Here is a 57,671-nt window from a genome sequence, read left to right as displayed (position 1 = left end):
AGTGCGATAGCGCTGTGCCAGGTCTTCTTCACATAAACCATATGCACCACCGGTACATTCCGTTACGTGCTGGCCTGTCATTTCTAGGTGAATACCACCTGGGTATGAGCCTTCAGCTTTATGAACCGCAAAGAACTGGCTGATTTCACGCATAATATTATCAAAGCTACGCGTTTTATAACCATTGCTGGCTTTTTCAGTATTACCGTGCATTGGATCTGAACTCCAAATCACCTTACGACCTTCTTGCTGTACTTTACGTACCAACGCAGGTAGTTTTTCAGGTAATACGTCCGCACCCATGCGTGTAATAAGCGTTAGGCGACCAGGGATGTTATCTGGGTTTACTGCATCAATTAAACGGATCAATTCGTCAGGATCCATGCCAGGGCCCACTTTTACACCGATTGGGTTTTTAATGCCACGGAAGAACTCAATATGAGCGTGATCTAACTGACGTGTACGCTCACCAATCCATACAAAGTGCGCAGAACAATCGTACCAATCACCCGATAAGTGATCGCGACGTGTTAATGCTTCTTCATATCCAAGCAGTAGTGCTTCGTGCGATGTAAACAATTCAGTTTCGCGAATATTTGCAGAGTTACCTGATGTAATACCGCACACTTCCATAAACTGCAGTGCATCTTGAATGCGATCAGCAAGCTCTTGGTATTTGTTTTTAAGTGGGTTTGCCGCAACAAAGCTCATATTCCAACGGTTTACTTGATGTAAATCTGCTAAACCACCTTGAGCAAATGCGCGTAATAAGTTTAATGTTGCCGCACTGTGATGATACGCCTGCATTAAACGCTGCGGATCAGGAATACGTGCATCTTCTGTAAATTCGAAACTATTAACGATATCACCGCGATAAGACGGTAGGCTAACGCCATCAATCGTTTCAAGATCAGCTGAGCGCGGTTTAGCGTATTGACCAGCCATGCGTGCAATTTTAACAACAGGGCACTTACCGCCATAAGTTAAAACAACCGCCATTTGCATGAGCGTTTTAAACGTATCGCGAATGCTCGCCGCGTTAAACTCAGAAAAGCTTTCTGCGCAGTCACCACCTTGTAGTAAGAAGGCTTTACCTTCGCACACATTCTCAAGATACTTAAATAAACTACGAGTTTCTTCTGCAAACACCAGTGGTGGTGCTGAATTTAACTGTGCTTCTACGTTTGATAATTGTTCAGCGTCTCTGTAATTTGGCTGTTGTTGAATAGGGAGATCTCTCCAGCTATTCGGGCTCCAAGGTTTCACTACATTTTTCCTCATTCCAATATAACCTCAGTTCCGAATTTACAGGGCTAAAATTAAATTTCAAGTGATAATTTGTTTAGTTCCATGATATTTGGTAATAAGCATTATTTTCATAACTTATTTGCGATGAATTAAGGCCAAAACAATCAACAAGATTCGAAATTTTAATATCTCGACCTGCTTTAAATTCGCCTATTAGCGAACCTTTTTTCATTAATAAACAGGGGTTTTGCGATTTTAAGGCGAAATTCACCTCATGATGAGAAGATAAAACACAAATTCGACTGCTAATATGTTCTAAGTAATCGATTAACCATAACGTATGTTTAATATCTAACCCGGTGAAAGGCTCATCCAACAATAATAGGTTGGCCTGAGGCTTTAGTTTTTCATCGCAACCAAGCAAGGTAGCCGTTAAGTAACAGCGCTGACGTTCGCCGCCGGATAAAAACTGCAGCGGTTTTTCAAGTAAATCGGCCACTTCTAAGCCACCCACTACCGCATTGTTTTCAAGTAGCACTTTTAAACTCTCTATCTCGCTATCAAAACAAATTGCCAGCATTTCATAACCAGTAATTGAAAAATGAGCTTGGTTTTGCTGAGTTAAGTACGCCCGCTTTTGCGCTAATTGTTGAAGCGATAACGATGAGTAGCAACTTCCAGAAATAGTAATCGCACCATAAACCTCGCTGTAGAGGCCTGCAATACAATCAAGTAAGGTTGATTTTCCCGCACCATTTGCACCTAATAAATGATAAAAACCTGGGCTTAACGACAACTCAGATACCTTAACCGTAAAGCCATTGAAGGGGTTTAACAATAAATCGTTAATACTTAAACTGATAGGCGCTGTCATTACATATGGTTCCTGTGCGCAAAGTGCTTAAACAACACCCAAATAAATAACGGACCACCAAGTGTTGCACTTACTAGCGCTAAAGGTAAGTTAGTACTCATCAATGAACGAGATAAAAACTCGATAAACACCATAGTCGTAGCGCCAACGAAGCATAGTTTAGTGATTAAATGCTTGTTATCATTTCCGAAAATCATGCGGCATGCATGAGGAACCAACAAGCCTAAAAATGCCACAATACCACCTAGCGATACCGCAATTGCCGTTAATAAAGCAGCAACCGACAAGCACTCTAAGCGCAAGCGCTTTACGTCGATACCATGCAATTGTGCATTTCTATCGCCGAGATAGACAAAATTAAGTGCGCGACTGCGACGCTTTAATAAAGAAACAATTATACCGGTTGTTGCAAGTGTTACCAGTGCGCTAGTCATAGTGACATGTTCAAAACTCCCGAGCATCCATACACTAAAAATGCGTAACTGATCGTTATCTGAATAAAAAATAAACCAACTAGAAATCGCAGATGTAATTGTGGTGATACAAATACCTGCCAAGATAATTGCGAGGCTGGCATAATTTCCAAGCTTTTTCGCGAACAAAAAGATCACACTTATTGCCAATGCTGCACCGCATAAGGCAAATAAAAACATGTAGAACACACTAAAATCAAAGGCACTTGATATCAACCCCGCCGCACCTAAGATAACAGCAAGCGATGCGATACCTGAAATGCCAAGTAAACTGGGTTCAGCAAGCGGATTAGCTAACAGTAACTGAAACAAATGCCCAGCAATCGCCAAACAGATCCCTACCGTTATAGCAGTAATAATTTTTGCTAAACGTAAATCAAATAAAATCACTTTATCGATTTCGCTTAGCTGCCAAGGCAGAATGGTTTTACCGCCATTGAGCCCAATAAAAAGGCTCAATAAAATAGCAATAAACCCAACACCGTACGTAAAAATAGCGTGTTTGCGCATGAAACAATTTAACTGATTGGTAATACTGCGTTTATATCAGAAAATGGCGCATAAAGCTTGTGCTTGTCAGCAACAGTAAATACCATCAAACACTTAGTATCGCTAGAGATCAAAGAATGAATAAACGTTTTTTACTGCGCAGCCACTTTGATAAGTGCACTCAACTGATTGAACAATTACAACACGCGTTAGTTAATTCAGATCTCGCATTTTGTCATTATTATCAACTGCCAAAAGTCAAAGAAGCGGAAAACCACCGTCCTCCCTCTGAAATTCCCGTCACTCCTTTTGAGGGATTAGATGCGCTCAATAAAAGTTGCTCGGCATTTAAAGATGTATTTAAACAGCCCGAGTTAAGCGGAAAATTATTGACTCGTCATCCTGGGGTGATTGGTATTAAAGGGGATGATCCCGAAATACGAGCGCTTATTAGCGCAATTAATCAAGAAAAACAAAATTTTAAGCAAATTGTATTATCAGAAAAAAGCAAAGACGCCCGTTTTGAACTGGTTCACAGTGCAATTCCTAGCTTGATCACCCTAGCGTTTTATCGCCAGATCTTTTGTGAAAGCCGCAGCGCGTATTCAGTACGATTTACTTGGATGCATAAACATTCAATTCAACACTTAAGCGCAAAACAGGCACTTACCTTTTTACAGCAAAACCAAAGCCATAAACCAATGATCACGCAAGATAAAGCAACATGGCAAGCAATGGTTGAACAAGAAAAACAACGGATAGTAGGTTTAAGTGAAAATAAAAAGCTACGTATTCGTCGCCCTATTCGGGTGTCACCCCAAGTAAACGTGCGGTTTAGCGCCAGCGATCGCTATCATGTTAGTGCAGCGCTACCGTTTATTTTATTTAACGCTGAAAAGGTTACAAAAATTGGCAAGCTTAGCGATTATGCTAAAAAGCCAGATACACGCGCAAAAAAAAGTCGCTACCTAATTGAGCGACTTTTCTTAGAAACACCGTAAAAGCGTTTAATCTTCAACGATTTGTACAATATCTTCTTCGTTGTCAATAACAATAGCGTCATCGGCGATGCGTTTACCACTTTGAATTTCCAAGCGTTTCTTCTGCTTGTTTAGGCTCAGCATTTCTTCACAGAAATCATCTGTTGGGAACATTTCATAAACGTAATCAACAATTTTGCCAGACTTATCATCTTTAACATTATCAATGGTGTAGTCTGAAATTACCCCTTTACTGATCAAATCTTTCATCGTTGTCGTCATATCACGACGCAAAGCTTTAAGTTTGTTCTCAGTAATTTCTTCATCACCTGTAATTGATCCGTACTTTTCCATAATCGACAATAAACGGAAGTGATGTGTTTTTCCTGGAGCAGCATAACGCCACAAATGGTAAAGACGTAGCATCATCCAACGTGATAAACCACGTTTAAGCTCTTGTGCTCGGTTAAAGTAATAGCCTTTGTATTCAAGGTTATCGATCATGTTGTGAACGAAGGCATTAAGACAAGCAACACACTTAATGTTACCGCCTTGACCTTTTTTACCGCTAAAATGTAACGACGATAAAAAGTTCATATTCGACTCATAAAACGAGTCATCAACATCAGTATTTTTGGTATCTTTCGCTGAATATTTAAAGCTCAGCTTAGAGCCTTGCAGCGCCTCTAACGCCTCTTTAATTTGAGGGTAAGGCATTGACTGACCAACACTTTTAAGTTCTTGTGCCAGCTCATTCATAGAGAATACAACCGCGTATTGAATACCCGATTTAAAGTTAATTTTTACAATTTTGCCTTTTGAAGCAAGGCGGATAAGGGCACGCTCTACTTTTTCTTCGCGATCAGATGGCCAGACTAAAAATTCTTTTTCTTCACCCTGCTGCTTGGTACTAACAACCGCAGGCGTAATTTTTAATTCGCCTTCGTATTGAATACCATCAATGCGTTCAGAGATACGTCGAGTAACAATCGTTCTGCCCGGCGCTTCTTCTACCGGCAGTTTTTTATGACCCGATCGCACAAAGCGGCCCCAAAGATCATAATGATTAAAAGTGTTTGAGTACGCGCGAAGATCGTGGCGAGCGTTTTCAATAGGAACACGAACATCTTTATTATCGGTAAACAATGCCAAATTTTCATTATCAATAGCGCTTTCAACGCCATGGATCTGCCCACGTAAGGTATCCGGCAAATTCTCAACCGAGATATTTACTTTGTTAGACATTCAAGTTCCCATCTAAATTTTTATTATCTGTTAATATCATCACAGATCATTACTAAAGTTAATTAAATTAGTTAGTAAAATTGTGATCTGGCCTCGTTTTTTTTGCTCAGATCAAATTTTTACCAACTAAAAATAGATAAAACGAAATAAACATGGCTGTTTCGTGTAAAAAACACACAGACAAATCAAATTTTGACGTACTGGGATCACTTTTTTACTAACAAATCGTTTTCAGAACGATATTTTACCAACTCAAAGCACGATTTATTAGTATAAATAGCGTTTTTTTTAGAGAAACAGGCCCCGAGTTGGTAAAAATCCGTTCTGAGCCAGTAAAAATGGGCACTCAAAATTTTAAATGTGGATAACTCAAGATCGAATTAGTAGGGATCTGATCTCAACCAAGTTAGGATCCGATCTTAATTAACACGATCTAAGTAATTCCTTAAAAAATTGCACAATTACAAAGCGTTACCTTAGTAAAAAGCTGATCTAAACGGCCTTTTTTGTGAATTGTGCTGTGCATAAACTGTACATTAACGGTGAATATAAAAATTAGTCAGTAAAAGACTGATCTCGCTGTAGATATAAAACGGATCTTTACCAAGTATAAAGTCGATCCGAAAAAAAATAATAAAATGATGTTTTACAAACAGTTAGATCAACTATTCACAACTCTAACCTTAAATACCTTAGTATTTAACCACCTTTAAACTTATTTCTTATTCTTTAAGTAAAATTATAACGCAATAAAACAGTATTTTTTTCTTTCAATTAAAACGATGTCGTCATAGAATAGTGAAAACAGCAAATTTAATGGACATTTGCATATTACACGTAAGTGTTAAGGTTTAGCTATGACAATCACTCAAAATGCGTTAAGTACCTATAAGCTATTAAAGGCCACTGCAAAAGTAGCTGAGGAATCTCTTGAAGGGCGTATTCAACATTATCGCGCTCATATTAAGACAGATGAAAAAGAATTAAGAACGTATACGCAAAAAGCAGCTGCGGACTTATTAGGATGTAACAACCGCACGCTTAAACGTCGTCATGACCAAGGCGATTTTGACCACCTTGATATTAAGAAAGGGGCAAATGGTCATTATGCTTATACACTAAGTAATATTTATCAAATGGCCGATATCTTAGGAATTCCTGCAGATAATCGCGCTGAAGGTGATAAATTACAGGTTATTGTTGTTAACTCCTTAAAAGGTGGCTGTGGTAAAACCACAAGTCTCGTTAATATTGCTGCTGCATTAGCAACAACAAATATTAAACGCTACCGCATAGGTATTATTGATCTTGACCCACAAGGGTCCTCTACAAGCTTCTTTCCACCAGCAGAACCTGAGCCAATTACCGTTGGCGATCTGATGCGTGATTGTATTGATCTCGAAGACGGTGAGACATGGGCTGATGTAGTATCAAGTGCTTTTGCGCCAACGCATATCCCCAATATTCGCTTTTTACCGTCAGGCATGGACGACTTCTACTTTGAGCACGAAACTGCAACAGAGCTAAAAGAAGGCAAAGGGTATGAAGAATCACAGCATTATCATAAGTTGCTCGATAAAGTGATTAAGCCCGTTGAAGATCAATTCGATATTATTTTGATCGACACAGCACCATCACTTAATTTTATGTTTTACAACGCATTAATGGCATCAACATCAATGTTAATACCGGTTCACCCAGAAGCGGTCGATTTTGACGCTAACAACAAGTACTTAAAGCGTTTAGGTGAAATTTATCATACGGTTGCGGCATTGGGTCACAATGGTTGGGACTTTATGCAGTTCTTGGTAACTAACTATGTTAAAGGCAATCACTCACAGCGCGATATTGTTAAAGATGTGCGCAGTGCGTTTGGCCGTCAGGTGATGAGTTATCCGATTAATCATAGCTCTGCAATTACCGCAAGTTCCTCGTCTTTCAATACAATTTTCGATCAAAAAACATCTGACAGTCTCGCCAGTCGCGAGTCTTTAATAAAATCACAAGAAAACATCAAAGATGTGGTTGATGAACTAGAAATGTTGATCCGTTCAAACTGGTCGTCAACACAATGTCAGTTAGAAACAGCTTAATTTAGGTTTTACAATGGCAAAGAAACGTAAGAATGATACTCGCATCGATCCATTTGCAACAACAGTGGAATCGAGCAGTTTAGACGCTTTATTAGAAAACGCACAAGCCGGTGATCAGATCACTATGCCTGCACCATCGGATCCTAACCGTGAAATTAAACTGTACTGCAAACTGATCAAAAATGCAGATATTGCGAAAAGTACAGACGTTTATGGTAAAAACCGCCGTGTACAAGCGTTACTGAACGAAAAGTCAGTCGCTGATATTATTACAAGTATCAAAAGTGATGGCCGCAACCAACACCCTGCCCTTTGTTGGCAACAAGGTGAACAAGAAGTGGTACTGGCAGGATCGCGTCGTCGTAAAGCGTGTATGATCTCTGGCAGTGATTATCTGGTACTCAGCTCGCCAGATTTTACAGATGAAGATGCGAAAATTTTAGCGGTGTCATCTGATCAGTACATTGCGCCAAGTTTATGGGAACTAGGCCAAGCTTACGCACAAACAAAACACGATTTAATTGCTGAAGGGCGTAAAGGCTCTTACCGTGAACTGGCTGAAATTGAAGGTGTTTCGCACACAGCGATAGCTGATGCATTGAAAGCCTATGAAAAACTGCCACAAGAAGTATTATCGCTTTACCCTACTGCAAACCATGTAGGCCGCGAAGTCGCTAAAAAGTTAATTGATGCCCGCGAAAAAGATCCGCAACAATTTGCAGAAAAAGTGGCTGACGTTAAACAGCGTTTAGCTGAACTCGCGCTTGATACTGATGATAAAACAGCTCTAGCAATTACTCGTGAATTAACGTACGCAGAGCCTGTTAAATCAAGCGCTCGTCAAAATATCGATATGGGCAATAGCTACATTAGCGCGCAAAAACACGAAAAGAGCGGTGATGTCGTGATTAAAATTGATAATCGCGTACTGACCGACAAACGTTTGGAGCAATTAACTAAGCTACTTGCTAACTTTAACTAGGTTAGTTGCTAACGTTAACCAAGTACAACTCGCAATAACGAGTAGTCACTTACACTAAAAGCGTGTTTACAGCCCTGTAAGCGCGCTTTTTGATGTCAATTTTTAACCATTCGCTAATCGATATCATAAATTCGTCATAAATCCCCAGAATTCGCTTTGCCCGCAAGCTAAATAACCATATACTGGCAGAATTATTGATTTTTTATAGCCCCGATATGTCACAGCGCTTGTCAAAAAACGATTTACTCGCCTTATTTGATGAAATAAAAAACGAGGAGCTGGCCAGTTTTCCACTAACTGAGTCATTCTTAAAACGTTTTTTTAAGCCTGCAGTGTTCAATAAAGCGAAAGATTACCTTAGTCATGACCTTGTCTTATGGCGTGAGGCCACCGAAGGCTTTAAATCAATCAATGGTGAAGTAGCTAACCAAGAAGGCGAGACTTTCTACCCACAAGCAACCATCAAACAACTTAATGGCCAACCTAAAGTAACCACATCGTGTTCGTGTCGTTTAGGGCAAAAATGCGAACATATTGCGGCAGTGTTCTTATCATTAAAAACCGAGCACTCGGGTGAATTTGGCAAGAACTACTTACTGCATGACTGGTTTACGCGGTTAGAGTCGCTGAAATCAAAATCTGAAAAGCACGCGCCTAATGTGCTGTTATTTAGTTTAGAGAAAAATGGCGACGACATCGTGTTATTGCCTAAAATCGCCCCGCGTAGCGAAAATCAGTACGGATTAGGTCGTGCACTTACAGCCAAACAACTGAGCTCGCAGGTCACACCAAAAGATCTCGATGAAAAAGACTTTCGACTATTTAGTTGGATCCGATCGCAAAATACGTTAGGTAAACTGACGCTACATGGTGAATGGGGCGCGTTGGCACTGGCAAAACTCGTTGAAACTAAGCGCTGTTATTGGGGCGATGAGCGCACTCCGCTTAGCTTAATTCATAAAGAGCCACTGGCTATAGATTGGCAAGAAAACGATTTGGGGGCTGAACTTAAATTAAGCATTAATACTCACCAAAATTGGGTATTAGTGCCGACCACACCACCCTATTTTGTTGATTTAGAAACAAAACAAGTTGGTGAAATAGATACCAGTCTTGCCAGTGACGAAATGAGCTTATTACTGACCATGCCTGCGGTTGAAAAAAGCAGTTACGCCCAAGCACAGGATAAACTTAACGGTTTGTACGGTTTTGGCTTTGTGCCCTATTTGGTTGACAGCGACAGCCAATCAACCACCCCACAGCCTTGCTTACGTTTTGAATTAGTGGACGAACTGCCAACACTCGCCCTTAGTTTTAATTACAAAACAGCCGTGCACAATGGCGCGTTTGAAAACACGTGTATTAATCAGCTTAACAACTATGGCTTAGAGCTTGTTTCTAGCGAAGCTAATACGCGATACTTTCGTTTTCCACCGGCCAATGAAAACCAAGTGCAATGGCACTGGTTTATCAATGAAGTATGCGATGAACTAAAGAGTCATTTGTGGAAAGTAAGCGAGCCGACTAAAAAGTTACACATGCCGTCAGAGGCAAAGTTAGTTGCCAATTTATCGCGTGTTGCAAATAACAAACTGCAACTTGATGTTAATTTCTCGGTTGATCAGCTAGTACTTGATTTTAATTTGTTGCGAGAAAAAGCGGCGTTAATCAATAACAAAGCGAACAAAGATTATTACATAAACTATCACCAAGACCGTTGGCTTGTGGTAAGCCGCAGCGATGCGCTAAATCTAAAACAGGTGATTGATCAGTATTATGGTGAAAAACGCTGGCCTAAGCGTTTTACCTTGCCATTGTCGGCGCTTACGTTGCTGCGTGTGTGCGATAGCGCAATGTTTATCATCGAAGATAAGCAACTATCTGAATTGTTTTATCTAGAGCACAGTGAGAGCAGTCTTACGGCAAGCTTACCAAACGGCCTAAACGCCACGCTACGCGACTATCAGTTAAAAGGTCTGGCTTGGCTACAGTTTTTAGAGAAACACGGTCTAGGTGGCATTTTGGCTGATGATATGGGCTTAGGTAAGACGATTCAGGTACTTAGCTTCTTACTCAGCCAAAAAGAAGCAAAACGCAGTACTTTGCCTAGTTTAATTATTTGCCCAACCAGTTTGGTAAACAACTGGCTGCTTGAAGCTGAAAAGTTTACACCTGATTTAAAGCTGGTTGCCGTTCAAGGCGCGAATCGTAAAAAGCTGTTAGCTAAAGCGGCAACGGCCGATGTGGTCATCACCAGCTTCCCATTGTTATTGCGCGATCATGAACACTATTTACAGATGCACTTTGGCAATATTATTTTGGATGAAGCGCAAACCATTAAAAACTACCAATCAAAAGTATCGCGCTTTGCTAAGTCATTGAAAGGTGATTTTCACTTGTGCTTAAGCGGCACGCCGGTAGAAAACAATTTATCTGAACTTAAATCGTTGTTTGACTTTGCTATGCCGGGATTACTTGGCAGCACCGCATATTTTAAAAATCATTTCCAACAACCCATCGAGAAAGAAAATAACGCATATCGCGCCGAACAATTAAACGACATTATTGCCGGATATGTACTGCGCCGAACGAAAGCGGAAGTTGCTAAAGAACTTCCAGCTAAGTCGGAAATGGTAAAAGTGATTGAGCTTTGCGATAGCCAAAAATCCTTGTATCAAAAAGTCAGTGAGCAAATTGAATCAAAAGTTAAATCGATCTTTGAAGCCGGTGAGCAACAAGCTAGTAAGTTACTGTTTTTAGAGTCGTTATTAAAACTTAGGCAAATATGCTGCGATCCGCGATTAATCAGTAAGTCTACTGATCCAGACGAAGCAATTAACAGCGCTAAATTAAACTATTTAGCTAATACACTGCCTGAAATGTTAAAAGAGGGGCGAAAAGTCATTATTTTCAGCCAATTCACCAGCATGCTGTCGCTTATTGAGCAAAAGCTTAACGAAATTGGTATTGAATACAGCCTACTAACAGGCCAAACTCGCCACCGTCAAAAAGCCATTGATAAGTTTCAGCAAGGCGATGTCAGCGTGTTTTTAATTAGCTTAAAAGCCGGTGGTACAGGGCTTAATTTAACCGCTGCTGATACCGTTATTCACTACGACCCTTGGTGGAATCCAGCGGTTGAGCGCCAAGCAACCGATCGCGCTTACCGTATTGGCCAAGATAAACCTGTTTTTGTTTATAAACTGATTTGCCAAAACAGTATTGAAGAAAAAGTACAGCGCATGCAGCAAGAGAAAGCCGCATTAGCCGAGCGCTTTTTCGATAGCAATAGCCACGGTTTTTCTGATTTTAGTGAACAAGATCTACTGCAATTAATTGGTTCGTAATTTTTTTAAATAAATTTGAACTTAACGAAAAACGGTAAGTCTATTACTACAGATGACATATTGACTTTGCTGTTGTTGTCTCAATCCATCCCTGGATTAAATGATTTCCCGTTGATTACTAAGTTAGTAATTTTTGGCCAGCCTCATTAAACAATGTGGCTGGCTTTTTTCATTTTATTTGGTCAAAATAGTTTCAAATAATAAAAATTGCGTCATCAAAGGCATACACAATGCGCTGGGAAGATATAAAACGCTATCAAGTAATTGAAGCGCTTTTATTATGGGAAGGTAAGCTAAATGCTCGCCAACTTATGGATTACTTTGAAACGAGCCGCCCCACGGCACAAAAATACATTTCAGAATACAAGCAGCTTAATCCAACTGGATTTGAGTTTGTGAGCCAGCAACGTGCACACATTGCCAATGTCGATTTTACGCCGCAATTTATTGATTTAGAATTCTCAAGCTATCACGCGCTTTTTAACACTCAAGGCGAGCATGCAGTGACATCGCTTGTTGAAACATTACCGCAGGTACACCGCAATATTAGCCCGCAATTAGTCAGGCCTATCCTGCAAGCAATCCGTTATCAATTACGTTTAGATATCGGCTACATTTCACTTTCGAGCCCTGAATTTGAAGACCGAATTATTCAGCCCCACAGCTTAGTATTTGACGGTACACGTTATCATGTACGTGCATTTTGCGAGAAAAACCAAGACTATCGCGATTTTGTGTTGTCCCGTTTTTCGGGGGAATTCGCATTTGAGGGAGAAGCCACGTTTGATGAAGCGCATGATACGCTGTGGCAAACTGAAGTTACGCTCGTGGTGTGTCCGGATCACCGTTTAACTGAGTTGCAAAAAAAGGTGATTGCACACGATTACCAAATGACAGAGCAAAAGTTAGAACTTAAAACTCGCGCCGCTTTGTTAAAGTATTTGCTACAACATTTACGACTGGATATTTACCAAGCGGCCGCTGAGCAACAGCAAATCGTGATCGATCCTGAATGTCGAAAACTGCTTGCACCATACATTAATTAATTCTAAACGCATATTAAAAAGCCATAAGGGTTAAATATGGGATCATTAATATACCAACAAAAGTGACTGCACCCAGAGCGTTACTCTGCAATAAGGCTAAAAGCTGCTGATTTCGGGCTGTTCTCGCTTCGGAACATTGTTTTACTAACTCTGAAATTTGGTACTCTTTTACTGCGCTTTTTATTAATTGCTGCTCTACTTTTAAGAGTTTTTTATAGCCGTTTTGTGCGCTTAAAAAATTATCTAATGTATTCATAATAAAGCCTTTTTATAATTCAATTCGTTTGCTTAAGGTTATTAAAGCCAACTTTTATTTAAAAATAAATAGACCGATTTTTGACCTGTAAAAGATGTTTACAGATCACTTTTTTACTAGCCAATAAACCACTTTTTTACTTACTCAATGGCAATGTGGGTGTAAAAAAGTTTTACAGGTAGTGATGTAAATAATTGATTTGTGTGCGGCATAAATGGCAAAAAAGGTATACTAATCACGTCTTTTCAAATAGGAATCGCTTATGCAAGCCTTGTTAAACCAACCTGAAATAGTGATCACAGCGTTTTTATGTCTTTTTGTGGTGTTTTTAGTGACTATTTTGGTGACTGTGGGTCGTTCTAAAAACAAAACTGCATTGCTACAAGCCCAGTATTTACAAGAAAAAGCAGGATTAGAAGAAAAACTGGCGGACCTTGCAAAAACCTCAGAACAAAATTTTACCAACTGGCAACAAGAGCAAGAACGCACCAATCAACTGCGTATTAAGTACAGTGCATTGCAAACACGCCTTACTGAGCGTGAACACAGCTACCAGCAGCAATTAGCGAGCTTACAAGATGCTAAAACTGAACTTAAAAAAGAATTCTCATTGCTTGCTAATCAAATATTTGAAGAAAAAGGACAAGCGTTTAAATCGTTAAACCAAGAGAGCGTGTCTAATTTACTAAAGCCAATGCAAGAAGAGCTCAGAGGCTTTAAACAAAAAGTTGAAACCATTCATAGTGAAGAATTAAAACAGCGCTCAGAACTAAAAACAGAACTCGTGCATTTGCAAAAATTGAATCAAGCCATTACTTCACAGGCTGAGCAACTTACAACTGCATTACAAGGACAAAAGAAAACCCAAGGAAATTGGGGCGAATTAATGCTAGAGAATGTACTAGAAAGTGCCGGACTTCGCGTTGGTGATGATTACCAACGCGAATTTCATGTTAAAGCGTTGGAAGGAAATTACCGACCTGATGTGGTGGTATTTTTACCACAAAAGCGTCATTTGGTCATTGATGCTAAAACGTCGTTGAATGCCTACACTCAATATGTAAATGCAGACAATGAACTGGTTGCAGAGCAAGCATTAAAACAACATGTAATGGCCGTAAATGCACGCATCGAGGAACTTGCAAGTAAAGGATATGACAAACTACCAGGCTTAAATTCACCTGAAGTGGTGATTTTATTTATGCCAATTGAATCGGCCTATGTTGAAGCATTGAAATACCAACCTGACCTTTATCAACGTGCTATCGAAAAGAATATTTTAGTGGCTACGCCAACAACCCTCTTAACAAGCATGAATATTGTGCGCCAATTGTGGCGTTTTGAAGAGCAAAGTAAGCATAGCGCTGAACTGGCGCAGCGTGCAGAACGTTTTTATACTAAGTTAAATGGCTTTTTAACCAGCATGCAAGGCGTTGGTAAAACTCTTGATAAAGCAAAAGAAGGTTACGATCGTGCATTTGCACAGCTTTACTCTGGCAAAGGCAACTTAATTAAGCAAGCCGCTGAATTTAAAGAGCTCGGCGTAGCTGTACAAAAAGAACTGCCAAAAGAACTCATTGAGAAGGCCGAACTTGAATTAAATTTTGAGCAAAGTGAGTAAGTTATAAAAGTACTAAGGGGAAGTGTAAATCCCCTTTACAGTTTTAAATGGTTTGCCAAAACCACCAATAATGTGTCATTTTCAGTAAATAACCTTGTTGTTGAAAATTAAACTTTAAATGTAATTTCTGGATTTTTGAAACGCTAAGGCCAATAAACAGGCTTTGTCAAAAAGCACATTAATTTTATACTCACTCTTTCTAGTAGTAACTCAAAGGATTGAAAATGAAACACTTCACTGCCCTTTTATTAGTTGGTTTTTTCTTAACCGCTATCAACCTACACGCAAATGATCGTCAGCTCAGTAACGCTTATAAAAATCAGCAAAGTGATATACAAGTTAAAGGTTCAGGCACTGTGTTACGTGTTTTGCCTGATGATAATAATGGCTCAAGACACCAAAAATTTATTTTGCGTTTAGCTAGAGCGTGGTGACATTTACGGTCTAAATTCTGTTCAAATCCAAACCGTTTTGATCGCGGCGTCGCTTAGTAGGCCTAGTGGGCTAAGTCAAAAAGTGGCAACAAAGAGCATAACGGTTTGGGTTGAACCTTACAGGCAGCGCGTGTTTGGCATTTATGCTGCGTTATCGCTCATTTATGTAGAATAACTACACCACAATCGCTCTGCCTTGTCTAAATGTCAAACAAACTGCTGCAGAAACAGACTGTAAACGTTACCACGCTCTAAAAACCCTACTCGTTGCACATAATATTGATTTAGCGCCGCGCATTTCGAACTTAAAAGTGGGTGATAAGGTAGAGTTTTACGGTGAATATGAGTGGACTAAAAAAGGTGGCGTGATGCACTGGACACACAAAGATCCGCGAAATAAACATGCTCACGGATGGCTTAAACATAAAGGCAAAGTTTACGAGTAAAAGACTTGAAAATAGGATTAATCACTACCTAATGTATTGTAAACGCGAGATATTATGAGTATATCTTGCATATTAGCTAGTTATACACTTGCTTTTTTAAAAGTGATTTTCATCGGTTTTGACTACAAACACCTTATCATTTGATAAGTATTTATTTCACTAAAGGAGTTGTGAATTATGGATAGCTTTACAGAATTTGAACTTGTAATGATAGGCTTAACAGCTTTACCAGTACTTATTTATTTTTGTTCACCTCTGCAATCGCTATTTGAAAAGGCCGCTCGTGGTGGAGGTGTGTCTATTGTGGTGTTACCTTTTTCTTTATCATGGATTTTAAGTGGTTATGCCGCTGAAAGTGATATTTTTAGGTATGTTATGTTGAGTTTTGGCTTCTGTTTTTTCACCGTATTCTATGGCGCAGGCGTGGCTTTACTTTTAAAAGAGAAACGAAAAAAACGTACACAATAAAAATGCAAACTATGTAACTGTGTTGGTTTAATATCAAACCTTACTCGTTTTGGGATTGTTCTAGTGCGCGAAACGCTTGCTTTAGTATATTTATAATAACTTGGCTGTTAGGTTTGAACGATAAAATGGAGCAAACCTAACAGCACAACAGGCATGAAATAGTATAAAGGGGGTTTACACTTCACCTGCTAGTTAGTGGAACCCGTTTAATCGATTTTAACTTCACCTTTTACATTATCGATATTTAAATCGCCAGAACCATCGTCTTCAACAATCAATCCACCCGCACCGTTTACGGTAATATCGCCGGAGCCATCATCTACTTTAACTGTGCCCGTAACATTTCTAACAAGTAAATCACCTGAACCATCTTCAATGGTGACTGCACCTTTGGTGTTTTCAACCTGGGTATCACCCGAGCCATCGTCAATTTCAATGTCACCTTGAATATTGCTTATGTAAAGTGAGCCAGAACTGTCGTCGACGTATACTGATTTACCGCCATCAATGGTTAAGTCACCAGAGCTATCGTCTACCTTAATGGTGTTACTTAAGCCGTTGATTGTAACATCGCCAGAGCTATCATCGAGTTCGAGTGCTAGCTTGCTTGGCATGGTGATGACAAGGTCGATGCTATGCCCTTGGTTGATGTGAATACGTAAACCATCTTGAATATCGTGTATTGCAACGAGTTTTGCAGTATCACCAGATTGGGTTAAAGAAAGTTCGTAATTTAGATCTTCGCTGGTATAAATGTCGGCATTCACTGTAATTTTATCGCTGCTGTCTGAGCCTATAATTTTAAGTGACCCAGCACCAGTTTCGGCGATAAGTGTAGACAATTGACTTGCGTTTAGCACTAATTCTCGCTCGATGTGAGTATCTTCAGAATTGGTGTTTCCACCGATATGCACAATACAACCTGAAAGCAGTGTTGCCATGGCAATTGCTGAAAATGTTCTATACATGATGTTCCCTTCTAATGAATTATTTTTATTATTCATTGTCGTGTTGAGTGACTAATAGCAATTTAAAGCAATCACTAGGCCAAAATTTAACTAATTGAATAATAAGGTTTTATTCTTATTTAATAAAATAAAGAAAACAATCAAACGAATTATTAGTAATTTTTGCCATTCGAACTTTGTCATTTTGACCAACTATGCGCGTTCACGCCATATTTACTGTATTGAATGTTTTTTAAAAGTGTCATTTATCTTTCATATTTGTTGGCTAGTTTTATCGCCGAATAACAGCCCCAAATATAAGAGAATATTGTTATGACAAACACGATCCGCGCTGGACGACGAAAGTTTTATGACGATGAGCATTTTGCCGGTGGCATTGAGCGTTCTGGCTTTTTTACTATTTCTGAGGCTAATTTTTTAGTTGAATACGGTGACACATTGAATGGGCTAAGCGCAGGTAATTTAAATCCTGAATCTGCTGCTGAATCGGAATTTGTGGCCTGTATGCAGTCTAATATTGCCTCTAACAGCTATGAAGTAAAGCTCTGGCGAAAATACATAAAAGCTGTTCACAGCGTAACGCACAGAGCCAGTGCGAATAGTTCACGTACAGAACAACATTATTCATTTGAGGGATATGATGAAGCGTAGTTTGCAACAAGATAGCTATTTAGAAAAAACAAAAGTTGGCCGAAAATCAAAGCGCGATAAGCTGAAAGCCAAATTTGACAATAAAAATAAGCGTAAGAAATTTGATGATCATGACTGGGATGACCGCGATTAATAAAAGCGCTTAATCTTTGATGATAATTGCGGCCCGAGTTAGCTTTCAGGCCGCTCTTATTTAACGTGGCGTAAACTCGGGTTTTAGTAAACCAAAGCACGTTAAATTGTGATATTGGTTTTTCCAAAAGCCACTTGCGCGGCGGATTCCCTCTTGTTTAAAGCCAAGCTTTTTAAGCACTGATTCTGACGCGTCATTACCCAGCATGGTATCAGCCTGAATGCGATATAGTTCACCAAATGGTGAGTTGTCTGAATAAACTAGTGCAATAATCGCGTTTAACGCTTCAGTGGCATACCCTTTGCCCCAATGATCACTAGCAAATTCATAACCAATCACTGCATTGTGCATTTTTGAATTAAACGAATTAAAACCACATGTGCCAATTAGCTCGCCAGTTTCTTTGAGGCGAATAGCCCAACGAATACCCTCTTGCTGTTTAAATCGTTGATTAAAGAAATCTATTAAATCAAGAGATTGCTGCTTGGATGTAAACGCTTCAATATTATAAAACTTAACCACAGCTTGATCTGAAAAAATCGAAAATAACCTATCGTTATCATCGATTGTTAGTGTGTCTAGTGTTAATCGTGCAGTGTCTAAATTTGGAAATTGTAGATTAGTTTGCATTAGTACTCCTTGTTTCTTTGCACGGGTTACGCTATTTGAATGAGCAAAATAACCCACATTGACAGCACTGAGATCACAGCACCCCAAAACGTTAACATGCGATGTAGTACATTGTTATAGGTAAGGTGTACAAAGGCCTGTAAAGTTCTAAAAGTAACAAAACTCCAAGCCAAGGTGAGCGCTAAGCCATTCGTAATTTCTAGGCTCACAAACAAGGTAGAGACAACATAAAATAATATCGGTACTTCGAACATGTTGTTAAAGCAACGCGTTGATGTGGTTAATTTTTCGGGCACGTCTTGGCCTTCCATTGTGCGATAGTATTTAATTTTCACGCTGCCATTTTTAACGCTTTTAATACGAGTGGTAACGGCCACAATACCAACGGCAAACGTTAATAAAACCATTCCAAACATTGCATAGATCATACAGAGCCTTTTATTTGTTTAATTATTTAATTCTGATCTGAAAGATCGTTTATCTTACTTATTCTTATTCCTTTTGTAACACAGAGGCGGCTACGAAATACATCGCTTTTTACTGTGAAACACTTTTGATATTAAATGCGATATGTATTTTGGTATATCCATGTGATTTAAATTTTCGCGTTTTAGCGTTAGCTACAGTAATTCCGTTATACACGTTTGTAGCTTAATCATTTCGTCACACTTCTTTCATACACTGCGCTAAAAAGTCAGATTTCTTATTGTTTATGCGTATTTTATTTGTATCCCGAAATAGTAGTCATGCTAAATATTACCGAAAATTAGTAGGTAAGCTGAACCTAGACGCGCAACTTCATGTAACTGGTTGGCCGCGTTTTGGAGCGTTGAAACACACAAAACATTTGGCGAATTTTGATAGTAATGAAATGCTAGCGCATCATTTATTGAGGAAAAAAGCGCGTCACCCCGCGTTATTTTCATCAAAGCTAGTTTGTCAGGTATTTCGTGGGTACTTAAAAGCCGTAGAAACGCTACGCTTTTTAAAATTTATCGATTTATTTCAAGCAGAGCAGCCAGATAAAGTGGTTGTTTGGAACGGTAAAAAGCTACCAAATCAAACTGTGGTATGTGCAGCTGAGTGTTTAAATATTCCGGTGATGTTTTTTGAAAATGGCTTAGTACCTAACACCACATGCTTAGATCCCAAGGGAGTAAACTATTTATCGAGTTTGCCAAAGCTGCCAGAGTTTTATTTAGAACGGGAGCTTTCAGGGGTTGCACTCGCAGCGATAGAACAAGCAAAAAACCATAAAAATCGCACTAGCGATAGCGCGGAAGTAGCACTTCCAGAGCATTATATTTTTGTGCCATTTCAAGTACCAAACGATACCCAAGTAGTGGTTCATTCACCTTGGATAAAGAGTATGGAGCAGCTGTTTTGGCAAGTAATGCAAGCGATTGATGCGTTGCCACAAAGTAACCTTAAAGTGGTATTTAAAGAGCACCCTAACTGGCCAAAAAAATTCACGCATTTACATAAAGCCCATGATAAAGCGATGTTTGCCAATGGCGTAAAAGCGTCTGAATTGATAAAACGGGCTGAGGCGACAATTACCATTAATTCAACCGTTGGATTAGAAACCTTGCAGCTAGGCGGTAAGCTTATTACGCTAGGTAATGCCTGTTACGCTCTACCTGGCATGGTATTACCTGCAAATTCGCAGCAACAACTTGTTGAACAATTGAAAGAAATTAACAGTTGGCAACCCAACACACGGTTAATTGAACGTTTTCTTGATTATGTAAACGGGGTTTACGCTATCCCACAAGCATGGCGTCGCGCCGATAAAAAACACATCAAAGCGATAGAGGCAAGAATTCTAGGAGCAGATGAGTTTTCTCTACAAAATCAAATATAAGAGTAAAAGCAGTTAGTTTCGATTAGGTGGTAGTGTCTGTGTTAATACATACACAGACACTAAGGATAAGGGCTTGCTATCGTTCCATCGCTTCGGTTAATTTGCGTTGATTCGCTCTATCAAGTTCTCGTTGTTGACGCTCTGCATTAAGCTGTTTCTCTTTTCGTTCTTTGCTACCAATTTTATAACCTTTTTCGAATGCAGAACGCATCTCAAAAGGACAAATTTCATTTGTTTGCAGGCCTTCTTGACCGAGTTTATAGCCATTCTCATACATACAGTATTCTTTTAAGCCATTAGTGTAGCCTGCTATAAATAACTCTTTCGCATCACCAGGCATATTGCTACCGCATTGGGTTTGATACTTATCAAATTTGCGAACACTTTTACCACTTTGACTTGTTTCATAACCAAGCGTTTTCCAATCGGTATTGGCATTACAGATCGCTTGTTCATCTGTTGAAACACAGCCCGTTAATAGGCCGAGTAATATAATTGTAGTTATTTTAGTTTTCATTTTCTGTCCCTAACTTTGTGTGTGTTGTGCTTTTGTAATTAGAATATTCTCTAAAATGTCTATTTGCTGCCTGATCCCCTCGGTTGACGGATAGCGTGTAGCAACACTTTTTAACACGGACAAGGCAGCTGCAAAGTTTTGCAGATCTACATACATTTGTGCTCTGTTGAGCATGGCTTGTTTTTGTGTTTTGTCTAACGCCTCAGCCCTTAAGAGTAACGTTTCAGCTTGGGTAAATTGCTTTTGACTCGCTAAAAAATCAGCGTAAGCAATGAGCACTTCACCATGATTAGGATTAAAGTTAAGCGCTTGCTGAAAGTCATTTTTAGCTGATTTTAGTTGTTGATTTTCTTGTGAAATCTTCGCGCGGTGCAGCAGTATTACACTTTTGGTTTTGTTATCGAAAGTAGCGAACTTAGTTTCAAGACTATCGATAATGTGCTGGCTTTGCGAGTTGAGTCCACGCTGTGAGAGCCAAGTTAAATAGGTATTTAGGCTTGCTAGATCAAGTTTGTAGTTTGATAAATGCGTATTGATTAACTCAACAGCCCTGTCAAAGCTATCAAGTTGTAAATGCAGTTGTGCAGCAGTCTTTAGATTAGATTCTCGATTATCTCCTAATAAGATAGCCAATTCGAGCGCGCTAAGTGCACCAAGACTATCATTTTGTTCGAGTTTTAGTACTGCTTGGTTTAACCATATACTACTTTTATTCGGTGATTTTTCAATAAGATCTGACAGTAAAGCTTCTGCAGCTTGATACATTTTTGCTTCTGTAAGTGCAACAAATAAACCTTGTTGCCATTGCTCTCGTTCAGGTTCAATGGCTAATGCCTGTTGATATGCGCTTATAGCAGCATACGCGCCAAATTGGGTTAAATTTAAGTAGGCAAGTTGACCATGAATTACAGCGTCATTAGCGCCTAATGCCACTGCTCTCGCAAAATAACTGCGCGCTTTTTTATATTGCTTTTGAATGAGGTACAGCTGCCCTAAGTCACTATGAGCACGCACTAACTGTGGACTTCGGTTTAGAGCTGCCTGATATGCTTTTTCAGCTTTTGAGTATTCTTCTAGAGCAAAATATAGTTGCGCTTTAAGCATTATCATCGCGACACTGAGCTCTATATCGTAGAAAGCTTCAAGCTCTTTGAGTACTGCCTGTTTTTTGCCTTGATCTAGCATTGAGCGAAGCCTTTCTGCTGTTTCAAGTTCTTCTGGTGCTACGGTTGCTTCTCGTTCCCTAAATGGACCAGAAAATTGTGGCAAAACGAATGTGGGTTGATCTACCTCAATCTGGAATTCATTGGGTAATACGTTAGTCGCCGCATTAATCTGTGCTGTTGTTAGCGAAAAGCTTGCGGCAATTATAATTTTATTGATTGTTTTCATGGGTTATCTGCCGTGGTTGAAATGAATGCCATAAAGATAAATTGCTTGTACTGGACGACCATCTTTTTTAGGGATACTAAATCTCGCTTGATTAACCCAGTTTCGGATAACTTCCTCCATCTCAGGGTAAACAGAATCAGTAATACGTTTGACGAAAGGTTTGCCCGATTGATCAATAATTAGCTCAACTTCAGTCGAAACACGCGTTATGCCTTTTTTACGCACAGATTTGGGGATAGGGAAGAATTTCTGTTTTATCACTTTGGGTACACTGTCTAGTTTTTCTACTGCCATTAACGGCATATCGAGCGCAAGGCGCTGTTTTATAATATTTGCATCAATAGTGAAGGTTGGCACATCTAGCGACTTTACTTTCGCGAGTGTCATTCGGGGCTTATCGGCATAATTGACTTTTGGGCCGGCCCCTAACCCTGCGATATTTAGACTTGTTTGGGCGACTTCACTGCTTGTTGCTGATGTTTTTAGCTGTGGCGGCGGAGGTGGTGGTGGAGTAGGCAAGGCGACATCTATTTTACGCACAGATAAAACTTGCTCGGGTTGCTTTGGGGTTTGTTTTAGATAATGCAGTAATATTACGAGCAGCGTCACCATAGAGATGCTAATTAGCCAAGGCAGCACTGTATTCGCTGTCATTTTAAGTGTTGTATCAGTTGTTGTATCAGTGTGGGTAAGCACAGCCATTTACATTGCCTCTGTCGCTAAGCTTATACTGTCAATACCTGCAAGCTTGGCTTGGTCAATTACTTTCACTAACAATTCAGTTGGAACACGCTTATCAGCTTGAATAACTAAAGGTTTTGTTTGCGTGCGGTCGGCTTGCATCAACGTTGAACGGACGCCTGCAATGCCGATATTTGTTCCGGCATACATCACTTGCCCGGTTTCGGTAATTGCTAACATAAGTACTGACTTTTCAAGCTGCTGGCTTGAAACTGCACTTGGTTTATCCACTTCGACTCCCGTTTCTTTAACAAATACGGTAGTGACGATAAAGAAAATTAATAAAATAAAAACAACGTCAAGTAATGGTGCAAGGTCGATATCTTGGCTTTTTGATTCTTCAATTTTTTGTTCGATTAATGAGCGCATTTTTCCTCCACTTTCCAAGTTACTGTTTTGCTTTTTAACAAGCTGTGAAGTAATACGCCAGGCACCACAAATACCAGCCCAAGTTGTGTGGTAAACATTGCTGTAGCTATGCCGCCACTGACCATTTCTTGCATGTCCAGCCCGTTATTGATCGACATAAAATTAAAGGTACTGAGCAAGCCACTGATGGTGCCTAATAGGCCCAGTAAAGGAAGCGACGCAAGTAGCGTCTTTAATGAACCTAACCAATATTGACACCGTGCATACCAGTGCTGATTTTTTTGCATAAAAAACAACAAAGAAAGTAATTTTCCATAGCTAAAAAATGCAACAGCAAGTAGCGCCCACACTACAGCATTATTGAAAAGTTTTAGGTAAACAGATATTTCACTCATATTGTTAAAACGCGTGTTTACTTAGTTGAACTGCGCTGGTTTCCAATCGTGCGTTATGGCTTTTCGCTTTGCGGCTAAGAAGTGCACTTAAAATTAGCGATGGTATTGCGACAATTAAGCCTAGTTCTGTTGTCACCAGTGCTTCAGAAATACCACCAGAGACTGTTGCTGCATCTCCGGTACCGAATGTATTCATCATCATAAAGGTATTGATCATACCTGACACAGTTCCCAATAACCCTAATAGCGGAGCAATAGCCGCCGATGTGGCAACGATGCCTAAATAGTTTTCAACCTGATAGCGATAACGCATTAAAAATGCGACTAATTGGTCATCACGTTTATCTGAGATGGGATGGGTTTTCGCGATATCTATAAGCTGTAATTCTGTTTTTGAAAATAGCTGTTGGTAACTCGTATCGTTTACGACATGCTGTTTTACACGGTCGATAAAATCGAGTCGTACTTTAGGTAAACTAAACAGCTGAATGCTTTTAATTAAAGCAACAATCAGCGATAGCCCACCAAAGAATAAAATTGGAAAAGCCCACACTCCGCCTTTTTCAATATGGCTAATTAAACCTTGTTTATTTTGTTGCAGTTTTGCTGCGTTACCTAATGTGGGATCAAATGTGATTTGGGCTAAACCCGTTTGCTTTAACTGCTGTAATTGTGCGATGTCTTGGTCATTGTAAACCCCTTTTACAAGGTTCGGCATTGCCTGATTTGCACTGTGCTCAATTAATCCACCTTTATTAATATCTGCGTTAAATGCTAAAGATACAGGGCCCAAATCTAACCTATTAAATTGATTTACTTGTCCCATATCGTCAACAATTTGTGATTGTTGCCAGCTTGGAATGAGTGAATTCGTTAACTGAGATTCTAGCTTCGAAAATATCGTGTCTGAGATAATTAGGTCGCCATTGCTATCTCGATAGTTACTAAGTAGTTCGCCTTTTTGTTCAAAATAGCTTTGTAGTAATAATTTTTGGTAATTATCCTGTGCTTGCCATTTAACAACGCGGTCAGCTAATTTTTCGACACTTAATGTTTGTTCGTCGGCTACTCGCTGAATTGCAGCAGCTTGTTTTCGAAGTGCTTTTACTTCGTTAAGTGCCTTATTTATTTTATTTTGGTAACTTAGCGTACTGTTATTAATCTGGTTTTCTAGTTGGTTTAATTGCTGTTTTGACGTCGCAATTTTATTAATTATTTGCTGATTTATCGCTTCTTCGCTTTGACCGTTGAATGCTAACAGTAAAAATGAACAACCTAAGATCAATCGTAACATTACAATAACTCCTTTTTAATCGGCGCAATTGCTAGCGGAGCTTGAATAAAAAATGCATTAGTTGGCTTTTCAAGCATATTTTGAATTTCTAGTAGTTTGTCTCTAAGTTGCTCTTGTGATTGTTCACCTACTAGTTGTAAGGCATCGTTACCGTGATACCATTGCCAACCTGTTTGTTCTACGCGACCGACACCAACAGATTGATTGTTTTTACTGATATACCATGCGTAAGAAAGACCTAAATACATTTGGTTGACTAAAAGTTCGTCAGAGCCATTATTACTGGGTATTGTCATACTGGTATTGTTGATTGCAATGCGTTGATTAAACTCATCAGCAGATTTGAACATGCTTAGGAGCTTTTCCAATTTTTCACTATTCGAAAGTGATGTTTGTTGGTAGGTGTTCAACTTAGACTGCCAGTCTTGTTGAATTGGCGGCGGAAGCAGAGGCGCAATGCGATTAGCAAATAGATATGTTTTTTCTAACGCTTTTTGTATCGTGGTTTGATTACTCTCGAACTGTACTTGCTGCTCGGTAAGCGCAAGACGCTTTGCATCAACTTCGCTTCTCGCTGCGTTTGCGTTTTTTAATAGTTTTTTTAATGACGCTTTTTCCTGATTAAGCAATACAAGCTGATTTTTCAAGGCTTGCTCGTTACTTTGCCAAGCAAGTTGTAACTTTCCTTTTTGACTTTCTATTTCAAGCCAATGCTCTATAAGTTCTATGTTATTTTCGCTTGCATGTACATAAGACAGCGCTGTCAAAAGTGATGCAAAAAAAAGCAACTTCATTATTTTGCCTAATTATTGTTTTTGAATTTATTACCTAAAATTACATATATTTCACAAAAAACAAACAATTATGTGATAAGCGGCATTAAAAAGTGCATATAAAGTATTTATTTTATCAGTGTAAACCTCAAATATAAGCGGCTTTAAAACATGTTTTAAATAACCTGTCGTTAATAGGCTTGATGGCAGCGTTTAATCTCTTCGACAAGTGCTTTGGCAAGCGGCGAAACTGAGCTCATTTTTTTAGTGATTAACATTACAGGGATTTGATAGTGATATTTTTCGGGGTGAATTGCTTTGAATACCCCTTTATCAACCCAGTAATTTGCATAGTGCTCTGGTAAATAGCCAATAAAGGCACCCGATAATATCAAATGTGCGATACCTTCATCATGATACGCCGTTGCACTATTTTGATAATTAAGACCATCGTTGCGCACTTCTTTATCCCGCATATAGTTTGAGGTAATCACTTCGGCTTGCTTCAATAATTTATTCCGCTCATTCGGTTTACAATCAAAAAGGGCATGCCCTTTGGCGCAATATAGATAGTTGGTTTCGTTATGTAGCGGGAAGTAATCTAAACCACGCAAATGATGGCGACTTACGCCCAGCCCCACCAGCGAGCGACCATTTACCACAGAAGTTTCTACTTCCCGCGCCTCACACACATTGATATCAAATTGAATATTATCGCTTTTTTGTTTTAGCTCGCGGATCACCTCACTAATGCCGCAGCGTGGATCGCTTACCATGGTATCAATCACCGAAATTGTCACGCGGCCTGATAGCTCATTCTTAGAGCCTGCAACTGTGGTGGCAAACGCTTCGCACTGCTGTAATAACTCAAGGCTTGCTTGGTATGTAATACGGCCAGGCTCGGTCAGTTCAAAACCACTGCGTCCGCGCTTACATAGTTTGATGCCAAGGCGCACTTCTAAATCCGATAAATGTGAACTGATTGTAGAGCGGCCAATATTCAGTCGAGATTCTGCGGCAGAGAGCCCGCCACATTCCACAATTGCAACAAATATGCGCAATAGGCGCAGATCAACGTCATGAATTTGCATCTTTTTTAGCCTTGTTTTTTAGTTCGATAATATCGGAATAAGCATCGATAATTATGCATTTATAAAACTTGGGTCGCAAGCTAACATTACTCTATTGATTAATCATCACAGTTGATGAAAAAACGTTAGGAGACAACAATGACGTTTAAATACGGCGTAGATCGCCTTAATATTGATATTGTAAATGGCATTGCCGATGGCAGTGTTAAAGCAGAGCTTAGCGCTGAGGCGATTGATAAAATTAATACCAGCCGTCAACGCGTTGACAAAATGGCCGCATCAGACAAAGCAGTTTACGGTATTAACACCGGCTTTGGTCCTCTGTGTGATACGCAAATTACCCCAGCAGAAACAAACCTATTACAAAAAAACCTGCTGATCACTCACGCTGTGGGTGTTGGTAACCCAATTGCTAAATCGATTTCTAAATTAATGCTGATCACTAAAGTGCACGCGTTAAGCCAAGGTTTCTCGGGTATTCGCCTAGAAACCGTTGAGCGTATGCTTAAGTTTATTGAGCTTGATTTAATTCCAGTCGTACCAGAGCAAGGCTCGGTGGGTGCATCGGGCGATTTAGCGCCATTATCGCACTTATTCTTACCACTTTTAGGTGAAGGTGAGTTTTGGGTAGGTGATGACATTGTTCCTGCGGCGAAAGCCCTTGCTGACAATGGTTTAGAGCCAATGGATCTTCATGCTAAAGAAGGTTTAGCCTTAATTAATGGTACACAGTTTATTTTATCGCATGGTATTACTGGCCTAACTAAGATGCGTTACCTGCTTGATCTTGCTGATGTGGCAGGTGCGATGAGTATTGAAGGTATGCAAGGTAGTCAATCGCCATTTAGAGAAGAGCTACATGCAATTCGTGCCTTTGCTGGCAATGTTGAAGTAGCAACGCGCATGCGTCGTCTATTTAAAGATTCGCAAAATATGGCAGATCACACTGATTGTGACCGCGTTCAAGACCCATATTCTTTACGTTGTATTCCACAGGTGCATGGTGCATCTCGCAACGCTTACAATCACTTAAAAGAGCTTGTTGAAATTGAAATGAACTCGGTCACTGATAACCCAATTGTTATTAGTGAGGAAGAAGCAATTTCGGGCGGTAGTTTCCACGGTCAACCGCTTGCTATGGCACTTGATTATGCGTCAATTGCCGCTGCTGAACTGGGGAATATTTCAGACCGTCGCTGTTATTTATTACTTGAAGGTTTACACGGCCTACCGCGCCTACTCACTACATCTGGCGGCCTAAACTCAGGCATGATGATCCCGCAGTACACCACAGCGGCACTTGTTACCGAAAACAAATCACTGTGTTTCCCACCGTCAGCTGACAGTGTACCAACCTCTATGGGTCAGGAAGATCACGTGTCTATGGGCAGTATTTCGGGCCGTAAGCTTAACCAAATTCTTGGTAATCTTGAGAAAATCTTCGCAATTGAGCTAATGTACGCAGCGCAAGCCGTTGACTTTAGACGCCCTAATACTTGTTCAGATATTATTGAACAAAATCATGCACTCATTCGTACTAAGGTTGCGAAATTAGAAGAAGACAGACTATTAAAGCCTGATATTGATGCCATGGTTGAATTTGTAAAATCTCAGGCATTTACTGTTACGCTTAATTAAGGATAACTGACATGAACTTACAAGAATTTCAAAACAGCATAAAACAGGGTATCCCAAGCGAACTGCCTGCGCCTAAAGCATATCCTGCAGGCGCTAACCGCGCACCAAAGCGTAAAGATATTTTATCGGTAGAAGAAAAACAGCTTGCTGTGCGTAATGCGCTACGTTATTTCCCGAAAGAGTGGCATGCGGAGCTTGCTGAAGAATTTGCACAAGAGCTTAAAGACTTTGGCCGTATTTATATGTACCGCTTTAAGCCTAACTATGAGCTAAAAGCGCGTTCAATTTCTGATTACCCTGCAAAATGCGAGCAAGCTGCGGCGATCATGCTCATGATCGACAATAACCTTGATCCAGCAGTCGCACAGCACCCAGAAGAGCTTATCACTTATGGTGGTAACGGTGCGGTATTCCAAAACTGGGCGCAGTACTTACTTGCGATGAAGTACCTAAGCGAAATGGAAGAAGACCAAACGCTACATATGTACTCAGGTCATCCTATGGGTTTATTCCCATCATCGAAAGATGCACCACGTGTAGTGGTAACAAACGGTATGATGATCCCGAATTACTCAAAGCCGGATGACTGGGAAAAATTTAATGCGCTAGGTGTAACACAATATGGCCAAATGACTGCCGGTTCATTTATGTACATTGGCCCACAAGGCATTGTTCACGGTACAACCATTACGGTGATGAATGCATTCCGTAAAGTACTTAACAAAGGCGAATCACCAAAAGGTAAGATCTTCTTAACTGCCGGTCTTGGCGGCATGAGTGGTGCACAGCCAAAAGCGGGTAACATTGCTAACTGTATTACTGTATGTGCTGAGGTGAACCCGAAAGCGGCAACTAAGCGTCACCAACAAGGTTGGGTGGATGAGCTGATTGATAATATGCCAGATTTAGTTGCACGTGTGCGTAAAGCGCAAGAAAGCGAAGAAGTAGTGTCGATTGCGTTTATTGGTAACGTGGTTGATGTTTGGGAAAGCTTCTTAGCTGAAGACATTTTCATTCACTTAGGTTCTGACCAAACGTCGCTTCATAACCCTTGGTCAGGCGGTTACTACCCGGTTGATATCAGCTATGAAGAATCAAATCGCTTAATTCGTGAAGAGCCAGAAGTATTTAAAGAAAAAGTTCAAGCCACGCTTAAGCGACACGCCGATGCTGTGAACAAACATACAGCAAAAGGCACCTACTTCTTTGACTATGGTAATGCGTTTTTACTTGAAGCATCACGCGCTGGCGGCGATGTCATGGCTGAAAACGGCATCGATTTCAAATACCCGTCATACGTGCAAGATATTCTTGGCCCAATGTGTTTTGACTATGGTTTTGGTCCGTTCCGCTGGGTGTGTACTTCTGGCAAGCCTGAAGATTTAGATAAAACCGATGCAATTGCGGCAAAAGTGCTTGAAGAGATCATGGCAAACTCGCCTGAAGAAATTCAGCAACAAATGCAAGACAACATCACATGGATCAAAGACGCGAAAGAAAACAAGTTAGTGGTTGGTTCACAAGCGCGTATTCTTTATGCCGATTCTGAAGGTCGTATTAAGATTGCAAATGCCTTTAACGATGCCATTGCGCGCGGTGAAATTGGCCCAGTGGTACTTGGTCGTGACCACCACGATGTATCAGGCACAGATTCACCATTCCGTGAAACATCAAATATTTACGACGGTAGCCGTTTTACTGCAGATATGGCTATTCACAACGTGATTGGTGACGGTTTCCGCGGTGCAACCTGGGTGTCTATCCACAATGGTGGTGGCGTTGGCTGGGGCGAAGTGATCAACGGTGGTTTCGGTATGCTACTTGACGGTAGTGACGATGCCGAGCGTCGCTTAAAATCAATGCTACTGTTTGATGTAAACAATGGCATCGCACGTCGCAGCTGGGCACGTAACGAAGAAGCTAACTTTGCAATCAAACGCGAAATGGAACGCACTCCTAAGCTTAAAGTAACGCTTTCACAAAATGTCGAAGACGATATTTTAAATAAACTAGCGTTTTAACGAATGTTTGTATAAATAAAATAGAAATCAAAAGCGAGGCATTTGCCTCGCTTTTTTGTATGTATGACCAATTGCTTTTTACGGGGTTGTTATCTATACAAAACAATAATCGTAGTTTTATAAATAATCCATATGTCTTCATTATCAAAAAAGCTCGCGTCCTATAAAAGTGATTTTAAAACAAGAACGCCAGTCGAAATATTAGAAACTATAAATCGCAGCATATCCTTGTTTCAAGAACACTCAGCTTTAAAATCAGTGCTGCAAGTAGGCCAAACATTTCCATCATTTGAGCTGGCTGACATCAATGGCCAATTGTTTAATAGCAAAGCACTAATTCAAGATAACCCCTTAATTCTGACCTTTGTACGCGGTGGATGGTGCCCTTATTGTGTATTAGAAACACAAATGTGGCAGCAGTATTTTGAAAAAAGCAAAAGTACTTTAAATATAGTTGCGATAACACCTGAAAAACCCGAGTTCGCAAAATCAATGCAATCTGAAAATAACTTAAGCTTTCCACTTTTATTTGATTCTGGGCTTTGTTTTGCTGAGCAGTTAGGGTTAGTTTGGAAAACGGATGATGCGATGAAACAGCAATTGTTAAAGTGGGATATCAACTTAACTGAACGACATTGCACGCCAACTTTCAATCTTCCGGTACCAGCTACCTTTGTTATTGATAAAAAAGGAGTTATTCAGTTTCGTTTTATTGAAGAAGATTATTCTTCACGTGCTGAGCCTGATGACGTGCTTGCTATTTATAATCGACTTATTTAAAGCTAAATATTTAATATGAAAAGCGGTTTTTACCAGCGCGCTTAGCGTGATACATTTTTTCATCGGCAGTACGAATAAGTGCCTCTAATGTATCGCCGCTATCAGGGTAATAAGCAATACCTAAGCTAGCACTAATATTGACTTTGTTACCCTGCCCGACTGCATCTTTAATTTGATAGTCTTTCGCGATTTCGTTGATGGCTTTTTCAGCGAGCCTAACCGCGTCTTGTTTGTTTGCAAGATTCGGTAGGCAAATTAAAAACTCATCGCCACCTAAGCGCCCTACTGTGTCTGATTCTCTGAATGTGCTTTTAAGTCTAATCGCTACTTGCTTAAGTAATTCATCACCACTACTGTGGCCATAGCTATCATTTACCTGCTTAAAACCATCTAAATCGATAAACATTACAGCTAACAGTGTTTCATTGCGCTTGGCTTGTTTTAGCGCGCTTGCTAGGCGCTCTTTAGTGAGCCATACCGAAGGTAATTTAGTTAGAGGATCGAAGTGCGCAATTTTCTTAAGCTCGTTTTTGGTGTGTTTGAGCTCTTCAATAGTGTCATGAAGCTCGGTAATGTCATATTCAGTAACAAGAAACACATAATCGCCAGTTAAGGGATGGCGACTAATGCGAATATCAACGTTATGTCGTCTTTCACCAAGTTTTGTAAGCATTATGTGCTCTTGGCAACCCGCTTTGTGCTGCTGAGAGTCCATTAAGCGTTCTTTACCTTCAACCGGGTTGGCAAAACGCAGCTCAAAGTCACTGATAGTGTCTTGTTTTATTGTTGAATACCACTGCGTAAACGCGGGGTTTTCGAACAGTCGCTTACCTTGCATATCGTAACAACTCACTGCAACAGTGGTGTAACGCATCGCTTCTGCAAAAAGCAGGTTTTCTGGTTGGCTGGTGGCATCCATTTGTTCGCTAATGAAGGCAATAATGCCGCGGTGCTTTTCTGGGCCCAGTAACACAGCTACATGACGCATTAACATCACTTTTGGCTCACCATTAGGGTAAGTTGTCCAAGGGTCGTTAGTTAAGCCCTCTTGCGCGGCTTTTACAAAGGTTTGTTCGGTGCGCTTGCGTGCGCCTTCGGTATCAGCAGATAAGTCTTTGTCGATGAGTTGTTGCACATCACTTAGTCCCCAAAAGTTAAGGGCATGATTATTGCCCCACCAAAATCCATGACGGTCTAAGTCAAATACCCAAACAATATCGGGTGAAAAGTTAAATCCACCCAGTTCCTGTGGTGATGTAATTATTGGTAAGTGATTGACAGCGACATCTTGATACACAAAAAGACTCTAGCATTTAGTTGTTTAGAATATATTACTTAATTTGATAGTGGTTACCAGTAGATTATGGTGGCAACTAATGCGTTTTTTTAATCAATAGGTGCATGTAATTTCCCCACTTTGCTGCGCAATTATTCTGATGAACAGGTATGAATAATGGTGTTTTGGCAAAGACGCAGTGCCTTGTTTCAGTTACACTATCAGTCATAACAATTTACCAAAGTCACAATGATTAATCCCAACTTACCCCTTGTTTACCACCCTAATTATTCATTTAGTTTTGATGAAAAACACCGCTTTGTAATGAGTAAATTTGCACGTCTTTATCAATATTTAGATAGCAAAGGGTATATCAATCAGCGCAACTTATATCAGCCGCCGGTGGGGGATTTTAAACCGATGGAATTAGTGCATTGTGAAAGTTACGTACACGACCTTTTTCATAATCAACTTGATAGCAAGGCGATGCGACGCATAGGTTTGCCATGGTCAGAACAATTAATGGCACGCACCTTTACCGCACCGTTAGGTACGCATTTGGCGGCTGAACTTGCGCTTGAACACGGTATCGCCTGTCATTTAGCTGGGGGCACGCATCATGCGCATTATGATTTTGGTTCAGGCTATTGCATGGTAAATGATTTGGCCTACACAGCAACACGGCTAATTAATGAAGGTAAAGCGCGAAATGTACTCATCTTTGATTGTGATGTGCATCAAGGCGATGGTACTGCGGCGATGCTTGCCCATAACCCTTATGTGTTTACCTGTTCAATCCACTGTGAAAAGAACTTTCCTTTTCGAAAGCAACACAGCGACTTAGATATTGGCTTAGAGATAGGGTTAACTGATCCTGATTATTTAAATATCGTATCAACTACTTTTAATGACTTAATTGAGCAGCTAAATCCCTCGCTTGTTCTTTACGATGCTGGTGTAGATATTTGGCAACAAGATACCTTAGGCAAGCTTGATATTAGTTGGCAAGGTATCGCGGCCCGTGATTATGCTGTGCTTGAGATTTGCCAGCGTAAAGGCGTACCAGTAGCCACTGTGATTGGTGGTGGGTACGATAAAGATCATCAGCGATTAGCAGAGCGTCACGCATTAGTGGTTGAGCAAGCAGCTCGCTTCTAAAAGTGACCTAAATTAAGTCGGAAATTTTAATTTTGGTTTCGAGATTTTATGCAACACGCCCTTTCCCCTAATAAACTCTTACACAGTAAATGGACGGCAGTGTCACCGCAAAATAAAGAAAAGCATTTTATGGTAACCAGTGTTGAATTTGATGAAGAAAATAACGTGGTTGAATGTATTATTGAAGCGATTTTAACCAAGCGCGAACAAAGCATAAACTGGCGTAGCTTAAAAGATCCCAAAGTGTGGAAAATGGGTTGGCAATAGGTTTAGCTGTTGCCAGCTCAGGTTAGTTAGGAACTAAGCGTCGTTGCCAAAATTTGGCGTTGGGGTATTTATTTGCGCCTTGTTGATATTGTTGCTGATGCAATGAAATAAATGCATTAAAGTCATTAAATACCAGCGATTGATAGTCTTCCAAAGAGTCTTTTTGTGGTGCTTCAAGCCACTTTTTTACCGCTTTTGCCGCGACACCTGCGTGCTTTAGCGATTTCGTAATTCCTGCCGATGAAATCGAATCGTAACTTGATGCTGCGTCCCCAACAGCAAGCCAATTATGCCCAATCACGTTCGATAAAATGGCAGATGGTGCCGCTTTAGCGTAAAGCTTTACAGGAGTTTTTGTTTTATCTTGCAAAAACGTTGTGCATTGCTGAAAAAACCAGTTATTGGCTTTTAAACAATTTAACCAATTCTCATAGCAAGTTAGCTTTTGTGTTTTTAACTCCGTTGCGTCAGTACATAAGCTGATAATAGCTCTGTTGTTTGGCAAGATAGCACCGTACCACCATCCATTTGGGTCGCTAGCAACAAGAGTATGTGTGGTACTAGCTGATGTGTGTTCAAGTTCAAAAAAGGCGCAGGCTGAAATCACGCTATCAAACACGTTATTGCTAATATTTAGGCTCTTTGCTGCAACTTGGTGCTGCCCGGTTGCATCAATTAAAAAATCGCATGCTATGCTGATGGTGTGATTATCACAGTGTAATACGTAACCTTTTTTTGACGAATCTATTGTCGATACTTTCGTGTTTTCGAAAACTGTTATCCCCCTAGTTTTACATAGTGCAATAAGATCAGCGTCGAAATGTTTGCGATCAAGATGAAAGCCCTTTCCGACTGGCGAAATAAAAAAGTCATTATAACCGGTTACTTCATCTGCCCACCTAGATTTACTACCGGGGCAAACTAAATGTTTATTGCTAGTTAGAATGTGCTCAGCATCGAGTTCTCTTAGATAGAAACTCGCGGCGGGAGGGATTGTTTCGCCGATACTTGGTGCAGTAGCTTGTGGCGCGCAAATAAGTATTATTTTTACGCGTTTGTTACTTAAGGTGAGTTCTTTTGCAAGGGCAAGTGCGGTGGCAGAACCCGCAGGTCCGCCACCGATTATGCCTATTTGTATTATTGGCTGAGCCATAATATGTCCATTTGGCATGTCACTCATAAAGTTTACTTATCACACTGGGTTGGACCACAGCTATCGGGTGCTTTATAACCTGGTTCTGATGCTTGCGGCCATACTTCAACACCATCGCCTTTGCTTTCGAATTGGCTGGCAACTTCAAGAAAATAATCGGGTCCATAATTTTGCTTGGTGCTGTCATCATTGATCTGCAGACCTTGAATAACAAATCCAACTTTATGCCAGTTTTCAACAAAGTCGAAGTAGCATTGAAAGCGACCTTGCTGCTGTGGGTAGAATGTTTTTGTACCATGACCCTCATCGCCGCGCACACTATAAAGTGATACGCCTTTACCCTGCCCGGTATTTGCATCGTACTTAAATAAGAACTTAGGGTAGACAGTCACCGGACGCTGCGCGGGCCAAGACCAGTACAAAGTGTTATCAGCGATTGCTTCGCCTTCCCCATTGGGGTTTGGCATCGTTGGATTTGGGTCAGGCGTGTGTGTTGCACAACTGTTGTAGTCAGTATGCCAAGGTTGCGACATAAATTTACTTAAATCGCCTGGTTCTACTTTACTGTCTCGCAGTGGAATATATCCGACCTGCAAAAAAGGCTCATTTTGAGTTGCTTTACTGTAATCCAGCGTTGCCATATTAATGCGAAATGGCCCTGTTTTACCGTGCCAATCGGTTTTATATAAATGGGTATCACGCACAATAAAGGTTAAATCAATGCCCGGTGAATAACGCCCGCCTAAACAGTTTTCTAACACTACTTTATCGAGTTGCTCCCCCTCGCCTAGGCTCGGTGCAGTTGCATTAAACTTATTGTTGTACCATTGCATCAATAAAAAATATTGGGTCTCAGTAACTGATAAAAAGCTTTTCATTGCATCGCCAAGCGCCAGTGGCATTTTTTTACGCGTACCGTCTTCATTGTTTGGCTCGTCTTTGGTGCCCGGGGCTGATGGCTTTCTTAGCAAACTGGTAAATGACGGGATTTTTTCACTGGGGGTGTCGCTTGGTTTTATTTCTTTCATGCGCTTATGGCCCTGAATGCCTTTTTCAGGTAATGCGGTATTCCATTGTTGCAAGAAAGCACCGTGAAATACTGGCTGAACATCACCATCGAACGAGGCTAAATGGTCATGATTAAAGCCATTGTCAAATATATTTGGCGCTAGAGCTAAATGTTGTATCCATGTATCGTAAACGTCATCCCAGGTCGATACAACATTGCGGGTTTGTGGTGCGTAACTTGGATCTGTACATACAAACCAACCGTGTACAGCCTCTTCAAACGAGCCATCATCAAAAACAATGGTGGCGGTTACTGGGCCATCAGATGTATCGTCAAACCAATCATCATTATCAATCGCACCGTTTAGTTTTGGAATGCAACACTTTTTGTCTTTATCACTTTTATTACCAAGTATGCCACTGGCTTTACCAAAGCCACCAGTGACAATAAGTCTTGCTGTATTTTCTTCAATACGCATTTCACCAAGCGACGAAATTTCACCAAGTGGATTAAACATATAGAAAAAATCATCGGGAAAGCTTTTTGGATAGCAGGACGCTGCGGTTGCTATTTTGCCTTCTTCAATAAAGCTATCTGGTGTTTTTTTATCGAAGCTTAAGCAGGTGTTTGAATTACTTGTAACCGAAAGAGCGCGCGGGCCCGGATCAACCACTAATTGTTGGCGGCGCATGACTGTATTAAGGTCATCGCCAAACTTCGGGTTTCGCACCGGAGGCGTGTTTTCATTTTGATAGGCAATAACCCCTTCTTCTTGAGGCTCGCCGTCAACAATGGAAGTGATTGTAAAGTTGTTGTTCTTTTTATTTGCGGTATGAACCTGCCAAATAATATCTTTAATCACTTTACCGCCGATATTATCGCCAATATTTATTTCACGGCCACCGTCATTTGATGGGTAAGTTGTTTGTTCGTCGTCATAAGCAAAAATGCGAAAGCGCGCTGCTTGGCGTTTTACATTGCCATGACTATCACGAAAACCGTGTTCGTCTATCGGTGTATTGTTTGTACCCGGTTTTATTGGCAAACCGCCAAATAAGCCGGTGCGCTTATCAACAATGGTACCTGCTGCGGTTTCAGGGGCGATGTAATACTCTTCACTATTGCCAACACGTGCAAAGTTGATACTTGGGTGAACTCTGAAATAACTCATTATTTCTCTCCTTGAGATTGTAAGTAGGCAATTGCGGCACGTTGTTCTTTTTCTTGAGACCAAAAAAAGATATTTTGAAATGCATGGCTAATGTTTAAGTTTGTTGCTGGTAGCGGTTTTAATCCGTCTTTACTTGCAAACGCTTGTTCCGTATTGTGGCAACGGAAGCAATTGTTCATTGCGGTTGCTGATTGCGTGTAAGTTTCAATGGTGCTGTTAGAGAGTTTTAAAGAACCGGTGAGATATTCATCAGTGGCAAAGTCGAGCCCAGGTTTAAGTGGCGATACATCCGGTTTACCTGTAGCTGCTTGGTTGTTGATCCAAATTGCGCCAACTTCAAAGTAGTTTTGCCAAATACTTAAGTTATTTGGTAAGTGCTTTTTAACGCTCGCATTAAGTGATTTTATATTATCGGTATTCGATTGTTTTTGGCCCGCTGCATTGCCGTAAGCATAGCGACGACACACTTGAGTAATCGGCGTAAATTTCTGCGTTGATTGCTCGAGTGCTAAGCCGCTAACCGCCGCGTTTTTATTGCAATTCCCAAGTTGCGTGCCTTTTTTGTAAAACAGGTAATCTTGATCTGCGACAATTTGGTCAAGTGTCATGCCGTCGGGCACATCCGGTGCATTGTTATCAAATTCAAAGGTAGCCCAAATCATTTCTGGGTGATTGGCAACGACGCCACCAATATGAAAGCCAACTAAGGCAAGCGTTTGCTTTTCGACTTTTGCAGGATTGATTTTGATACCAGATGGTGAGTTTTCAAACTGCGCGATGTCTTTTTCAATGGTAAATAACTTACTGGTATCGTCATCTTTACCAACGATTTTCCACGATGCTTTCAGCTCTAGCGTGCCTTTGGTGCCGATAATTGGAAACGCAGTACGCGGGTTCATTGTGAGCACATTTGCTGGGATTGTTAAATCGGGTCCACCACTTTTACCTTGCATAAAGTCGGCAAAGGTTTGATTAATGTACTGCGAGTAATAGATGGCACGGTGGTCGTGATCTATCAAGATGCCATCGGTACCCGCTTGTAAATATTCGTCAAATGATGCGCCTGTATGTGGTTGTTTTCGGGTGCGTGGCGAAAGGCCTCGTTGCTCTAATCCGATTAAAGACTGTGGTGAGTCAAATCCGAGAAAGCGAGGTTGGCCATTGTCGTCATCCATTAACCATAAAAACATTTGCCATGACCATTGGTGGAAATCACAATTGTTTGGGTTTGCTGGAAAAGCACTGTCATCAGGCCTAATGACTTTGCCGTTTTTAAACCAACTCGGCTCTATTTCACATGTGTTTGATGTTTGAGCGGAACTGCTATGCGTATAACAAATGGCGAACAATATAACTGCGGGTGCGATGCGACTGAGCATGCATTTACTTGCGTGTTTCATTTTGCCTCCTAGGCGCGGTAACGATAAATCCTTAACGCTCACAAATTGAGCTACATCGATTACTCTAGTTAAGTCGCAAAATACGCGTTTCGTTATCACACTTTATTACAGGCACTAAGGTGAAGTAGCGGGTAGGGCAATGGAAAATTTAAGAAGTATTTTTTGTGATGGCTTATGTGAAATTAATGAGGCATACATTGATGTAAACCCCATTTACAGTTAGGTTTATTGGTCTGCTCTTACGTGATTTATGCGCAATAAAATTTCGGCTGCAGCTTTAGCGTCATCGAGCGCTCGGTGGTGGTTTTTTAGCTCAATATTAAGATCGCAGCAGAGTTTACCTAATGAGTAAGATTTAAAACCGGGTAAATATTTACGTGCTTGCTGTACAGTACAAATTTTAGCGCGCGTGTATTTTTTATTGAGTCGGGCAAACTCTTGTCGAATAAAGCCATAGTCAAAATTAACATTGTGCGCGACAAATATAGCATTACGGCTAAATGTATCTAACTTTTCGGCAATTTGTTCAAACTTGGGGGCGTCTTTAACCATTTCATTACTGATCCCTGTAAGCTCGGTAATCATTTTTGGGATATGACGTTCTGGATTTACCAGTGTTTGCCAGCTGTCGGTAATTTTTCCTTGTTCAACTCTTACCAAACCAATTTCAGTGATGCGATGAGTATCTTTTTTTCCGCCAGTGGTTTCAATATCCACGACAACGTAATTTTGCTCACTATTAAAACGCCATTCGGTGCGCTGAATTGATACGTTAAAACCTGCGTTTATTAATTGTTTGATACTGACCAGTTGAGTACGCCTTAGGCTATCGCCCGGCGCTTTTATTTCCTCAAAAAACACTTCACCTTGTTCAATATACATTAAATCAGGGTAGCCATCGCAAAGCGCTTTAAAGGTTTTACTCATTGCCAATAAATGATGCTTTATTGACTCAAATGGCGCATATTGAATAAAGGTGGTTAACACATCTTTTAGTTCGTCATGCCAGTAGAACAGGCCATTCGGTTCACCTGAATATTGATCAATGGTGGCACTAATATAATCACAGAATTTCTGATTGTTGGTAAAATCCGACAATTTGTGATCAATTTCTGTGTGCAACAAGTCGTAAAAATTATCTTGCTTAAGTACTTTTGGATAATACGAAAATTCATTGGCACGCTGTGATGCTGGGTGTTGAAATAGCTCATGCCAAAAAGTTAATGCAAATAACGCGCGCCAAAGCTTGTTTTCGGTAAAGTAGCACAGGCGATGCTGTTTGATGTAACGGTCCTTTACACCTGTTTCGACCTGACCTAAGTACGCTTCGTCAATACCAATTGGCTCGCCTGATTTTTTGAGCATATCAGTCAATACACTGGTGCGCTTTTGGTTAAACTTTTGCGCATAAAAATCCTCGGCAAAGAGCAATAAGGTTTCACTGTCGGGGTCGTCTAAAATAGCCAGCAGCAAAGTCTCACACTGTGCTTTTCTGTCGCTTTTGTAGAGTAAGCGAATGTATTTTTCTTGTGCTGCAGGGTGTTGTGATTGGCTAAGCAATGTTTCACCGAGAGTTGGCTCGTGTTCGATTAAAACAACCGCCAGCTTATACAAACTGTGGTGGTACTTTTGCGTAGCTAAAAAGCCGATTGGTTTGTCGGAAGCGATAAGTTGCTCTGCAAGCGTTTGTAATAATGGGATGTCGCTCTTATTGGCTTCCTTTATCGCTTTAAATTGGTTTGCGTAATAAAACGCACTTTTGGCTTCATCTTTATCGCTGAAGTTAGCTTGTTTCTGTTGCACGCTTTGGGTTTGCATTACACCTAAATCGCGCATAGAAAATTGGTTGAGGCGACCTGATAAATGGCCAAAATATAAAAACAATAAATAGTGAAACGTGTCCTGCTTGGCAAAGTAAATATGGCTTGTTAGTACGGGGCTTTTTTTAACTTGGTCGTAACTTAAAGCGTTAGACAGCGCGTTGCTCACAAAATTAAGCCATTTGTTTTTGTTTGCGCTTTTTGCTGGCTTATCAATCGTTAATGAGATGCTTAAGTCGATTAAGTCTTGCTTATTAAGCTGGCTTATAAAGTCGTGAAAACAGTGTTTATTTATGCGAGATACAAAACCAACTTTTCTTAAAAGGTTAATTGCCGCGCCAGAGTCAGCCACTTCACTGTAGACTAGGGTGTCTTTTCGCACAAAAGGGGATTTGCGGTTTACAATCCGTACCAAAATACATTGGGCATCTTCTGGTAGTGTTGCAAACTCGGTAAAAAACGCTGTCTCGTCATCGCCTAACAAGTGAGAAGACGTGGATTTTATAAATTCAGCAAATTCGATAAAGTGCGTTAAATAATATTTTTCTGGCAGTTCTTTCATTGCATCGCTGCGACAAACATTGGCATAGCTAATATTTTGCGTTGCTACGTTCGACTTATCAATCATTTTGCACGTATTAACATTTTCTAACTAATTTGCTTTTACTGATAGCACCAGTATTTGATAGTTTATGATGACATACAGCGAGGAAGTAACATGAAAATAATAACAGCATTAGTCGTTACTCTGGGATTTGCCAGTACGTCGAGCTTGGCAAATAGCAAAAAAAATTTGTTTAATGAGGTGGCAATAGAAACCGATCTAACCTTGTCACACCCTGTCTATCCAATAGATTTATTGCCTAATCCTGGCAAAGAATTAATGCTTATCGGCACACATAGCGGACAGCAATATATTGATATTTTTGCTGCATCAGAGGCTCAGTTATATAACCGCATAAAACGTGTAAAAGTGCCTGATACGATGCTTGGTGTTGATTTTACTAAGTGGCAAGATGCCACGCAGCAGGTTTATTTATTTTCATCTAATGGCATTTATCAGTTGGCGCTTGAAGGGCCTGAGTTAGTTGTACCAGTTGTTGACACTCAAACCTACTTGAAAAAAAGTGGTGCTCAACACCTAAGCAAAATGGAGTTTGTTTACAACATTAATGATGACCAAAAAGCGGACTTTTTCACGACAGACCTTAATCACAGTTATGTGCATATTTCTGATGAGACTGGCTATCAAATGGCCAAGGTTGATTTGCCTGCACGATTAGAAATAGAAGGGCACAGTGCTGAAATTGAACCGCCTCGTTTTGCCTTTTTTGATACAAATGAAGACAACATTTCAGAGCTTATCGGTTTTGAAAATGGCTTATTGAATTTACTGCCGAGTGTCGGAAGCAACCCTGGTCAGGCGATAAAATTGCGCGATGATATTATGGTGGATGACTGGTGGCATACCAAAGATGCCGACGGTGATTCACTTGACCAAAGTAATTTAGTGTATCGCAAACTAGAGCGTGTTGTTGACGTTAATCACGATGGTATTTTTGATTTGGTGGTGCGTTATACACGAAGTAGCGGTGCGCTTGATAGGCAAAATGATTACGAAATCTACTTAGGTGCGATTGAGCAAGGAAAGTTTATCTTTCAAAACCAAACGAATTCGCTTATTCAAGATGAAGGCACATTAACCGATCTGCACTTGCTTGATATCGATAACGATAAACAACTAGAGGCTTTGGTGTCGGGTTTTGATATTGGCGTATCACAAATTATCGGTGCGTTGTTATCGGGGTCGGTATCTCAAGATGTGCATCTTTTTTATCAAAATGAAAAGGGCGAATTTAACCCAAAAAATAAAATTACACGAGAGGTTGAACTAAGTTTTAGTTTATCGAAAGGGCGCAGTGGCTCACCTGTAGTGCTGTTTGCCGATGTAAATGGTGATGGTAAAAAAGATTGGGTGCTGTCGGATGAACAAAAAGCGTTTAACGTGTATTTAGCTAATAATAAACATAGTTTTTCTCGTCGCGCGAGCAAGTATAAAACCACTTTGCCAATGCAAGGTCGCCGTGTTGTAACAAGCGACTTGAACTTAGATGGCAAAGACGATTTGGTAATGAGCTACGGTCGATTAGATGATAAAAATATGCGTAAAACCATAAAGATATTGTTTGCGACGAGCTAAGTTTTCGTATTCAGTCAGCAAATTCTAGACTACACTTGCTAATTATTTTTCCAAGGGCACTACAGTGTTAAAAAAATTACTTACAGCGAGCTTAATAACACTTTCCTTTTCGGCTTCAGCAGGGGCTATTCGCTTTGGCTATAATCAGCAATATTCAGCGCCACATGTGATTAATAATGGAAAGGGTACAAGCGTATCGGGCATTGTGATTGATGTAAGTAATGCGATTTCGCAAGAGGCTGGGTTTATGGCTAAGCAGCTTCCTTTGCCGCGTAAGCGTATTGAACAGTACCTTATTGATGGCAAAATCGATGCACAATGTCATGCTAACCCTATTTGGTACAACGCGCCCTCTATTATATGGAGTGAGGTGCTTTATTCTGATGCTGACATTATTGTGAGTGATCAGGCTATCGCCTCGCTGCAAGCGCTAAGTTCACACAAGCAGTTCAAACTAGGTACTGTGCTTGGCTATAAGTACCCTAATCTTACCGAGTATTTTGAGGCGGGTAATCTTAAACGTTTTAATAGCACCTCATCTAAAGACAGCTTAACGCGCTTTACTAAAGGCGAATTAGATGGTTTTGTTGCATCCTATAGCGAAGCGAATTACTTAACCCGACTAAGGCGTTTTAATGTATTAGAAGTGAACTCGTATGACTTACATTGCTCGTTTTCACCTAAGCTCAATGCAGAAAAACGTCAGCGTTTAATTGATGCGGCGCATAAACTGCGTGATAACGGTGAATTTAAGCGGGTATTTGCTAAATATATTAAGCCTGAATAGTTTAATTCCAATTCACTTAAGTAGCTAATCATCCTAGCGGACCAAGTATCATGCTAACTGCGTTAGAGTTTATTAATGTAGAACAACTAGATAAGAACAATCCCGCCTTGTTATCATGTCATTTATCCAGCGCTATCTCTGATCTCATACTTAACAGAATTGAGACAAATAAAAAGGGCCCATAAAGGGCCCTTTGGTTTTCTCTAGTATCGTTCAAATTTTTTGCCAGTCTTAACCCCTTAAGACAATTAGGCAACCCTTTGCAGGGCTCCAGTACCGGAGTGTTAATCAAGTACTTGGATTTGGGTAGCAAACAGGTTTTGCCTATTTGCTAAATAAAGCGGCTATACAAGTAACTTTATACCCTTAGGTATTAACTTAGCCTACATCCCACATGCTGTAGTTGTTGATTTAGCACATTTATCAACACACTCATTTCTATCGTGCCTGCAATAAAAACGAGTAACTACGTTGCTAAGTTAAGTTACTTCTAGCCGAGTAACCGTTATGCAATTGACAGGAAAAAGCCTGCAATCGCTGCACTCATTAGGTTTGCCATTGAACCGGCTAAAACCGCACGTAAACCTAATTGCGCAATATCTTTACGACGACTCGGTGCCATACCACCAATACCGCCTAGTAAAATTGCAATTGAACTCAAGTTTGCAAAGCCACACAGTGCGAAAGTAACAACGGCTTTCGTGTGCTCGCTCAGCTGCGCTTGGTAGTTCATAAAGTCTAAGTAAGCAACAAACTCATTTACTACAAGTTTTTGCCCAATGAAGCTACCAGCAAGCTGTGCTTCACTCCAAGGAATACCTAACAACCATGCAATTGGTGCAAAGGCGTAACCTAAAATTTGTTGAATTGTTAGGTCTGGGTTATCAAACCAACCCCCAATCCAGCCAACAAAGCCATTACTTAGGGCAATTAGTGCCACAAATGCTAATAGCATTGCGCCTACATTCATTGCCAACTGCATGCCGTTTAATGCGCCGCCTGCAGCTGCATCAATCACGTTTACTGGCTTTTCTTCACCATGATCTAAATCGTTTAGATCTTGTTTTGGTGTTTCTGTTTCTGGCACCATCATTTTTGCCATTAAGAAACCACCCGGTGCCGCCATAAAGCTGGCTGCAATTAAGTATTTTAATTCAACACCTAAGCTTACGTAGCCTGCTAAAATAGAGCCTGCTACTGTTGCTAAACCACCTACCATAACGGCAAATAATTCAGAGCGTGTCATCGTGGCTATAAATGGTTTTACTACCAGTGGCGCTTCTGTTTGGCCAACGAAAATATTAGCGGTTGCAGAAAGTGATTCTGGTTTCGATGTACCTAATAACTTTTGTAGGCCACCACCTAAAATTTTAATAACAAAATCCATCACTCGTAAGTGATATAACACCGCAACAAGCGCAGAGAAAAAGACAATTACTGGCAGTACTTTGATTGCAAATACAAAGCCGATGCCGTCAATTTCATCTCCCGCTAGGCCACCAAATAGAAAGCGAATACCGTCATTCGCGTAACTAATAACGTTGGCAACGCCTACTGAAATACCGTTTAATACTTCACGCCCTGCAGGTACGTACAAAACAAATGCGCCGATCAGCACTTGCAGCGCAAACGCACCGCCTACGGTGCGCAAATTTATTTTTTTTCGGTTAGTTGAGCATAAAAATGCGAGCGCTAATAAGCTCGCGATGCCAACTAAACTCATTAATGAGGTCATATATATTTCCCAAGTTACCTTCTATTGAAGTAATTGTTTTATTTTGCTTTTTAGTATATCAATGGCAACTCGATTTCGCCCCCCGCGGGTCACAACAACATCTGCATTGTGCTTCGACGGGTCGATAAATTGGTAAAACATTGGTCTTACCGTGGCTTGGTATTGTTCAATCACCGATTGTAAGCTTCTACCGCGCTCTTCTAGATCTCGCTGCATACGACGCATCAGGCAAATATCTAACGGTGTATCAATAAACACCTTAATATTAAACTCATCGCACAGTTTAGGATCTGATAAAAGCAAAATACCTTCAACAATCAGAATCTTAGCTGGCTGAATTCGACGAGTTTGGTCGCTGCGCGTGTGCTTTGCGTAATCGTATACAGGAATATCGACTGGTTTACCTTCCTTGAGCTGATTTAAGTGCTCAAGTAAAAGTTCATGCTCAAAAGCGTCTGGGTGATCGTAGTTCGTTTGCGTTCTATGTTCGAACGGCAAATGAGACTGATCACGGTAATACGCGTCTTCTTCAATAATAGCGATAGCACCAGGTGCTAGTTCGTTCAAAAGCTCATTGTAAATAGTTTGACTAAACAACGATTTACCAGAAGCTGATGCACCTGCAATCGCGATAATTGTGCGTGTCACAAAAACGTTACCTTAAAAATCATTACAACAGTGACTTACCTTAGCAAAAAAGCGCACAATTATCTTTAGTTCGTGACGCCTACCGGTTCTTTCCTGAATACAGCGGTAAATTTAGCCCCTTTAACTGGTTAAAAACAGGACAAAAGTCCTGTGTAACCCTAGGCACACAGCCTAGAGTATTTATAACGCTGAGCGTGAATAGCTAGGCGAAATGTGAACCAATGGCTAAAATAAATGCAGGCACGCCAATTATTTTTGGCGAGACACAACGGCATTTGGTATATCAGGCTATTTTAAATTGAGGTAACTATGGCAAGAGCGCTAATTTTAATGGCAGACAGTTTAGGCATAGGTGCTGCACCTGATGCTGAACGCTTTGGTGATAAAGGTGCAAACACTTTGGCACATTTACTCGCTGCTTACCATGGTGAAACCGGCCAAAAACTCGCGCTGCCAAATTTATCAAAACTTGGATTAATTGATGCGTGCGAACAAGCAAGCAATACCAATTGCCAAGTGGCTGAGCGTAACGCTCCGATTGCAGCGTATGGTTATGCAAAAGAAATTTCATCAGGCAAAGACACACCATCAGGTCATTGGGAAATGGCCGGAGTACCAGTGTTATTTGATTGGGGTTACTTTCACGATAAGCAAAATAGCTTCCCTGATGCGTTTATCGCCGAGTTTATAGAACGCGCTAATCTACCGGGTATTTTAGGCAACTGTCATTCGTCAGGTACGGTTATTTTAGAAGCGTTAGGTGAAGAACACATGCAAACAGGTAAGCCTATTTGCTATACCTCTACTGATAGCGTATTTCAGATTGCCTGTCACGAAGGCACCTTCGGTTTAGAGCGTTTATATGAAATTTGCGAAATAGCGCGTGAGTTATTAGATGAATACAATATTGGCCGTGTGATTGCACGTCCATTTTTAGGTGACGTAGCAGATAACTTTGCGCGTACCGGCAACCGCCGTGATTATTCGGTATTGCCACCGGCACCAACATTACTCGACAAACTAGCTGAAGATAATGGTGCAGTAATCAGCATAGGTAAAATCTCTGATATTTACGCACACCAAGGCATTACCGAAAAACACAAAGCGCCAGGGCTTGAAAACTTAATGGCTAAAACCGCCGAGGTATTTAAACAGGCGAAAGACCATAGCTTAACCTTTGTAAACTTAGTGGACTTTGATGAAAAGTTTGGCCATCGCCGTGATGCGATCGGCTATGCCAAAGCGCTAAAGCAATTGGATGATTATTTACCTGAATTTTTAGCCTTACTTGGCAAAGATGATGTGCTAATGATTACTGCAGATCATGGTTGCGACCCAACATGGCAGGGCACCGACCACACTCGTGAATATGTGCCGGTTTTAGCGTATACACCTGGCATGACGCCAGTTAATTTAGGTGAGCGCGAAACTTTTGCAGACATAGGTCAAACATTAGCAACATGGTTTTCACTTGCGCCACTTGAATACGGTAACAGTTTTAAATCTCAGCTTGGCAGTTAACTTAGATAGGAAAGATTATGAGTACTCCACACATTAACGCACAATTAAATGATTTTGCCGAAACGGTATTAATGCCAGGCGACCCGCTTCGCGCGAAGCATATTGCAGAGACATTTTTAGAAGATGCACGTGAAGTAACATCTGTAAGAAATATTCTTGGTTATACCGGTACTTATAATGGTAAACCTGTGAGCATTATGGCATCTGGCATGGGTATCCCATCGATGAGCATTTATGCGCGTGAATTGATTGTGAGCTACGGTGTTAAAAACTTAATTCGAATTGGTACCTGTGGTGGTATTGGTAGCGATATCAAAATTCGCGACGTAATCTTTGCTCAAGGCGCATCGACAGATTCAAATGTTAACCGTGCACGTGTACAAGGCTACGATTTTGCTGCTATTGCTAACTTCGACCTGTTGGTAAACGGTGTGGAAGCGGCGAAGCGTTTAGGTATCGCTGCTAAAGTCGGTAATGTATTTACGACAGATACTTTCTATCAAGCGTCGAACGATCTTTATCAAAAACTAGACAAACTTGGCGTATTAGCAGTTGATATGGAAACTGCGGGTCTTTATGGTGTTGCTGCAGAATATGGCGCAAATGCAATGGCGCTTTTCACGGTAAGTGACCATGTGATCACAGGTGAAGCTACCCCAAGTGAAGAAAGACAAAATAGTTTTAATGAAATGGTTAAAATTGCTCTCGAGTCAATTTAACGGTTTTATTAAAAAACTCCTAAACAGTTGTGAAGTCAAAAACCAGTAGATAATTCTGCTGGTTTTTTTTCATCTACAACTTGCTGAAAGTACATCAAATACATATTTCATTACAGTTAGATCCTCGAGTTAACACTGTGATTACCTCTGTAACAGGCGGAATTACTAGGTTCTGCTAATTTTAAAAGGCGTTCTGAGAGAGTGAGGAATGGAGTATGAAAGCATTAGCAACTACTGCAATAGCGGCATCGCTATTGGTGTTACCTAGCGCGGCAATCGCGTTTGATAAATCGACTATTGAGAGCTTATTAGTACAGGCATGCAAAGATGTAAAAAGTAACAAGGTACTCAAGCTAAAAACCAATTTAAAAACAAATCACTTAACCCTTCCGCTAATTAGTGAAAAGCTTATGTGTAATGGTGAAAGCGTGTATGATTTTGCTATGACGCACAATGCCGATAAAACCGCTAAGCTGTTAAGAACCGGTTCGGTGTCAATTCATGATGTTGCCTATAATAACTCAGATAAAATTTGGGTATGGCTAGATGATTGAAATATAAGCATTTAAATTATTCAGCCTGCAATCATGCAGGCTGTTTTGTCAACCCCCTTTACAATCATCTTTCATAATAAATCTAAAGTACTGTCATATAACTGCCATATAAAGTTCATAACATACCCGAAAAAAAATGAGGTATGGCAATGGAACAGGAAAAACAACAGTTAATCGAGCAAATAATCTCAACTGCCAAACGAGAGTTTGATATCGATTTAGCGAAAGAAAAGTTAATCTCAGAAGAAGAGTATCGCGCGTTAGTGTTCACTGAACTTTTGAGTCTAGAAAACGCAGAGCTAAGTCGTCTTATTGAGCAGTTTAATGCGTCACCTAGTCATCAAGCGCAAGCTTCACAGGCTGAGCCGATTTCACAGCCAAAACAGCGTAACACGGGCGTTATGATTGCTGCATCAGTTGCTGTGTTAGCGCTTTGTGCGGTAGGCGCTTGGTTTGGCTTATCTGGCGACACGACAGCACAATCGAGCCAGGTAGCGGCAGTACCAAACAAAGTGATTTCACAAAAATCAGCACAAATGGGCAAGCCTACTCCGGTGGAAAAAGAGCCAGAAGCGGTGTATCAATCCCTATTTGCAATTCATGGCTCGAACACCATAGGCGAAAAACTCGCACCAGCACTATTAAAAGCCTATTTTGAAGAGCAAGGTGCTAAAGATATTGATTGGCAACAGGGACGCATTGCAACTGAGCGCACCATGCAGTTTGAAATGGATGGTGAAAAGTTGGAAATAGGCTTGGCCGCGCATGGTTCGTCAACGGCGTTTAAAGCGTTAAACGCGAATATGGCGCAAATTGGTATGTCTTCGCGCAAAATTAAAACCAGTGAAGTTGAAGCCTTAAAAGGTCAGTCAGGTGATTTATCTAAGCTTGGCAATGAACACATCATCGCGTTGGATGGTTTGGCAATTATTGTTAACCAAAATAACCCGTTAAAGACCATAACAACTGAAACATTATCGCGTATTTTCTCTGGCGAAATTGATAATTGGGCCGAGATTGGTGGTGACCAAGCCCCGATAAAAGTATTTGCTCGTGATGATAACTCTGGCACATTTGATACGTTCAAATCGTTGGTATTAAAGAAGTATGGTCGCAAATTAACGAAGACAGCAGAGCGATTCGAATCGAGCTCAGAATTGTCTGAGCATGTGTCACGCGATGATTATGCAATTGGGTTTATTGGCTTAAATTACATTCGATACAGTAAAGCACTGGCAATTGCAGATAGCAGTGACACTAAAGCAATTTACCCAACGCGTTTTACCATTGCGACGGAAGATTACCCGCTGGCACGTCGACTATACCTCTACACGCCAACCAATAGTGCTACGCAAATAAAAGACTTTGCTAACTTTGCAATTTCAGATCGCGGTCAAGAAATCGTGCAGGAACTGGGATTAATTTCACAGTCTATTCGTGTTGAAGACGTGGTGGCAAGCGAACTGGCTCCAGACAAATATAATCAGTATGCAAAGCTTGCGAAACGTTTATCACTGAACTTCCGCTTTAATTATGCAACGCGCGATCTTGATAACAAAGGTAAGCGAGATTTACAGCGCCTTGTGTCGTTTGTTGAAGAAAACCCAAGTCGCAAACTTGTACTTATGGGTTTTTCGGACAGCATTGGGGCACGTGATAAAAACACTATGTTGTCGCTAAGCCGCGCTAAAAGTGTTGAACAAGAGCTTAATGCTCGCGGTATTAATGTCTATGCGGTAGAAGGCTTTGGTGAAGATATGCCACTTGCAAATAACGATAACGAAGTTGGTCGTGAACGTAATCGCCGCGTTGAAGTTTGGGTGCTTTAATACAAATTAAAGTAACCTTATAAATCACACTTAATACTGAGTTTAGTTAACCTAGTCATATATTTGTCATGTTTGTTGACTAAACTCAGTGCCTTATCTGATTAGGGAGGGCTTATTGTGTACAATTTATTAATGGATAAAGCGAGTTTATCGCAAGTTTTTCTGGCGTTTGCACCGATGGAAGCGCTTAAAGTTAAACACAATATTGATTATGCACTTGAGGCGTTATCACTGCCATCAGCTGAGCTATTAGCCGAGATGCAAGTTTTAGGAATTGACCTTCCAGATAAGCCTTCAGCATCAAAAAAAGTGGATTTAACCACAATTAATAGCACAGTGCTAAGTTCACATTTGACCGAATTGTTTCTTGATAAACACAAGCTACTAAAAACATTTTCAGACTTCTCATTATCTGAGCAAGTTGAGTTGAGAGCGTTTCTGCAAAGCTTGATGCCGATGTTACATTTACCGCCACAAGCGTTAGTTGAAAAAATGCAGCGCGAGGGTGTGCTTGATGTATTGATGGGCGAAAATGATAAAGCAAAAGCTGTTAAAGATAAAATCGCAGCACTTTCCCAAAATAAATGCGATCATAAAGTTGACGAAGTTAAGGAGCGCTTAGCTAAGCTTTCTAATAAGCCGCAGCAGTGTGCTGATGAGTTAAAAATAGCGCGTGTTAAAGCTAATCTTAATAAAGCCTCAGTATCTGATAATGCAGCTATCATTGCAGATGCAAAACAGAAGATTGTACAACTAGGTTAAATAACCTAGTTGTACTTAATTGCTAAACAGATCCCCTTCATTTTTCTATAAATACTGTACCAGACCGTTACAAACCAAAATTTTACTAACTTACTAGCGTTCCCCCTTATTTTTAAACGTACTCGGGCATATTTACCGTATTTATTTCTTAGATTTGAATACAGAGATCATATTTTTACTAAGCTAAGCCAGAAAAATATTAAGCAAGCCCATTTTGGTTAGTAAAATTTTGATCTCAAAGCCGACTTTTCACTAAAAATAGCGTTTAGTTAGTAAAATTTTGATCTCTAAAAACACAAAAATGTCGTTTTATTGATTTTAGTTAGTAAAAAACTGATCTATTAAGGTATTTGATCATTAATTTACTAATCAGCTAGTAAAATAATGATCTCAAATACACCGCAACTTAGTAAAAATATGATCTCTAAAATCAACAGTTAGTAAAATTTTGATCTCTATTGTTTGGTTTTGGCTGCGAAAACGAGGTGTTAGCGGCACTTTAAGGGGGTGTTAGGGTTAAAAGTAATCAGTTGTTAACTTTGATTTTACAAATGAGCGTGGTTTTAAATCGCTAGTAAAATCTCGATCTGTTTTTTTAGCGGTAATCTTGATACTTAGTAAAAATATGATCTCTATCTTAAAGTTATTATTTATTAAAACAAAAAAAGGCCGTCAGGCCTTTGGATCACAGTTAGGGATACATAATATCAATTCGCTTAAATAGCTAATCAGTCTAACCCGCTAACTATCATGTTAAATGCGCTGGGGCTTATCGATGTAGCATCACACGATAAGAAAGCTACGCCTTGTTAGCATTTTATTTATCCGGTGCTAAACCTGCTCAAATACTTAACCGAATTGGTATAATAATGGTAAAAAAGCTAGGCAAGTGCCTAGCTGGTTTACTGGCTAAACAGTATTAAGAGAACTGATTCATGGTGTTGTCTTCACCTGCAGCTTTTAGGGCCGCATCTCCAGAGAAGTACTCTTTGTGGTCGTCACCCATATCAGAACCTGCCATATTTTGGTGCTTAACACACGCAATGCCTTGGCGAATTTCTTGACGTTGTACGTTCTTAACATAACCCAGCATACCTTGCTCACCAAAGTATTCTTTAGCAAGGTTATCGGTAGATAACGCTGCAGTGTGGTAAGTTGGCAGGGTAATTAAGTGGTGGAAAATGCCTGCTTCACGGGCTGCATCAGCCTGGAAAGTACGGATTTTCTCATCAGCTAATGCTGCAAGTTCAGTGTTATCGTATTCCACGCTCATTAGCTGCTCACGGTTGTATTGAGATACATCTTTACCTTCTTCAACCATGATATCGAAAACTTGCTGACGGAAGTTCAGAGTCCAGTTAAATGATGGAGAGTTGTTGTAAACAAGTTTTGCGTTTGGCACAACTTTACGAATTTCATTTACCATCGCGCCAATTTGGCCTACATGTGGCTTTTCCGTTTCAATCCAAAGTAAGTCAGCACCATTTTGTAATGAAGTAATACAGTCAAGTACACAACGCTCTTCACCCGTACCAGAGCGGAATTGGAACAAGTTACTTGGTAAACGCTTAGGACGAACCAGCTTACCGTTGCGGTTTAAAATAACATCACCGTTTTTGATATCAGTCGATTCAATTTCTTCTACGTCTAAGAATGCGTTGTATTGGTCGCCTAAATCACCAGGTTCGTTACTTACTGCGATTTGTTTAGTTAGACCAGCACCAAGTGAATCGGTACGCGCTACGATAACGCCGTTATCTACACCTAGTTCAAGGAATGCATAACGAACAGCATTGATTTTTGCTAAGAAATCTTCGTGCGGTACAGTCACTTTACCATCTTGGTGACCACATTGTTTTTCATCCGATACTTGGTTTTCAATCTGGATACAGCAAGCACCTGCTTCAATCATTTTCTTAGCAAGTAGGTAAGTTGCTTCTTCGTTACCAAAACCGGCATCGATATCAGCAATAATTGGTACAACGTGTGTTTTATGGTCGTTAATTTTAGCTAGGATTGTCTCTTCTTCTGCACTGTTACCAGCTTTACGCGCTGCATCAAGTTCACGGAAATAACCGCCTAGTTCGCGGGCGTCAGCCTGACGTAGGAAAGTGTAAAGTTCTTCGATTAATGCAGCAACCGATGTTTTTTCATGCATTGATTGGTCTGGAAGAGGGCCAAATTCAGAGCGTAGTGCTGCCACCATCCAACCTGAAAGGTAAAGGTAACGACGGTCAGTATTATTTTGGAAATGCTTTTTAATTGAAATCATTTTTTGCTGACCGATAAAACCATGCCAACAGCCAAGTGATTGCGTATATTGAGATGGGTCTTGGTCGTACGCTTCCATATCTTTACGCATAATATCAGCAGTATAACGCGCAATTTCTAAGCCGTTTTGGAAGCGGTTTTGCAAACGCATACGCGCTGCTGACTCAGGGTTAATATTTTGCCATTTCTTCTCGCCTACTTCTTTTAACGTTGCAATGCGGTCGATTTCTTGTTGGTAAGTTAATTGTTTAGCCATCGTGTTAAGTCCTTCATCTTGTTGATTAGATGGCGCTGGTGTTATTACCTTTTTGAGCAACAACATTGAACGGGTAGCGCCTTTACATTTAAGTTAGGCTGAAACGGCATGATTTATAAAATTTATAGTTTTTATCATGAGTATTTTTTTAATGAATGCCAAAAGCAAGCTTTCTTGTGTAACTTAGATAGAATCAAATAACCAAATTATTTAAACGCATACAATTGTGTGCCACTTCAAGGTGAGAAAATTTATGACAACACGTATTCACCATGCAGGGTTAGCTGTTGATCCCAGCTTATACGCATTTATTAACCATCAAGTTATTCCAGGTACGGGCATTGATGTGGAGCACTTTTGGCAAGGCTTCTCAAAAATCGTGTCTGAAATGACACCGATTAACCGCGCACTGTTAGTGAAACGTGATGATCTGCAAGTGCAAATCGATCAATACCATCAAGCGCATTCAAACTTTGAGTTTGACCATTACAAACAATTTCTACAGCAAATTGGCTATTTAAAACCAGCACCAAGCGATGTCACAGTGGTAACTGAAAGCGTTGAGCCTGAAATTGCCACAATGGCAGGCCCGCAGCTAGTTGTGCCGGTAAGCAACGCGCGCTTTGCGCTAAATGCAGCGAATGCCCGCTGGGGGTCATTGTATGATGCGTTATATGGCACCGATGCGATCTCGTACGACAATGGCCGTGAAGCCGGACGCGAGTACAACCCCGTACGTGGTAATGCGGTAATTGATTTCGGCCGTGAGTTTTTAGACCAAGCATTGCCACTAACATATGGTTCGCACAAAGATGCCAGTGATTACGCGATTGTTGATGGCAAGCTGATTGTGACGTTGAACAATGTAAGCCAAAGCGCATTGCAATCACCAGAGCAGTTGGTGGGCTATAACGGTACTAAGCAGCAACCTACAGAATTAATTCTTAAAAATAATGGGCTGCACATTGTGATTCAGTTTGATGAAAACCATCAAATTGGCAAACAAGATAGCGCGCATATAAAAGATATTGTGCTTGAGTCGGCATTAACCACCATTATGGATTGCGAAGACTCTGTTGCGGCGGTTGATGCAGAAGATAAAGTAGGTGTATACAGCAACTGGCTTGGTTTAAACAAAGGCGATTTATCGGTTGAGTTTGAAAAAGGTGGTAAAACACTTACACGTGCGCTTAATCCAGATTTAACCTACACAGATTTAAGTGGCGATGAGCAACAGCTCAAAGGCCGCAGCCTAATGCTAGTACGCAATGTTGGTCACTTAATGACAAATCCTGCGATTCTCGATAAAAATGGCGATGAAGTTTTTGAAGGCATCATGGATGCGGTTATTACGTCGTTGATAGCATTGCACGATTTAAAAGGCAAAAGCACCCGGAAAAATAGCCGAGCTAATAGCATTAATATTGTAAAACCGAAAATGCATGGCCCTGAAGAAGTGGCTTATGCGAATACGTTATTTTGTAAGGTAGAAAGCTTACTTAACTTGCCAGAGAATACCTTAAAAATGGGTGTTATGGATGAAGAGCGCCGGACTTCGGTTAACCTCGCTGCGTGTATCGCTGAGGCGAAAGAGCGAGTTATCTTTATCAACACTGGTTTTTTAGACAGAACAGGTGATGAAATTCATACTAGTATGCTTGCAGGACCAATGTTGCCAAAAGATGCAATTAAAGCGCAAAAGTGGATTAGTGCGTATGAAAACAACAATGTGGATGTAGGCTTAGCATGTGGCTTAAGCGGTAAAGCACAAATTGGTAAAGGTATGTGGCCAATGCCAGATGAAATGGCGCAAATGCTAGTGCAAAAAACTGCACATGTGCAAAGTGGCGCAAATACGGCGTGGGTGCCATCGCCAACGGCTGCTACCTTACATGCGATGCATTATCATCAGCAGGATGTATTTAGCTTACAACAGGAAATTAAACAGCGCGTTGCCGCTAATGTGGATGATATTTTGTGTCCGCCACTGCATCCAGAGCCAAAATCAATGACCTCTGATGCGATTCAAAATGAGCTGAACAACAATGCACAGGGTATTTTAGGCTATATGGTACGTTGGGTTGAGCAGGGAGTTGGTTGCTCTAAAGTGCCTGATATTAATAATGTGGGCTTGATGGAAGACAGAGCCACATTACGTATTTCATCACAGCATATGACTAACTGGTTATGCCATGGTGTTTGCAGCGAGAAACAGGTAATTGACACCCTTGAAGCAATGGCCAAAGTGGTTGATAAACAAAATGAAGGCGACGCTAATTACCGTAATATGTCAGATAATTATGCGCAGAGCGTGGCGTTTCAAGCGGCACTAGAGCTAGTATTATCAGGTACAAAACAACCGAACGGGTATACAGAGCCTGTGTTACATCGCCGCCGTTTAGAATTTAAAGCAGCGAATTGATACCAATTCACTTAAATAGCTGATCATTCTAGCGGGTTAAATATCATGCTTACGGCGTATTAATTTATCAATGTAGCATAACTACATAAGACAAATTTCGCCTTGTTATCATTTTATTTATTCAGCGCTAGCTCTGATCTCGTACTGAACAGAATAGGTATTAATTGTATTAATCAAGTGGTTTTTCTAAGGCAACCAGTGAAGCGTAAATTAATGCAATTTTTATAAACACTATTAACAAAAAAAGGCCTGAAAAATCAGGCCTTTTTTATATGATTTTGATTAGTCTTGTACGATTGCGTTGTGGTAGATGTTTTGAACATCATCGCTATCGTTAAGCATATCCATAAACTTTTGGAAAAGTGGGATATCATCGCCTTCAATATCCACACTTGTTTGTGGTACGAAAGTGATTTCTTCAACATCTAGCTTCACATCTGGAAATGCGTCTGCCAGTGCAGTTTTAACGTTATAGAACTCAGTGTGTGGTGCAAATACTGAAACGATGCCATCTTCAACTTCAACGTCAGTTACGTCAACGTCTGCCATCATTAGTGCTTCTAACACTTCTTCGTCGTTGTCGCCTGCAAATGCAAATACAGCTTGGTGATCAAAGCTGTGTGCAGCTGTACCTGGACCACCAATTTTTGAGTTAGTTTTAGTAAATGCTAAACGTACATCTTTAATGGTACGGTTTGGGTTATCCGTTAAACAATCGATAATAACCATGCAGTTACCTGGACCAAAGCCTTCGTAGCGTGCTGGTTGGTAATCTTCGCCAGCGCCGCCTTTTGCTTTTTCAATCGCTTTGTCGATTACGTGTGCAGGTACTTGGTCTTTCTTTGCTTTTTCGATAAGGCGTTTTAACGACAAGTTAGTATCTAGCTCTGCGCCGCCGTTTTTAGCCGCTACATAGATCTCTTTACCGTATTTAGAGTTTACTTTTGTTTTTGCGGCTGCTGTTTTAGCCATCGCGTTCTTGCGAACTTCAAACGCTCTTCCCATCTTAATTCACTCTCTATTCTCGCAGGAAATTTAGTTGCATGATTCTAACAAGTAAGGATTAAAACAGCTAGTGCTATGACGCTGGCTTTTTATTCAGCATTACCTTAGATAATTAGAAAGGGCGTTTATTTAACATAACGTCATTAAAATAAAATTATTTAATGTTTTATATTTTAAATATAAATACTGTGAATAGTGGCAAGTGAAACTCATCAAATACCTTTACTATATGAATAAGGAGGTGTTGCACTTGAAATAAAGTAGGTGTGGATTAGAAGCGATATCCAATACGCCAGCTAACGCTCGACACATTATCATGTGGTAAAAATGCAATACTGCTATCTAGCTCAACCATCCACTCGGGCGTGATATCGTAAGTGACAAATACACTTAGCTCGGCGTAATCATCATCAGTATTGTGAGGATACGACTTTCTGCCTGCAAAACTG

Annotated in this window: 50 protein-coding genes and 1 pseudogene (2 of these 51 only partly in view); 25 read left to right on the top strand and 26 right to left on the bottom strand. The window is 40.5% G+C overall.

Annotation, left to right across the window (positions count from 1 at the left end; translation table 11 throughout):
- The 3 genes from ACHSBP_RS18100 to ACHSBP_RS18090 form a co-directional block, all read right to left on the bottom strand.
- Positions 1-1,266, bottom strand: the 5' portion of a protein-coding gene (locus ACHSBP_RS18100) for a class II 3-deoxy-7-phosphoheptulonate synthase (RefSeq protein WP_010558449.1). Its footprint begins 84 nt before the window's first position; only the first 1,266 of its 1,350 coding nucleotides appear in the window; its start codon is at positions 1,264-1,266; the stop codon falls past the left edge of the window.
- A 76-nt stretch (positions 1,267-1,342) separates the two neighbouring features.
- Positions 1,343-2,122 (bottom strand): ATP-binding cassette domain-containing protein, encoded by a 780-nt coding sequence (locus ACHSBP_RS18095; RefSeq protein WP_395389943.1) that lies wholly within the window; start codon positions 2,120-2,122, stop codon positions 1,343-1,345.
- The gene (locus ACHSBP_RS18090; RefSeq protein WP_395389940.1) at positions 2,122-3,105 is read right to left on the bottom strand and encodes a FecCD family ABC transporter permease; all 984 of its coding nucleotides are present in this window, start codon (positions 3,103-3,105) and stop codon (positions 2,122-2,124) included. The genes ACHSBP_RS18095 and ACHSBP_RS18090 overlap by 1 nt, the downstream gene beginning before the upstream one ends.
- A gap of 116 nt (positions 3,106-3,221) precedes the next feature.
- Between ACHSBP_RS18090 and ACHSBP_RS18085 the strand changes: the two genes are divergently transcribed.
- Positions 3,222-4,085, top strand: a complete 864-nt coding sequence (locus tag ACHSBP_RS18085; RefSeq protein ID WP_010558446.1) for a DNA replication terminus site-binding protein — start codon at positions 3,222-3,224, stop codon at positions 4,083-4,085.
- Between the two features lie 6 nt (positions 4,086-4,091).
- Here ACHSBP_RS18085 and ACHSBP_RS18080 read toward each other — a convergent pair whose 3' ends face one another.
- Complete coding sequence (locus tag ACHSBP_RS18080) at positions 4,092-5,309, bottom strand: hypothetical protein (RefSeq protein WP_010558445.1); 1,218 nt, start codon at positions 5,307-5,309, stop codon at positions 4,092-4,094.
- Between the two features lie 857 nt (positions 5,310-6,166).
- On the opposite strand from ACHSBP_RS18080, the gene ACHSBP_RS18075 reads away from it, so the two are divergent.
- The 4 genes from ACHSBP_RS18075 (at position 6,167) to ACHSBP_RS18060 (ending at position 12,777) form a co-directional block, all read left to right on the top strand.
- Complete coding sequence (locus tag ACHSBP_RS18075) at positions 6,167-7,402, top strand: AAA family ATPase (RefSeq protein ID WP_054977978.1); 1,236 nt, start codon at positions 6,167-6,169, stop codon at positions 7,400-7,402.
- A gap of 13 nt (positions 7,403-7,415) precedes the next feature.
- Positions 7,416-8,384, top strand: a complete 969-nt coding sequence (locus ACHSBP_RS18070; RefSeq protein ID WP_010558443.1) for a ParB N-terminal domain-containing protein — start codon at positions 7,416-7,418, stop codon at positions 8,382-8,384.
- A gap of 194 nt (positions 8,385-8,578) precedes the next feature.
- Positions 8,579-11,731, top strand: a complete 3,153-nt coding sequence (locus ACHSBP_RS18065) for an SNF2-related protein (protein WP_395389937.1) — start codon at positions 8,579-8,581, stop codon at positions 11,729-11,731.
- A 230-nt stretch (positions 11,732-11,961) separates the two neighbouring features.
- A complete protein-coding gene (locus tag ACHSBP_RS18060; RefSeq protein WP_138629260.1) occupies positions 11,962-12,777 on the top strand; it encodes a YafY family protein in 816 nt (271 codons plus the stop codon).
- A gap of 13 nt (positions 12,778-12,790) precedes the next feature.
- On the opposite strand, the gene ACHSBP_RS18055 is transcribed toward ACHSBP_RS18060, so the two are convergent.
- Complete coding sequence (locus tag ACHSBP_RS18055; protein WP_010558440.1) at positions 12,791-13,033, bottom strand: hypothetical protein; 243 nt, start codon at positions 13,031-13,033, stop codon at positions 12,791-12,793.
- A gap of 262 nt (positions 13,034-13,295) precedes the next feature.
- Between ACHSBP_RS18055 and ACHSBP_RS18050 the strand changes: the two genes are divergently transcribed.
- From ACHSBP_RS18050 to ACHSBP_RS18035, 4 genes and pseudogenes are all read left to right on the top strand, one after another.
- Positions 13,296-14,654 carry a DNA recombination protein RmuC gene (locus ACHSBP_RS18050; protein ID WP_395389936.1) on the top strand — a complete coding sequence of 453 codons (1,359 nt, stop codon included), beginning with the start codon at positions 13,296-13,298 and terminating at the stop codon, positions 14,652-14,654.
- A 224-nt stretch (positions 14,655-14,878) separates the two neighbouring features.
- Positions 14,879-15,088 (top strand): DUF3465 domain-containing protein, encoded by a 210-nt coding sequence (locus ACHSBP_RS18045; RefSeq protein WP_010558438.1) that lies wholly within the window; start codon positions 14,879-14,881, stop codon positions 15,086-15,088.
- 254 nt (positions 15,089-15,342) lie between these two features.
- Positions 15,343-15,534: pseudogene (locus ACHSBP_RS18040) on the top strand (DUF3465 domain-containing protein); the annotation flags it as partial.
- Between the two features lie 177 nt (positions 15,535-15,711).
- Positions 15,712-16,002 (top strand): hypothetical protein, encoded by a 291-nt coding sequence (locus ACHSBP_RS18035; RefSeq protein WP_010558436.1) that lies wholly within the window; start codon positions 15,712-15,714, stop codon positions 16,000-16,002.
- Between the two features lie 206 nt (positions 16,003-16,208).
- Here ACHSBP_RS18035 and ACHSBP_RS18030 read toward each other — a convergent pair whose 3' ends face one another.
- Complete coding sequence (locus ACHSBP_RS18030) at positions 16,209-16,970, bottom strand: hypothetical protein (protein WP_395389935.1); 762 nt, start codon at positions 16,968-16,970, stop codon at positions 16,209-16,211.
- Positions 16,971-17,282: 312 nt separating this feature from the next.
- Between ACHSBP_RS18030 and maoP the strand changes: the two genes are divergently transcribed.
- Both maoP and ACHSBP_RS18020 read left to right on the top strand, forming a co-directional pair.
- Entirely contained in the window at positions 17,283-17,621 is a 339-nt protein-coding gene (maoP, locus tag ACHSBP_RS18025; RefSeq protein ID WP_010558434.1) for a DUF413 domain-containing protein, read from the top strand.
- Positions 17,611-17,754 (top strand): hypothetical protein, encoded by a 144-nt coding sequence (locus tag ACHSBP_RS18020; protein WP_395389933.1) that lies wholly within the window; start codon positions 17,611-17,613, stop codon positions 17,752-17,754. Before maoP ends, ACHSBP_RS18020 begins: the two co-directional genes overlap by 11 nt.
- 60 nt (positions 17,755-17,814) lie before the next feature.
- Here the strand turns inward: ACHSBP_RS18020 and ACHSBP_RS18015 are convergent, their stop codons facing one another.
- On the bottom strand, positions 17,815-18,384 hold the full coding sequence (locus ACHSBP_RS18015) for a GNAT family N-acetyltransferase (protein WP_395389931.1): 570 nt from the start codon (positions 18,382-18,384) through the stop codon (positions 17,815-17,817).
- A 26-nt stretch (positions 18,385-18,410) separates the two neighbouring features.
- Complete coding sequence (locus ACHSBP_RS18010; protein WP_395389929.1) at positions 18,411-18,812, bottom strand: MAPEG family protein; 402 nt, start codon at positions 18,810-18,812, stop codon at positions 18,411-18,413.
- Positions 18,813-19,096: 284 nt separating this feature from the next.
- Here ACHSBP_RS18010 and ACHSBP_RS18005 point away from each other — a divergent pair, with 284 nt between their 5' ends.
- Positions 19,097-20,248 carry a capsular biosynthesis protein gene (locus tag ACHSBP_RS18005; RefSeq protein ID WP_395389927.1) on the top strand — a complete coding sequence of 384 codons (1,152 nt, stop codon included), beginning with the start codon at positions 19,097-19,099 and terminating at the stop codon, positions 20,246-20,248.
- 76 nt (positions 20,249-20,324) lie between these two features.
- On the opposite strand, the gene ACHSBP_RS18000 is transcribed toward ACHSBP_RS18005, so the two are convergent.
- The 8 genes from ACHSBP_RS18000 to ACHSBP_RS17965 form a co-directional block, all read right to left on the bottom strand.
- Positions 20,325-20,765, bottom strand: a complete 441-nt coding sequence (locus tag ACHSBP_RS18000) for a DUF2799 domain-containing protein (protein ID WP_395389924.1) — start codon at positions 20,763-20,765, stop codon at positions 20,325-20,327.
- Positions 20,766-20,774: 9 nt separating this feature from the next.
- Positions 20,775-22,157 carry a tetratricopeptide repeat protein gene (locus ACHSBP_RS17995; RefSeq protein ID WP_395389922.1) on the bottom strand — a complete coding sequence of 461 codons (1,383 nt, stop codon included), beginning with the start codon at positions 22,155-22,157 and terminating at the stop codon, positions 20,775-20,777.
- 3 nt (positions 22,158-22,160) lie between these two features.
- On the bottom strand, positions 22,161-22,859 hold the full coding sequence (locus ACHSBP_RS17990) for a hypothetical protein (RefSeq protein WP_010558428.1): 699 nt from the start codon (positions 22,857-22,859) through the stop codon (positions 22,161-22,163).
- The gene (locus ACHSBP_RS17985) at positions 22,860-23,267 is read right to left on the bottom strand and encodes a biopolymer transporter ExbD (RefSeq protein WP_010558427.1); all 408 of its coding nucleotides are present in this window, start codon (positions 23,265-23,267) and stop codon (positions 22,860-22,862) included.
- Complete coding sequence (locus ACHSBP_RS17980) at positions 23,255-23,662, bottom strand: MotA/TolQ/ExbB proton channel family protein (protein ID WP_010558426.1); 408 nt, start codon at positions 23,660-23,662, stop codon at positions 23,255-23,257. The genes ACHSBP_RS17985 and ACHSBP_RS17980 overlap by 13 nt, the downstream gene beginning before the upstream one ends.
- A gap of 4 nt (positions 23,663-23,666) precedes the next feature.
- Positions 23,667-24,956, bottom strand: a complete 1,290-nt coding sequence (locus ACHSBP_RS17975) for a MotA/TolQ/ExbB proton channel family protein (protein ID WP_010558425.1) — start codon at positions 24,954-24,956, stop codon at positions 23,667-23,669.
- Positions 24,956-25,750: a DUF3450 family protein gene (locus ACHSBP_RS17970; protein ID WP_010558424.1), complete on the bottom strand. Its 795-nt coding sequence runs from the start codon at positions 25,748-25,750 to the stop codon at positions 24,956-24,958. Before ACHSBP_RS17970 ends, ACHSBP_RS17975 begins: the two co-directional genes overlap by 1 nt.
- Positions 25,751-25,920: 170 nt before the next feature.
- A complete protein-coding gene (locus tag ACHSBP_RS17965; protein ID WP_010558423.1) occupies positions 25,921-26,820 on the bottom strand; it encodes a LysR family transcriptional regulator in 900 nt (299 codons plus the stop codon).
- Positions 26,821-26,958: 138 nt separating this feature from the next.
- Between ACHSBP_RS17965 and hutH the strand changes: the two genes are divergently transcribed.
- From hutH to ACHSBP_RS17950, 3 genes are all read left to right on the top strand, one after another.
- Positions 26,959-28,458: a histidine ammonia-lyase gene (gene hutH, locus ACHSBP_RS17960; RefSeq protein WP_010558422.1), complete on the top strand. Its 1,500-nt coding sequence runs from the start codon at positions 26,959-26,961 to the stop codon at positions 28,456-28,458.
- An 11-nt stretch (positions 28,459-28,469) separates the two neighbouring features.
- On the top strand, positions 28,470-30,479 hold the full coding sequence (locus ACHSBP_RS17955) for a urocanate hydratase (RefSeq protein ID WP_010558421.1): 2,010 nt from the start codon (positions 28,470-28,472) through the stop codon (positions 30,477-30,479).
- A 132-nt stretch (positions 30,480-30,611) separates the two neighbouring features.
- Entirely contained in the window at positions 30,612-31,259 is a 648-nt protein-coding gene (locus ACHSBP_RS17950; protein ID WP_010558420.1) for a peroxiredoxin-like family protein, read from the top strand.
- A 10-nt stretch (positions 31,260-31,269) separates the two neighbouring features.
- Here ACHSBP_RS17950 and ACHSBP_RS17945 read toward each other — a convergent pair whose 3' ends face one another.
- Entirely contained in the window at positions 31,270-32,556 is a 1,287-nt protein-coding gene (locus tag ACHSBP_RS17945; protein ID WP_010558419.1) for a GGDEF domain-containing protein, read from the bottom strand.
- Positions 32,557-32,784: 228 nt separating this feature from the next.
- On the opposite strand from ACHSBP_RS17945, the gene ACHSBP_RS17940 reads away from it, so the two are divergent.
- On the top strand, positions 32,785-33,693 hold the full coding sequence (locus ACHSBP_RS17940) for a histone deacetylase (protein WP_010558418.1): 909 nt from the start codon (positions 32,785-32,787) through the stop codon (positions 33,691-33,693).
- A 48-nt stretch (positions 33,694-33,741) separates the two neighbouring features.
- On the top strand, positions 33,742-33,960 hold the full coding sequence (locus tag ACHSBP_RS17935) for a TIGR02450 family Trp-rich protein (protein WP_395389918.1): 219 nt from the start codon (positions 33,742-33,744) through the stop codon (positions 33,958-33,960).
- A 22-nt stretch (positions 33,961-33,982) separates the two neighbouring features.
- Here the strand turns inward: ACHSBP_RS17935 and ACHSBP_RS17930 are convergent, their stop codons facing one another.
- The 4 genes from ACHSBP_RS17930 to ACHSBP_RS17915 form a co-directional block, all read right to left on the bottom strand.
- The gene (locus tag ACHSBP_RS17930) at positions 33,983-35,113 is read right to left on the bottom strand and encodes an NAD(P)/FAD-dependent oxidoreductase (protein ID WP_040642086.1); all 1,131 of its coding nucleotides are present in this window, start codon (positions 35,111-35,113) and stop codon (positions 33,983-33,985) included.
- A 32-nt stretch (positions 35,114-35,145) separates the two neighbouring features.
- Positions 35,146-37,293 carry a LodA/GoxA family CTQ-dependent oxidase gene (locus ACHSBP_RS17925; protein WP_395389916.1) on the bottom strand — a complete coding sequence of 716 codons (2,148 nt, stop codon included), beginning with the start codon at positions 37,291-37,293 and terminating at the stop codon, positions 35,146-35,148.
- Complete coding sequence (locus tag ACHSBP_RS17920) at positions 37,293-38,693, bottom strand: hypothetical protein (RefSeq protein ID WP_010558414.1); 1,401 nt, start codon at positions 38,691-38,693, stop codon at positions 37,293-37,295. The genes ACHSBP_RS17925 and ACHSBP_RS17920 overlap by 1 nt, the downstream gene beginning before the upstream one ends.
- Before the next feature lie 225 nt (positions 38,694-38,918).
- On the bottom strand, positions 38,919-41,141 hold the full coding sequence (locus ACHSBP_RS17915) for an exonuclease domain-containing protein (RefSeq protein WP_395389915.1): 2,223 nt from the start codon (positions 41,139-41,141) through the stop codon (positions 38,919-38,921).
- A 90-nt stretch (positions 41,142-41,231) separates the two neighbouring features.
- On the opposite strand from ACHSBP_RS17915, the gene ACHSBP_RS17910 reads away from it, so the two are divergent.
- Positions 41,232-42,713, top strand: a complete 1,482-nt coding sequence (locus ACHSBP_RS17910) for an FG-GAP repeat domain-containing protein (RefSeq protein ID WP_395389913.1) — start codon at positions 41,232-41,234, stop codon at positions 42,711-42,713.
- A 64-nt stretch (positions 42,714-42,777) separates the two neighbouring features.
- On the top strand, positions 42,778-43,500 hold the full coding sequence (locus ACHSBP_RS17905) for an ABC transporter substrate-binding protein (protein WP_010558411.1): 723 nt from the start codon (positions 42,778-42,780) through the stop codon (positions 43,498-43,500).
- 505 nt (positions 43,501-44,005) lie between these two features.
- Here the strand turns inward: ACHSBP_RS17905 and ACHSBP_RS17900 are convergent.
- On the bottom strand, positions 44,006-45,235 hold the full coding sequence (locus ACHSBP_RS17900; protein ID WP_010558410.1) for a NupC/NupG family nucleoside CNT transporter: 1,230 nt from the start codon (positions 45,233-45,235) through the stop codon (positions 44,006-44,008).
- A gap of 21 nt (positions 45,236-45,256) precedes the next feature.
- Positions 45,257-45,883, bottom strand: coding sequence for a uridine kinase (udk, locus tag ACHSBP_RS17895; RefSeq protein ID WP_040642196.1), 627 nt, complete (start codon positions 45,881-45,883; stop codon positions 45,257-45,259).
- Between the two features lie 309 nt (positions 45,884-46,192).
- On the opposite strand from udk, the gene ACHSBP_RS17890 reads away from it, so the two are divergent.
- From ACHSBP_RS17890 to ACHSBP_RS17870, 5 genes are all read left to right on the top strand, one after another.
- Entirely contained in the window at positions 46,193-47,404 is a 1,212-nt protein-coding gene (locus ACHSBP_RS17890) for a phosphopentomutase (protein ID WP_395389912.1), read from the top strand.
- A gap of 17 nt (positions 47,405-47,421) precedes the next feature.
- The gene (gene deoD, locus ACHSBP_RS17885) at positions 47,422-48,123 is read left to right on the top strand and encodes a purine-nucleoside phosphorylase (RefSeq protein ID WP_010558407.1); all 702 of its coding nucleotides are present in this window, start codon (positions 47,422-47,424) and stop codon (positions 48,121-48,123) included.
- Between the two features lie 215 nt (positions 48,124-48,338).
- Positions 48,339-48,677 (top strand): DUF3718 domain-containing protein, encoded by a 339-nt coding sequence (locus tag ACHSBP_RS17880; RefSeq protein ID WP_105172277.1) that lies wholly within the window; start codon positions 48,339-48,341, stop codon positions 48,675-48,677.
- A gap of 149 nt (positions 48,678-48,826) precedes the next feature.
- Positions 48,827-50,506 (top strand): substrate-binding domain-containing protein, encoded by a 1,680-nt coding sequence (locus ACHSBP_RS17875; RefSeq protein ID WP_395389910.1) that lies wholly within the window; start codon positions 48,827-48,829, stop codon positions 50,504-50,506.
- 117 nt (positions 50,507-50,623) lie between these two features.
- Positions 50,624-51,268: a hypothetical protein gene (locus ACHSBP_RS17870; RefSeq protein ID WP_395389909.1), complete on the top strand. Its 645-nt coding sequence runs from the start codon at positions 50,624-50,626 to the stop codon at positions 51,266-51,268.
- Between the two features lie 919 nt (positions 51,269-52,187).
- Here ACHSBP_RS17870 and ACHSBP_RS17865 read toward each other — a convergent pair.
- Positions 52,188-53,795 (bottom strand): isocitrate lyase, encoded by a 1,608-nt coding sequence (locus tag ACHSBP_RS17865; RefSeq protein WP_100914611.1) that lies wholly within the window; start codon positions 53,793-53,795, stop codon positions 52,188-52,190.
- Positions 53,796-54,048: 253 nt separating this feature from the next.
- Between ACHSBP_RS17865 and ACHSBP_RS17860 the strand changes: the two genes are divergently transcribed.
- Complete coding sequence (locus tag ACHSBP_RS17860) at positions 54,049-56,217, top strand: malate synthase G (RefSeq protein ID WP_395389907.1); 2,169 nt, start codon at positions 54,049-54,051, stop codon at positions 56,215-56,217.
- 282 nt (positions 56,218-56,499) lie between these two features.
- On the opposite strand, the gene ACHSBP_RS17855 is transcribed toward ACHSBP_RS17860, so the two are convergent.
- Positions 56,500-57,222 carry a YebC/PmpR family DNA-binding transcriptional regulator gene (locus ACHSBP_RS17855; protein ID WP_395389906.1) on the bottom strand — a complete coding sequence of 241 codons (723 nt, stop codon included), beginning with the start codon at positions 57,220-57,222 and terminating at the stop codon, positions 56,500-56,502.
- Positions 57,223-57,493: 271 nt separating this feature from the next.
- Positions 57,494-57,671 carry the end of an autotransporter domain-containing protein gene (locus tag ACHSBP_RS17850; protein WP_100914613.1) on the bottom strand. 647 nt of this gene lie beyond the right edge of the window, so the window shows 178 of its 825 coding nt (coding positions 648-825); its start codon lies off the right edge, out of view; its stop codon occupies positions 57,494-57,496.

Origin of the sequence: Pseudoalteromonas sp. XMcav1-K, from assembly GCF_044005875.1 — a bacterium.
In the GTDB taxonomy this organism is placed as follows: domain Bacteria; phylum Pseudomonadota; class Gammaproteobacteria; order Enterobacterales; family Alteromonadaceae; genus Pseudoalteromonas; species Pseudoalteromonas spongiae.
This window is presented reverse-complemented; position numbering and strand designations above follow the sequence as displayed.

What these genes read in the sequence shown, in the direction of transcription:
- ACHSBP_RS18050 (WP_395389936.1), top strand. Translation starts at nt 13,296, where the DNA reads ATGCAAGCCTTGTTAAACCAACCTGAAATAGTGATCACAGCGTTTTTA.
- ACHSBP_RS17950 (WP_010558420.1), top strand. Translation starts at nt 30,612, where the DNA reads ATGTCTTCATTATCAAAAAAGCTCGCGTCCTATAAAAGTGATTTTAAA.
- ACHSBP_RS18010 (WP_395389929.1), bottom strand. Translation starts at nt 18,812, where the DNA reads ATGATCTATGCAATGTTTGGAATGGTTTTATTAACGTTTGCCGTTGGT.
- ACHSBP_RS17855 (WP_395389906.1), bottom strand. Translation starts at nt 57,222, where the DNA reads ATGGGAAGAGCGTTTGAAGTTCGCAAGAACGCGATGGCTAAAACAGCA.
- ACHSBP_RS18000 (WP_395389924.1), bottom strand. Translation starts at nt 20,765, where the DNA reads ATGAAAACTAAAATAACTACAATTATATTACTCGGCCTATTAACGGGC.
- maoP (WP_010558434.1), top strand. Translation starts at nt 17,283, where the DNA reads ATGACAAACACGATCCGCGCTGGACGACGAAAGTTTTATGACGATGAG.
- ACHSBP_RS17930 (WP_040642086.1), bottom strand. Translation starts at nt 35,113, where the DNA reads ATGGCTCAGCCAATAATACAAATAGGCATAATCGGTGGCGGACCTGCG.
- ACHSBP_RS17965 (WP_010558423.1), bottom strand. Translation starts at nt 26,820, where the DNA reads ATGCAAATTCATGACGTTGATCTGCGCCTATTGCGCATATTTGTTGCA.
- ACHSBP_RS17910 (WP_395389913.1), top strand. Translation starts at nt 41,232, where the DNA reads ATGAAAATAATAACAGCATTAGTCGTTACTCTGGGATTTGCCAGTACG.
- ACHSBP_RS17985 (WP_010558427.1), bottom strand. Translation starts at nt 23,267, where the DNA reads ATGCGCTCATTAATCGAACAAAAAATTGAAGAATCAAAAAGCCAAGAT.
- ACHSBP_RS17940 (WP_010558418.1), top strand. Translation starts at nt 32,785, where the DNA reads ATGATTAATCCCAACTTACCCCTTGTTTACCACCCTAATTATTCATTT.
- ACHSBP_RS17860 (WP_395389907.1), top strand. Translation starts at nt 54,049, where the DNA reads ATGACAACACGTATTCACCATGCAGGGTTAGCTGTTGATCCCAGCTTA.
- ACHSBP_RS18095 (WP_395389943.1), bottom strand. Translation starts at nt 2,122, where the DNA reads ATGACAGCGCCTATCAGTTTAAGTATTAACGATTTATTGTTAAACCCC.
- ACHSBP_RS17970 (WP_010558424.1), bottom strand. Translation starts at nt 25,750, where the DNA reads ATGAAGTTGCTTTTTTTTGCATCACTTTTGACAGCGCTGTCTTATGTA.
- ACHSBP_RS17920 (WP_010558414.1), bottom strand. Translation starts at nt 38,693, where the DNA reads ATGAAACACGCAAGTAAATGCATGCTCAGTCGCATCGCACCCGCAGTT.
- ACHSBP_RS17865 (WP_100914611.1), bottom strand. Translation starts at nt 53,795, where the DNA reads ATGGCTAAACAATTAACTTACCAACAAGAAATCGACCGCATTGCAACG.
- ACHSBP_RS17900 (WP_010558410.1), bottom strand. Translation starts at nt 45,235, where the DNA reads ATGACCTCATTAATGAGTTTAGTTGGCATCGCGAGCTTATTAGCGCTC.
- ACHSBP_RS17925 (WP_395389916.1), bottom strand. Translation starts at nt 37,293, where the DNA reads ATGAGTTATTTCAGAGTTCACCCAAGTATCAACTTTGCACGTGTTGGC.
- ACHSBP_RS18020 (WP_395389933.1), top strand. Translation starts at nt 17,611, where the DNA reads ATGAAGCGTAGTTTGCAACAAGATAGCTATTTAGAAAAAACAAAAGTT.
- ACHSBP_RS18045 (WP_010558438.1), top strand. Translation starts at nt 14,879, where the DNA reads ATGAAACACTTCACTGCCCTTTTATTAGTTGGTTTTTTCTTAACCGCT.
- ACHSBP_RS18070 (WP_010558443.1), top strand. Translation starts at nt 7,416, where the DNA reads ATGGCAAAGAAACGTAAGAATGATACTCGCATCGATCCATTTGCAACA.
- ACHSBP_RS18090 (WP_395389940.1), bottom strand. Translation starts at nt 3,105, where the DNA reads ATGCGCAAACACGCTATTTTTACGTACGGTGTTGGGTTTATTGCTATT.
- ACHSBP_RS18060 (WP_138629260.1), top strand. Translation starts at nt 11,962, where the DNA reads ATGCGCTGGGAAGATATAAAACGCTATCAAGTAATTGAAGCGCTTTTA.
- ACHSBP_RS18080 (WP_010558445.1), bottom strand. Translation starts at nt 5,309, where the DNA reads ATGTCTAACAAAGTAAATATCTCGGTTGAGAATTTGCCGGATACCTTA.
- ACHSBP_RS18075 (WP_054977978.1), top strand. Translation starts at nt 6,167, where the DNA reads ATGACAATCACTCAAAATGCGTTAAGTACCTATAAGCTATTAAAGGCC.
- ACHSBP_RS17955 (WP_010558421.1), top strand. Translation starts at nt 28,470, where the DNA reads ATGAACTTACAAGAATTTCAAAACAGCATAAAACAGGGTATCCCAAGC.
- ACHSBP_RS17880 (WP_105172277.1), top strand. Translation starts at nt 48,339, where the DNA reads ATGAAAGCATTAGCAACTACTGCAATAGCGGCATCGCTATTGGTGTTA.
- ACHSBP_RS18015 (WP_395389931.1), bottom strand. Translation starts at nt 18,384, where the DNA reads ATGCAAACTAATCTACAATTTCCAAATTTAGACACTGCACGATTAACA.
- ACHSBP_RS17975 (WP_010558425.1), bottom strand. Translation starts at nt 24,956, where the DNA reads ATGTTACGATTGATCTTAGGTTGTTCATTTTTACTGTTAGCATTCAAC.
- ACHSBP_RS17990 (WP_010558428.1), bottom strand. Translation starts at nt 22,859, where the DNA reads ATGGCTGTGCTTACCCACACTGATACAACAACTGATACAACACTTAAA.
- ACHSBP_RS18035 (WP_010558436.1), top strand. Translation starts at nt 15,712, where the DNA reads ATGGATAGCTTTACAGAATTTGAACTTGTAATGATAGGCTTAACAGCT.
- ACHSBP_RS18005 (WP_395389927.1), top strand. Translation starts at nt 19,097, where the DNA reads ATGCGTATTTTATTTGTATCCCGAAATAGTAGTCATGCTAAATATTAC.
- deoD (WP_010558407.1), top strand. Translation starts at nt 47,422, where the DNA reads ATGAGTACTCCACACATTAACGCACAATTAAATGATTTTGCCGAAACG.
- ACHSBP_RS17980 (WP_010558426.1), bottom strand. Translation starts at nt 23,662, where the DNA reads ATGAGTGAAATATCTGTTTACCTAAAACTTTTCAATAATGCTGTAGTG.
- ACHSBP_RS18085 (WP_010558446.1), top strand. Translation starts at nt 3,222, where the DNA reads ATGAATAAACGTTTTTTACTGCGCAGCCACTTTGATAAGTGCACTCAA.
- ACHSBP_RS17935 (WP_395389918.1), top strand. Translation starts at nt 33,742, where the DNA reads ATGCAACACGCCCTTTCCCCTAATAAACTCTTACACAGTAAATGGACG.
- hutH (WP_010558422.1), top strand. Translation starts at nt 26,959, where the DNA reads ATGACGTTTAAATACGGCGTAGATCGCCTTAATATTGATATTGTAAAT.
- ACHSBP_RS17875 (WP_395389910.1), top strand. Translation starts at nt 48,827, where the DNA reads ATGGAACAGGAAAAACAACAGTTAATCGAGCAAATAATCTCAACTGCC.
- ACHSBP_RS17890 (WP_395389912.1), top strand. Translation starts at nt 46,193, where the DNA reads ATGGCAAGAGCGCTAATTTTAATGGCAGACAGTTTAGGCATAGGTGCT.
- ACHSBP_RS18030 (WP_395389935.1), bottom strand. Translation starts at nt 16,970, where the DNA reads ATGTATAGAACATTTTCAGCAATTGCCATGGCAACACTGCTTTCAGGT.
- ACHSBP_RS18055 (WP_010558440.1), bottom strand. Translation starts at nt 13,033, where the DNA reads ATGAATACATTAGATAATTTTTTAAGCGCACAAAACGGCTATAAAAAA.
- ACHSBP_RS17995 (WP_395389922.1), bottom strand. Translation starts at nt 22,157, where the DNA reads ATGAAAACAATCAATAAAATTATAATTGCCGCAAGCTTTTCGCTAACA.
- ACHSBP_RS17915 (WP_395389915.1), bottom strand. Translation starts at nt 41,141, where the DNA reads ATGATTGATAAGTCGAACGTAGCAACGCAAAATATTAGCTATGCCAAT.